The sequence below is a fragment of the Pseudoalteromonas sp. S2721 genome (assembly GCF_005887425.1).
Lineage (GTDB): Bacteria > Pseudomonadota > Gammaproteobacteria > Enterobacterales > Alteromonadaceae > Pseudoalteromonas > Pseudoalteromonas simplex.
The window spans coordinates 173014-216500 of record NZ_PNCZ01000012.1 but is presented as its reverse complement, the minus strand read 5'-3'; the positions used below and the strand labels follow the sequence as shown (position 1 = coordinate 216500).

The window sequence follows — 43487 nt, the reverse complement described above, 5'->3', positions numbered from 1 at the left end:
ATCAATGTCATCAACATCGAGAGCATCATCAAGCTCATCTTCATCGATTAAATCGTCTGAGCTAGGTTCTTCTGCTGGCGCTTCTTCTTGAACTTCATCTAATAGTGAGTCAATGTCATCAACATCTAGCGCATCATCAAGATCATCGTTTTCTAATGCATCGTTAGCTTCAGCGGCTGGCTCTTCTGTTTGTGCTTCATCGATTAAGCTGTCGATATCGAAATCATCTTCATCGATGAGTTCATCCGCGCTTGGTTCTTCGGCTGGCGCTTCTTCTTGAGCTTCATCTAATAGCGAGTCAATGTCATCAACATCCAGCGCATCATCAAGATCGTCGTTTTCTAATGCTTCGTTAGCTTCGGCTGCTGGCTCGTCTGTTTGCGCTTCATCAATTAAGCTGTCAATATCGAAATCATCTTCATCGATTAGTTCTGCTTCAACGTTAGTTGTTGAGGCATCATTATTTTCATCGAGTAAGTCATCAATATCGTCTAGGTTTACATCTTGATTAGAATCCGTGCTGTTTTGCTCATCAATTAAGCTATCAATGTCAAAATCATCTTCAGCGTCATCTTCTGCGAGCTCTTCACTAAGCGCTGCCATTTCATCATTAGCGTTATCTAACGAGTCACCTTCATCAGTATCAAATAGGTCATCAATGTCATCAGCACTTAAAATATCACCCGATGAATCTGCTGGAGACTGTTCACTATCTAGGTCTATTTCATCACCTAAACTGTCGTCATCGGTTTGATCGAAATCTTGCTGTAAAAATGCATCTAAATCATTATCGTCAGCGCTATTAGATGAATCATCGCTAAACTCAATATCATCACTTAAAAGCCCTTCTAGCTCATCTTGATTTAAAACACTGTCATCTTCATCGAAACTATCATCAATGCTGTCGTCAAAAATGATGTCATCATCTGGCAGCATGTCTTGGTCTAAGTCGTCATCTAAACGCACACTCAAGTCATCATTGTCTTCGACTGGATCAGGAACTAGTGGATCAGTTTCTATAATTGGTTCTAAATCATCATCAGGATTATAACTTGGGCTTTGAGGTAAAAATTCATCGTCATCGCTGGCATCTGTATCATCATTGGCGCTGTTGCGTTTTTTCAAAAACATCACAACGGCAGCAATGATCAGTAATGCCGGAATAAACATTAATGCACCGAGAACAAATGGGTTGCTCAGTAAACTCGAAAAACTAAACCCACTGTCCTCTTCAATCTTTTTTGCTCTTTGCTGCTCTATGATTTCATTTTGTTTAGTGATCAGTTCTTTTAGCTGCTTTTGAATTTCACTGTCTTGACCAAGCTGATCGCGAACGGTTTCAAGCTCTTTAGAAATACCACTCAATTGTTTTTTGAGTTTGTTGTTCTCAGCTAAGATTTCTTCAACATTTTCAACCGACGATTTAAACTGCTTTTGAAGCTCGACTAGCTGCGTACCCTGCTCTGTTTTAATGGTGTTGATTTCTTGCTTAAGCTCTTGCTTTGCTTCGTCTACATCAACTTTACGGGCTTGGGTTACTTTCTTTTGCGATTCATTAATTTCAGCAGTAGTCAGGGTGCCGTTTTTCTTTTTCTCCCATAGCTCATCATCTTGTTCAGAACGTGCTTTTGCTAACGTTGGATTGACCGCGCGCATTTCAGCAATTGTTGGGATTTTTAGGTATGCGCCATCGCGCATATGGTTAAGGTTTTGGTCTAAAAATGACGATGGGTTTTTGTCATACAGAGCTTGCATGACCTGATAAATACTTACAGAGTTGTCAGGGCGAATTTTAGCGGCAATGCGCCACAGTGTATCGGTCGGCTTGATCGGACCAATTGAGCGCCCCTGCGCACCATAATCGACACCTTTAGGGCCTTTAAGTGTGGTGCCTTCATCAGAGTATGTCGGTGTTACCACCAATGCAGACGCTAATATGAAGAGTGTTGCTAAACCGCGCATGCTGATCCTTTATGTTTTAAATGTTAACGCAGCAACCTTGGTTGCTTAAACATCAAGTAATTCTTGCAGAATTGATTCTTAATTATGTTTTCTTGCAAGCTCTATTCCAGCTGCAAACTATAACTTAGTTGCCTTGCAATATCTATTGCAACACCTTGATAGTAAATAGCTTAAATAATAGCGGCTGAGAGGCTTTTTTATTGTTATCGTTAAGTTTATACGCTTTTACAGCGTATGCGGCAATAATTTGGCAGTGAATTCACAAAAAAAGCGGCAAATTGCCGCTTTTCTTAAATTTAGCTCAGCTTAAATCATCAGATTTATAAATAATTTGCGATAAGCTCTTCAGCAATCTGCACACTATTTGTTGCCGCACCTTTGCGCGTATTATCGCTAACAACCCACATGTTTAAACCATGTGGGTGCGAAATATCAGCACGTAAACGCCCTACGTATACTGTATCGTTACCACTTGCATCTGATACTGCTGTTGGGTAATCGGCTAAGTCTTCAATAAACTCTACACCAGGTGCATCGTTTAATAGCTGCTTCACATGTTCGATATCTACTGGCATACGCGTTTCAATATTAATCGCTTCACTGTGACCAAAGAACACGGGAACACGAACACAAGTAGGATTAACCACAACACTGTTATCACCTAAGATTTTTTGTGTTTCGTTGACCATTTTCATTTCTTCGCGGGTATAACCGTTATCTTCAAAGCTGTCGATTTGTGGGATCACGTTAAAAGCAATTTGTTTAGGGAAAACGGCATTATCCATCGGACGCGCATTCATTAAGTTTGCTGTTTGCTTGGCTAGTTCATCAACGGCTTCTTTACCCGCACCCGATACAGCTTGATAAGTTGATACGTTAATACGGTCAATGCCATAAGCATCATAAATTGGCTTTAGTGCCACCAGCATTTGAATCGTTGAGCAGTTAGGGTTTGCAATGATGTTGCGGTTTCTGAAATCCGCTAAGCTTGATGCATTCACTTCAGGAATAATGAGTGGCACATCGTAGTCATTACGAAAGTGTGAGGTATTATCAATTACCACACAGCCTGCGTCCGCCGCAATCGGTGCGTATTTTTCAGAGACACTGCCGCCTGCTGAAAATAAACCAATGTGAGCTTGGCTAAAATCAAACTCTTCAACATCGATTACTTCAATGCTCTCACCGCGAAATTGAATTTCTTCACCAGCACTACGGCTGCTTGCGAGTAAAAATAATTGGTCTACCGGAAACTTACGATCTTCTAACGTTTCGATAATCTGACGACCCACTAAACCTGTGGCACCTAATACGGCTACATTAAATTTTTGCGACATGTGTTTTCCTCTTTTGAATAAAGCAAATGGCTTTATTCGTTAATTCTAAATCCCAGTGCAGCTAATGCGCCTTCGCATGCACTGTTGGCAGCCACCGACAACGTACTAAACTCGCGTCGTGGCGGGTAATTCTTACGTAAACTATCAAAGCCTTCGCTTGCTAATTTACTGCGTAAAATGCCATCGTCGCTACGCACATCATAAATTAAGTGCACCAAGCGACCTATATCGTCTAGGTTAAAGGTTTCACCAAGCGTGACAGAATGGCTAATTGGCTCTGGTAAAAAATCGTCCAGCGACTTAAGCGCTGCGATGCCTTCAAGCTCACATACTTGCTGATACAGCATTTGTGTACCGCGGGCTTTGCCTTCAAGTGTATGCCCTGCAATATGCACGCTGGCATAACGTACATAATCAAGCAGAGGTGTCAGTATATTGGGTTCGTTTTCCCAAACATCAAGCACACAATCTAATTTTGCGCCTTGCTCAAACAATGCTAGCAATGCTTGGTTATCAATCACATCACCACGACTTGCATTGATAATCGTCATGCCCGGCTTAAGTGCTTTTAAGCGTGTTTCGTCTAGCATGTGCAAGGTTTTATGTGGCCCTTGTTTAACCAATGGCACGTGAAAAGTCACAATATCAGCTTGGGCTAGTAATGTGTCTAACTCAATATGCTCTGCAAGCTCACCGGCTTCATGTTTTGGTGGATCACATAACAATACATTCATGCCTAGCAAGCTTAACTTATCACGTAAACAGCTACCTATACTGCCAACACCTACTATGCCGATGGTTTTGCCTTGTAACGAGCTGGCATTTTCTTGGCTCAAGGCATACAAGCAGCTAATAACATATTCAGCAACCGCCACAGCATTACAACCTGGTGCGCTGCTAAATGCGATATTTCGCTCAGCAAGTAACTCGGTATCAATGTGATCAACACCTATGGTTGCTGTGCCCACAAATTTTAATTTATCTGCTTGAGTGAGTAAGGCTTTATCTACATTGGTAACAGAGCGGGTTAACAAGATATCGACCCCGACCAGCTGCTCGGGTTGAAGATTACGGCCATCAAATCGCTCAACATCACCAAAATCGGCAAAGTACTGCTCAACCAATGGCATATTTTGATCTGCAAGAATTTTCATTTGTGTGTCCGAGAGGCAGAAAGTGGCGCTATTGTAGCGAATTTATCAGTATTCGGATAGGTAACAACTAAGACTTTATAACAAATGAAAAAGCCGAGCTATTGCTCGGCTTTAAGCAAATACTGGAGAGGTTTAACCTTTATATTTGCTCATTACTAATGTGGCGTTAGTGCCACCGAAACCGAAGCTGTTAGACATAACTGTATTTAGTTCAACGTCTTTACGCTCAGTTACAATATTTAGACCTTCAGCTTGCTCATCTAGTTCATCAATGTTGATAGATGGAGCAACAAAGTTATGCTCAAGCATTAATAGCGAGAAGATTGCTTCATGAACGCCTGCTGCACCTAGAGCGTGACCTGTCATCGCTTTGGTTGCACTGATCATTGGCGAGTTACCACCAAATACTTCTTGAATAGCGCCAAGCTCTTTCACATCACCAACAGGTGTTGAAGTACCGTGAGTATTTAAGTAATCAATACCGCCTTCAAGATCTTGCATTGCTTGCTTCATACAACGTACAGCGCCTTCACCTGATGGAGCTACCATGTCGTAGCCGTCAGACGTTGCACCGTAACCAGTGATTTCTGCATAAATGTGCGCGCCACGAGCAAGTGCATGCTCAAGCTCTTCAACAACAACGATACCGCCACCACCAGAGATAACGAAACCGTCACGGTTTGCATCGTATGTACGTGATGCTTTCTCTGGTGTTTCATTGTACTTAGTAGACAATGCACCCATTGCATCGAATTCCATTGCTAGCGTCCAGTGAAGCTCTTCACCACCACCTGCAAAGATTACGTCTTGCTTGCCTAATTGAATTTGCTCAACCGCGTGACCGATACAGTGTGCAGATGTCGCACATGCAGAGCTTAGTGAGTAGTTAACACCTTTAATTTTAAATGGTGTTGCAAGACACGCCGAAGTCGTGCTCGCCATAGTACGTGGTACCATGTAAGGACCAACACGTTTTACGCCTTTTTCACGTAAAATGTCAGCCGCTTCAACTTGCCATTTAGATGAACCACCACCTGAACCCACTAATAAACCAGTGCGCTCGTTTGAAACTTGATCTTCACTAAGGCCAGCATCTGCAATCGCTTGTGACATTGAGATGTATGCGTATGCCGCTGCATCGCCCATAAAGCGCATAGCTTTACGATCAACAAACTCTTTAACATCAATATCGATTTTGCCAGATACGTTACTACGTAGGTTGTAGTCAGCAAACTCTTGGTTGAACGCGATACCACTACGGCCTTGTTTTAATGATTCTAATACTTCTTCTTTGTTGTTACCGATGCTTGAAACAACACCGATGCCCGTAATAACGGCTCTTCTCATGGGTAATTACCTTAGCTCTATACTAAATTGTGTTCTATTTTACGCTGAAATTACTTTCGAAGTGGTCAGCTTTCTAGCGTACACATGTACTCTGAATGTCTAGCTTATAAATAACGCCAGACTATTTCAAAGAAAACACGTAAAATAATGAAAAAAGTTTGTAGTTAATTAGTTAAACCATGATCAAAAACGCACATATTCATTTTAATCACCTTGGTACCCCTGTCGCCGATCAGTTTGACGATGTTTATTTCTCTAATGACGATGGCTTAGCCGAATCACATTATGTGTTTTATCAACAAAACCATATCCCGCAACGATTACAAAATCATGACCGTAACCACTTTGCGATTGCTGAAACAGGCTTTGGTACGGGGCTTAACTTTTTAAATACCTGGCAGCACTTTGCTGCTCACCTTGATAGGCAGCATGCAGAGCAAGAAGTTCAAAATCAACCCGACCATAGTGGTAAAAAAAGTGTTACCCGCCTGCACTTTATCTCTTTTGAAAAATTTCCTATTAAGCGTGATGACCTTGCTCAAGCACTCAAAGCTTGGCCTAGTTTAAGCAAGTATAGTGAGCAACTAATTGCTCAATACCCAATTAATTTAGCCGGCTGTCATCGCCTTGAATTTGCAGGCGGAAAACTAATACTCGACCTTTACTTTGGTGACGTGCAAGACAGCATTGACGCCATGAGCTACCCAAGCGAAGGAATTGTTGATGCTTGGTATTTAGATGGCTTTGCACCAAGTAAAAACCCAGATATGTGGCAACAGAGTTTGTTCAACAAAATGCGTGCTATCTCAAGATCAAATGCCACACTCGCCACTTTCACTGCCGCAGGCTTTGTAAGAAGAGGGCTCATCGAAGCTGGCTTTAGCATGAGTAAAGCAAAAGGTTATGGTAAAAAGCGCGAAATGCTGATTGGCGAGCTCACTGAGCCTAATGAGCAACAGTCAGGGCCAGTGTATTTTGCACATCAGCAAAGTGAACTGAGTAATGTGGCTGTTATTGGCGGTGGTATTGCCAGTAGCAGTGTACTGTATTCACTAGCAAAAAGAGGCCTAAAAGCCACGCTTTTTTGCCAAGATGAAGCACTTGCCATGGGCGCTTCTCACAATGTACAAGGGGCTGTTTATCCGCATTTGCAAGCGAAGAACTCACCGCACAGTGAAATGTTTGCTCATAGTTTTTTATATGCGATGCGTCTTTACCAACAATTACTTAATGATGGTTTTGACTACCCTCATCAGTGGTGTGGCGTATTACAGCACGCGGTTAAACAAGGTCTAGCTGATAAACATCAAAACCTTGCCGATAAAGAACTTTGGCCAGCTGAATTAATGCGTAATGTAAGCGCTGAAGAAGGCGACGAAATTGCCGATGTAGAAACGGGCTACTCAGGCGTATTCTTTGCAAAAGGCGGCTGGGTAAATCCACCAGCCCTGGTTACAGCACTCTTTAATGCGGCAAATTCGTTAACTGCCACTACCAATAATAAAATGGACAGTCACTTTAATTGCCATATTGAAAAACTCGAAAAAACGGCTGACGGCTGGTTACTACACAGCAAAGAGCAAACATTCGGGCCATTTAGCGATGTGATTAATTGTGCAGGTGAACACAGTGACCAGTTTAGCCAAACTCAAGCTCTACCTGTTGTTGGTGTGCGCGGCCAAGTCTCGCATGTGCAAGCAAGCGAGCAGTCAAAACGCTTAAAGACTGTGCTTTGCCATAAGGGCTATTTTACTCCTGAATATCAGGGCCATCATTGCATGGGCGCGACCTTTGAAAAAAACTCAAAAAGCCGTGAAGTTAAAGAGCAAGACAACCACATCAATCGCGAACAACTGTTAAGTTTTTACACAGACAGCGAGTTTGCAACGACCTTAGGTGAGATAACAGCCGCGAAAGCAGCTGTAAGGTGTACCTTCATTGACCATCTACCTATGGCTGGTGAATGGGCTGAACAAAGTGATTATGTAAGCGCGTTTGCTAATCTTCGCTTGGGCAAGCGTTATCAGTACCAAACGTTAACAAAACCTCAGCAAGGCTTGCATGTACTCACAGGCTTTGGCGCAAGAGGGCTGTGCAGTGCCCCCCTTTGTGCTGAACATTTAATTGCTTGTTTAAACAATGAACCAAGACCATTTAGTGAACGCGTGAGTCAAGCTATTCACCCCGCCCGCTTTATTGTTCGTGACCTAATTCGTAATAAAATTTAAGGGGCTAAAAAGCCCCTTTTGATTAATTACTTAATCGCTCAACTAGCTCTACGCGCCGGTTTAACTGACGACCCAAATCATTTTTATTATTGGCAGCTGGCGCATAAGGGCCTACACCATAACCAATTAAGCGCGACTCTTTAATGCCGTATTGACTCACGAGCGCTTTAACAACTGCTTTAGCTCGTTTAGATGACAACCCTAAATTATATTCTGGGCTACCTTTATCATCAGTATGACCAACAACGTACAAGTTTAAGCTGTTATTTTTATTTAAAACATCCGCAATCACTTTTAATGACTCGGCTGACTCAGGTTTAATGTCTGATTTATCATGATCAAAGTAAATGCCATAAATGGCTGCTTTACCTTTTTGCTCGAGCTGCTTTAACACTTGGTCCGGATTGGTTTTAACTAAATCTCCTTGCAAAGGCTCTGTTCGAATTATAACAAGTTGCACTCGCGTAGTGCCTTGGTAATTGCCAACAAAGAATGCGACATAGGTTGTTTGATTTTCTGTGGTGCTTTTCATTAACTGATAGCGCGGCTGACGATAATAGTTATAAACTTGTTTTACCGACAAGTGATCACCAAGTGCTTGTATTGCCTTACGGTCGTCACCACATGCTTGACGTTCGCAACTAAAAACCGTTTCAAAGCCTTCTTTTGTTAAGGCAGACACATAGTTATGAAAAACCTTAAGGGTTGATACTTTTCTAATTTCATAAGTAATACGAGTAATATCACCAGTCACATCTTCAACAGGTAGCGCTTTGTTCTTACGGTTAAATATTCCTGTTGGTAGTGAAAATTCTTCGTAATCAATTTGCTCGTAGTCTTCAATAAAACTACCAGGATAACGGCTAAGTAATGGATGATCGCTTGAGCCTCTAATATCGTCTTTAGGTGCTTTGGTAACTGGATTTGATTGCTGTTTTGCAAAAGCAGCTGTATTGGCTTGTATTAGACCTGTTTCAAGCTCCTTAATCGCAATTGAGCTACTCATAACACGCGTTTTACTGTTGTACTGGCCAACAAATAACGACACTGCAAATTCAGGCTTTTCACCTTTAGTGGCAAGCAGATAATAAGGCTTACGATGATAATTATAGAGCTGAAAGTAACCGACTTCCTCTGCAAAATCACTGCTGTCACCGCAAGCATCTAGCTGACAAGAATAAACAATATTAAAGCCATCTGTGAGTAGAGCGTGTTTATAGTTTTCAAATACTTTGAGAGTGGCAACATTGTTTATTTCGTACAAAGTGTGGTTAACATCGCCAATAAAGTCTGTGTAACTAAATCGCTCTGCTGACTTTTTACTGCCATCAAACTGGCTCATTAATTTTGTCTGTTCGCCACTGAGTTTAACCGATTTTTCAACATCACTATTTGGGTAAGGCGATAGCCATTGATTAGCAGATACCGCATTGCAAAATGCTAATGTTATCACCACCAAAAGATTAAAATATATTTTCACTTTAAGTCCTTTTAATTGAGTTTGTACCTAATTCAATACTATGCCAAATAATACTTTTTTATTCAAAGTTTGCTTGTACCCCTTTAAAAATAAATCCACACCCCAAGGTCTTTAGTTACACAGCAATTAGAAGGAGTTTGATATGAAGACCTTAATCATTGGCGCAACGGGCCAAATAGGTAAAATGACCACCGAAAAAATGCTGGCAAGTGGCCATGACGTAGTGGCTCTGGTTAGAGACAAAAGCAAACTGACTGCGCTTGAAAGTAATCATTTAACGATTGTAGAGCAAGACCTCGAAAACGATTTTAGTCGTGCCTTCGAAGGGGTTGAACAAGTAATTTTTAGTGCTGGATCTGGTGGTGCAACAGGTGCAGATAAAACCTTACTGATAGATTTATGGGCCGCAGTTAAAGCGATTAATTATGCGGTAGATGCCAAGGTTAAGCACTTTATTATGGTGAGCTCAATCGGTGCTGATGCCCCAGACAAAATTGAAAGCAGTATAAAACCGTATTTAGTTGCAAAGCACATGGCTGACCAACATTTAATCAATAGCGAATTAAATTACAGCATTGTCAGACCTGGCACGCTATTAGATGATGCAGCAACGGGGCGATTAACCACCACGCGCCCTGCAACGCGCCAAGATGCGGTTATCAACCGTGAAGATGTAGCAAATACCCTGCTATACCTTGCTGAACATACACCGAAAAAACCACAAGTGTTTGAATTATTTAATGGTGATAAGTCAATCGATGAGTTATTTCCTGCTAATTAATAGCAAAGCTTATCCCCTGCCACGCAAGTTGCAGGGAAAGCACTGTTAACACTAAACGAAAAATCTTTTTAAATTTATCTGACGAAATGCGGTGCAATAACTTAAGGCCAAGCCAAGTGCCTAAAGCACCGCTCAATATCATGAGCATAACCAGCGGCAACCACTGCCAAAATGCAAACCCCACAGCCCCATATAAAATCGCTTTTAAGGTATGTTGTACTGTCATGCAGCTTGAAAAAGTGGCGGTAAATTTAAGCTTATTATAATTATTGACATATAAGCAGCTGCCAACCAATGGCCCACTTGCCCCTACAAACATCGAAATAAACGTGGTCCAAAGCCCTGCGAGAACGCGCCATAACTTTGAGGTTTCTCTGAGCTTTGGCGTCACACCCCATAGTAAATAAAGCACAAAGGCAGCGACCACTATTTTCATTAATTCAAGGGGAATTGATGTGACAATCGTTGAGGCAACCAGCGCTCCTATGACTCCCCCTAATGAAAAGTACACAAACATAGCGCCATCAATATGTTTAAACGTGAACAAAAAGCGGTTTGCATTAGAGCCTAACTGCACTAACCCATGGACAGGGATAACCACACTCATAGGAAGCATAGATGCCATGATCACCAGCAGCATTAAGCCGCCACCCGCACCAAAAGCCGCTGAAATCATTGAAGTAAAGCCCGCAACCACAATGAGCATTATAGTGCTGATCGGACTTAATAAATCTCCACCCAAAAACTGCCAACTGATCAAATCCATTGTTACGCTTTAAATAGTGTGTTTGATGTAACGCTACCATGACTCACCACTATTAGCGATATATTGGAAAATAGTTTCGACTAAAAGACCATATCAACCAAAAGAGAAGTGCCCCTAAATTCACAACTGGTCAGACTTGTGGTTTATTTTGTTAAACCTATGGGTTATAACTATGCCCACAACACAATAAAATTAAAGGCACAGCATGACACTGATGAATGTAAGTACACAAGGATCTGTTGCTATCTTAACTATGACAACAGCTGAAAATCGCCATAACCCTGCTTTTGCTGAGGCTTTTTTAAATTGCCTAGACGAAATCGAACGTAATCCTGAACACAAAGCACTGGTGATCACTTCAAGCAGCGAAAAGTCATGGAGCTTGGGCATAGATACCGATTGGCTTATGCCCGCATTAAAAGCACAAAAATTTGCAGAAGTAAGTGGCTTTATGCACTCGATGGATGCGGTATTTAAACGCCTATTACTCTTCCCAATGCCAGTAATTGCAGCAATTAATGGCCACGCGTTTGGTAATGGCGCCATTTTATCGTGTGCTTGCGATTTTAGGTTTATGCAAAGCGACCGTGGTTTCTTCTGCTTTCCAGAAGTTGACTTATCAATCCCGTTTTTACCGGGCATGCTCGCCTTTATTAAAAAAGCCATTCCAGACTATCGTTTTAACGAGATGATGCTAACAGGCCGCCGCGTTACCGCAGGCGAACTTGCCACGGATCATGTTATCGAACAAGCTTGCCCAAACAGCGAAGCCTTGTTAAATACCGCCCTCGAATTTGCCAGCCAGTTCGATAAAAAACGCGCGATTTTCGCCGAGCACAAAAAGCGCCTACACAAACACATCATCGACACCATTGATATAGAAAACAAACCGATCATTGATGCCGTTCAGTTGGTTGTTTAATACCAAAGAAATTAGAAATCCACCTCCCCTTCAAAGTTTGGAGGGGTTTAACCAATACCTTCACCAGCTCTCAGCCTTATCTATAATGAAAGAATAAAAGTCTATTTTTCAAATGGTTGAATACATACAAAGAAGAATGGGAAATTTCAGAGTTGCAAACATTAACATTAAAACTACACTTGTAACCAACCTTTAAATACATAGCTATTCATGAAGTCTCGAAGCTGTTAGCTAGTTTCATTTACTCATGGAGGAGTTATGGCACTTCATATTTTCAACTTCGATGGCACAGGCAATGAGCCAGAAGACGCCCTGCAAATCGTCAAAAAAGGCAAAAAAGAAGACGATAATATTACCAATATTTTGAAGTTTCATTTCATGGCAGGTGGTAATCTTCATGATGATGAGAATAAAGGCCTATCAACACACAGTAAGGTCGAAAGCTGCTTTTATTACCAAGGTGTTGGAACCTATGGTAACTGGTGGTCTCGGTTAATTAATCAGGGGATATCTCCTGAAAAAAAAGACGTCGGAACAATTTTGATAAAAGCGATTAATGACTTTAATCGAGTTTATCAAAAAGGCGATCAAATTATTGTTACAGGTTTTTCAAGAGGGGCAGCCTTAGCCCGCCGTTTTTGCTCTAAAATTATTGAAAAATCCCCCTTATTAAATAAACAAACAGTACCTTTTGTTTATTTAGCAGTATTTGATACCGTGGCTAGCATTGGCTTGCCTAATTTAAGTAAAGCTGAACGCCCTGACTATGAAGTTGTTTTTGAAGATGGGCATACTATTTCAAAAATAATCAAACAAGCTACTCACCTCGTCAGCTTAGATGACAAACGTAAAGCATTTCAACCAACACTAATGAACTATGAAGAAAACCGAATCACTGAGTTATGGTTTGCAGGTGCCCATAGTGATGTCGGTGGAGGTTATTATCGTGATGGCTTATCAGATTTAACGCTTTCTTATCTGATCAATTGGATTGCATACCAAGTTAAAAAGTTTGACTTGCTAGATCCTGAATTAAAAATGCCTTCAGAGAAAGCGCTTCAAAAGGCGTTACCATTAAGGTTAAAAAACATGATTGGACTTGATGATCTCCAAAGAGAAGCAACTGCTCTCGGTAAAAATCATCAACAAGATCGCTGGCCAATTGTTGACTGGCTCACTCTTGAGGATCGCGTCTGTTGTGTAATAGATAAAGATAAGCTATCGAGTAAGCATAAACCTGTTATTCATAACTCAATTACCGAACGAATTGCATTCGACAAAGATTACCGCCCTAAGTCATTATTAAACGTCTCGCACAATGTATTCTTTGCCTTTAAAGACGAGCCAATAAATGGCTTCGGAGTTAAAAGTTATTGCAATAACCCAAGACCAGTATGGTTTGCATTGGAGGTTAATGAATCAATAGAAATAGAAGTTGATTCTGCAAAACTATTTAATCACTCAGGCATTTTAGTGGAAGCTGGTGAAGTCTATTTAATTACCACTGAAGCAGACGATGTTTGGAGCGATGGCAGCATTAAATGTAATGCCGATGGTTGGAATACCGAAACTGTCCAGCTTGGTTTCGTGGAGCTAACAATCAAGCTTGCTCGCAGGTTAAAGCGAGTTAAATCAGCTGACTGGTTTACTTTATGCTGCTCTGTTGGAAGAGATGATAACCAAGCAAAAGTAATAGGCTGTAATGGCGAGTTTAAAGCCAGAAAAGATGGCGAACTCACCTTTTTTGCTAACGACATTAAGTCAAGAATGGCCAATAACGTTGGTTTTATAACAGTGAAAGTTTTGAGAGTTAACTAATCACGATTTTTCAGACTCTTACTCCCTAGTTCAGCAAGAAGGTTGTCAATATGTTAATTAAACACAAAAGAATGGTTCTGCTCTTTTTCGTAACACCTCTCCTTTTTTCTTTCGATTCTTTTGCGAATGAAAATAACAAGGAGAGCAGTGCCTTGCTCGAAAAACTGATAAAAGAACAAGATTTTTATAAAGAATATAAAATTTTGATAATTCCAAAAGGGAAATTAAATAATGAAGCAATACTTTTGCCCGACCAAATTAAGTCTCTTGATTTTAAATCACTAACAAAGAACTCCAATATATGTGTTGGCTGCGACCCAGATAAGATGGTCGTCCCTAGCTTGCCTCCATTGATTCCGTCTCCATCGCCAACAATAAAGCCATTTAATATTAAAGACTTTTGTAAAAGATACCCTAAGTACAAGGCCTGTAAGGAGAACCAAAATGAAAACTAATTTATACTTAATCTTGTTTTTTCTAATGCTTTTCAACTCCAGCTTCTTAATGGCTTCTGAATCTGCAGATCCTTTCGAAAAGATTGCAGCCGCAGAGTTAGATTATCAGTATGAAACGCTTAAGAGTGAAACTGAAAACCTATCTATTAATGTAAGCTTAAAAAGAGAGTTATTACTTCACCAAAAAAAGTTAATGACCGTAACTGAAGAAGCTTATGAACTACAGTATTGGATGACTATAGGTATTTTTATTATTGTTACTCTTCTTGTACTTGGTGGTTTTTACCTTTCGTACTTGCAATTTAAATTAAAAACTCAACAACCAGAGAGTTCAAGTAATGCTACCTTCAAGATAGGTAAAACAGGCATTGAATTTAGCTCTTCAGTGATAGGTTTAATGATTTTATTTATGTCATTTTTATTCTTCTACTTATATGTAAATGATGTATACAAAATTCAGGTACAAGCAACCCCTATAGTTAGTGAACACTAGAATGCTCTGGATACAAAAACATCTAGATATGCCATAAAAAATATTAATCTTGAGTGACAAATTAAGCGAAAAATATATTAAACACTTTATTCAATGCTTACAAGATTTAAGAAAGTGTAAAGCAAATAATTGTTATACGATATTTTAAACTGATTTCTTATTTGTTGTACGTACTTTCAGTGCGTTAGATACGGAATATCTTTGGTAACAAATCAAGAGGAATTACATATGAAACTTTTATCTTCCCTCGACAGAATAGTCCCTGAAAGATTTTTAGCTCCTGTCCAAATAAATGAGTTAATCGATTACATATTCTCAGTTGTCTCTGAAACACAAGAAATTACCTCTAAATTAGAAGATATACGCAATTTGGTATCAAACTCTGAGAACATTTCAATTACTGAAAATGTAAAAAATAAGACCAAGCAATTACTAGCACTCATACCTGCAGAAGAAGCAGATAAGATCAGATCATCTGAAGTTTACAATAAAGCTATCAATGCGCTTGATTTATGGGAAGAGTTAAACTCACCTATCGGTGAACAGGTTCAAAGTTTAAATGAAGAAATCGAATTTTCAAAAGCACATAGTTCTACGATAAATTGGGTCGATATAGGTTTGAATGTCAATGCAACTGCTTCATTTTACCTTTCACTTTTACAAAAAGATAAACTAAAAAAATTACCTGGAGCACCCACCCCTGAAAAGTATTGTGCAGTCAATCATGATGCTCGTGCCGGATACAAAGTAGAGGCATCTGCATCGGGTAAGCTTAACTTAATAAAACTGGGTGTAGGCTTAGATAAAGTGGCCAGCATTGAATTTGACTCATATTACCAAGTTGAAGAATCTGTTCCTACACATAATGTTATTTGGAATATGCTGAGAACACAAGTTAGACCTTGGAACTTATCCAATGTAGACACAAAATTATCAAGAGTAACCTTATCTGGGGCAACTGAAGGCTACAAAGCTTTCTCAATTAAAGCAGCGTCTGGATTGGTATTGTCAGGTGAGTTAGGTATTGGAAAGTCCCTTGCTACTTCGACAGATATAGATGGAAAGCTCATTAATATACAGGCAACTACTGGGGTTACTATGACTCGAAGTCAAGAACTCAGAGGTGACTTAGAATTTATTGTTTACCGCAATACCCAACAAAAATTAGAAATCCTATTAACAATACTTGAAGAAAACCAACATCAAAACTCCTTTAAAGCTGCAATTGATGCTGAAATAAAAGGGATGGATGCATTGGCGAGACAATATGTAGATATTTTACTCGGCAAAGGCAATGAATTAGTAAAGTATTTGGAAGAGAATAGCAACTTAGGACAAAGCCTACTTGATAGAATCACAGGACAAGTCAGTGAAGATAAGTGGTATAAGCCAATTGCAAAACTCCTATTTGGACAAGAAGACATAGATACCGTTACTAAAAGCCTTATTGATACTCAATTAAAAGCTGAAGTCGATAAAAAAATAATCTCTACTCAAGTTGATGCAAATGAATTAGCTCAAAAAATCATTTTGCAACTTTTAGGAATATTTGATTTAGATGAAGCAATTACTACAACTGATAAAGGCAAAGAACTCGCAGAAAAAGCTGAGGATTACCTTTCTATAAAAATTAAAGAAATACAAAAAAAATTATCGCAAAACGCAGAAAAATTCGAAAAAATGGTAAAAACTGCTACCAAAGAAAAGCTTAGCCCCCTAGCAGTATTTGGAGAAGAAGTAGCGAACTCTTTAAATTCATTTGACCAGAATGCACAAAATAATTTTGACCGTGTCATTACCAAATATCAGCAGTTTAAAAATAATATCCTTTCTAAGCTTGAAAAAGCTGCAAATATCAAGCTTGGATTGAGTCTTGAATCAAATAAAGCTCAGTTTTCTTCTGAGCTTCATAAATTGAAAATAATCATAAACACACTAACTCCTCAGGTCGAAGAAATGTATTGCTGTATGGCTGTAGGTGATTCGAAAAAGGCTTCTGTTTTAATAGAAACACTCTCAAAAGAGAAAGTTATCGAGGTCATAGCACTAACAACTAGATTAGAAACTATTTTGAACAGTAATACACGATTAGGTCTAAGCATAATAGGCTATGATCTAAATAAAATTAAAGATGTAAACTCTGATCTGGTAATTGATGTAGACACTAACGGTAATCTGTACGTAAAACATGAATACAGGGTTAAAGCTACCGCCAGCGGTTTAAGCGAGTGTAGAGAGGCTAATCTAAGTATTTTGTTGGGAGTAGCACAAGCTACCCAAGACCCTAATTTTAGCGGTGCTATTGGGCTTGAGTATGCGAATGTAGATAACAAACTTCATGATGTATCGGAACTAAGAGACTTCTTCGCTTCATTAGATTTATCTAATAACCCAAGGGCTAGAAACCTACCTATTAATATTCCAACTATTGTATCGAAAAGTGCAATTTCATCGGCGGTGGAAAAATATACTTTAAAATTGAATGGGCCGTACACGCAAAGCAAAATCTCAATGTCGATGCAATCCGGAAAAGAAGTATTTCGTCAATTTGAGACGTTAAGCGGACGAAAGCTGTTTCAAAAGGCTGTAGTTTACCTAGCTTACTTAATAAAAACGAATAAGATTGTATACAACGGTATATTAAATATATTGATGCTTTACCCTCAAGTTGATGAGCGTTTTGGTGACTTTAATAACCTATTTAATCATTTATTTGAAGGTGAGGATGGAACATCTATCAATATAAAACAAATAAAAACCGAACTAAGTAAATTGAATGATTATAAATTTTATTTAGCGAATATAAGAGATGTAGGTTATGGGGCACATAAATTTGAATCATGGCTTGGCATCCAACGCCAACTTGAAAAGATAGGCGCAGCTGCGATGGCCTTAAAAAGGTTTCCTGCCACACTTTCAAAAATAAGGGAATCAATAAATTTATTTGAAGCTAGTTCAGCCCAAGAAAACGCAATAAAAGATTTGAATGATAGGTTATTATTTCTCTCTAACACACTGGAAAAAGACTTAGATTATTGGATTGATGTAAACGGGATATTAAAAAATGCATTTGATGACTTTTGGTCAAAATTAGGCTGGGGCACCGCAGGGATCAATACCCGGTTACTGTTGTTATTTCTACTTTTAGAAGATGCCATTGAACTAGAAACACCACTGTTTTTAACATTAATTACATTATCTAATGAATCTGGGGAACGAGTAGTAATAAGAGTATGAGTCTTTGAAATTGTCATAACTCTTCTACGTATTAGCTGGTTTCAGAACAGAACATACGCAATAAAAAAGGCTGCTCTGAGAGCAGCCTTTTTCATATTTGGTGGAGCTGGGGTGAGTCAAACCAAAGAGCCAACCACTTGATTTCAAATCAAAATTAATAAACCCAAAAAATTCATGGGCCACACCATGGGCCTCAAACTATCTCTGAACCCCGGGTTCAACTTTGCTCAAAAACAGGGATGAAAATATTTTGAAATTTTCCCTTTTTTAATGCTTTCAGCATCGTATTTTGTCTGATAAGTTCGAAATTGTACGATGAGTACTTAATATAGCAAGGATGCCTCAGTTTTAAAATTAATACGTGAGGGCAAAATGCATCTAAACGAAATAACAACTAACGCGCATGAAATAACCAACAATTTTATTTCAGAACAAATTCAAATTACCGGCTCTAAAAAGAAAGCTCTTAAAATTTTAGAAGAAGAACAAAAAGATTTTCTAAAATGGATGAGAAATAAATACTTTGAGAATCCATCAATTCCAAAAACAACTCTACCTAATAGTGATGAATTAAAACGCGTTGTCAAAGAGTCAAATAGAATGACTGAAGCAAATAAAGAAAAAATCGAAGACTTAGAGGACTCTGATTTTTACGGCATGTTGCCTCAGATGCTCACAAACCTAGGACTACATGATATCGCGAATGAAGTTTTATTTAGACAATTAAAACAAGAAATAAAACCTTTACTAACAGTTAAAATAGACCAACTCGAAAAAGAGGTATTAAAAGAAGAAGCTTTGAAAGAAAGAGCGCGGCAAAACGGTCGCTCAGGTGGCCAAACCAAAGCAGAAAAAAACGAAAGAATTGTTTTCTTCGCTCTGCAAGAATATGTTGAAAATTATAGTGATACAAACCTAAGCTTAAGTACGATTGCTAAAAAAATCAAAATAAAACTAAATGACTTTATAAATTCGCAGCCTGAACTTAGAAGCTCAATCCAACCATTTACAGAAGATTCAGAAGCAATCCTCAAATGGATTTCAAACTACTCTTATTTTATCAAACATAACGTGTGGAAACCTAAAACCTCACAAGCTGTAATGAATTTCCATAAATCACAGCATGCTAAAAAATCTGAGCCTAGCTGCTAGATGCAATTCTCAGAGTCTAAAATCTCCAGTTAAATATACTTCAGACAAGGGCGAACAATATCGATCGCCCATGATCATTTTGGAGTTATAAGATGATTACTAAAAACAATACTCAAATCGACCGCTTTGTGCGTGAAGCAGAATGTAAACACTTAACTGGGCTCTCTAGAACAACTCGTTATGAAATGGAGCAAGAAGACAAATTTCCAAAACGTATAAAGCTGAATACACGAACCGTTGCATGGCGACTTTCTGACATTCAAAACTGGATGGAGGAACGTATTAATGCAGCCTAAGATCATAACTAAGCCATTAAGTGAGACAACAGATAGAAGTAAAGAAATAAAAAACAGTAACTTACACAAAGAGAAATTAATGCCGTTAAAAAATACAGATAGTCCTTTTTTAGAAGATAATAATTTCAAAACTCGAATTGATTATTTAACCCTAAAACTATTTACAACTAATGATGCACAATTCGAGTCAACTATCTATTTAATCAAACAATGGTTAACTACCCTCAGAATTAAGGTGTCTAAAGATAAATTTAATAGAAAGTACTTTGATGACGGCATCCTACTAGAAAGTACTGATGTAAAAGTACACTATTGCGGGGCTATAAAATGGAATGCTGATAAGCAATTCATAATTGTTGAACTCACAGGCTATGCGTGTGAATTGATTAATATTAGTCAATGCTATTTCTTTCCGCTTTTAGAATTGATGGAAAGAAACCACTTTGAAATTAGACGAGTTGATATAGCTTTAGATGACTTCTCAGGCCGTTACAATATCCGCTTTATACAAAAAAAGTATTCTTCTGGTGGCTTTTCACCTTCCTCTGGGCCAAAACCAACCAGAGAAAACATCAGCTCGTCAACAGGGCGAACTATCTATATTGGCTCAAAAAATGCCAGCAAACAGATGGTCATATACGAGAAGGGTAAACAATTACAGTTGCCAAAAGATGCACCAGAGTATCAATCGTGGACAAGACATGAACTCAGACTAAGAGGCAACAAAAATATAGTTATCCCAGGCGATGTTCTCACATGCCCTGATAGTTATTTTTTAAATGCATACCCAAAGGTTTATCGATGTATGCTCAAAGGTGTTGAAGCAAGATCTATAACAAGAGAGATAAAAACGCGATGTAATGCAGTTAGAGATAGGGGTCTAGAAAATCTAAGTAAACAGTATGGCCCTACCCTATTGTTTGCAAAACAGACGTTGACAGAAAAAGAGATAATACAAAAAACGATGAGACCAGCAAAAAGATTTCAACCAAGTTTGCCGCTTAGTATGATGGTTAGCTAACTCTATAAATTTAACTTCACCAGTCAGGTTTGATTTCATGATCTAATCAAATCTGACTGTACTTTAAAGCCCACGCTTGCACTCACTTCAACTTAGTATAGTACCGAGAACTATCTTCAATTAGCTTTAAGCAAGCGAAAAAGACACAGTGGAGTGCTTTCCGCCTAACTTATATTTGGACAGAAATGAGTTAGAGCGGATGCGTGCTTTGTGCCAGAAACGGATGGTGAACTCTTGCCGTAAACGGCATTGTTAGGTGCGATTTTGATCAATATCATGACCACAGTTATAACAATTTGAAGATGGTAGACGATATTTGTAAAAGCCTTGTACTACTTGATTTCTAAAGCACCTTTGGCAGGTATAACCTAAAGCTTTAATGACTAATAGAATACCGAGAACTATGCTACCGATGTAAAACGGGTTAACAAAGAAATTATCAACGCTTGTATATTGGAATTAATAGCCTATGAAGCATAAAAATAACAAAATCAAATACATTTTAAACTGAACACTACGCTTCAATTTAACGCTCCTTCACTAAAGCACCTAACGCCGCAATATGGGGCGCACAAAAGCTTGGCTATACTAAGCGAAGAATGAGCGCAGCCAAGCTTTTTGCGTCCCATTCATTGTTGCTTTGTTATATTTTCATTACCACTGAGGTTTCATTTTATGCAACTTTACTAAATACGGTATTTGTAGCAATGGTTCTAAACGGATAGTTAAATCTGGCAGGTAAATCAACATACTTACTAGAGTTATAAGCAAGCCGATGTAACCCATAACCAAACAAGACATTAACCCCCAATCTTTTTGAAATAAAAGCCCATACGCGCATAAACCATTAACTAAAATTATAAATGATATGAGCATAGGCATAGCTGCATAAGCGCTACCAGTGTAACTTAACCCAAACATTTCATATGTTGCTTCAAAGTCGAAAATAGCAGAAGCCACATATAAAATTGGAGCAACAACGCCAAGTACCAAGAAAAGCCACCCAAATATTTTAATCCATAGAGGAATGAGCTCTTTTCTTGATTTAGATTCAGTAACACTTTCCTCTATGCTTAATTCAGTTTCCAACGGACTACCTCTGAAAATATAACGCCTTACTAATGGGCGCACAAATGCTTGGCTAAAATTGGCGACGAAGGAGCACAAGCCAAGCGTTTTGCGTCCTGTTGAGTAACTTGTTAGAACTATACTGCACCGAACTATATTGTAACTAGTTCGGCGATCTTCTCAGCTATCTCAGCCATCGTATCTTCTGAAGAGTCTAAGCCAGATCTAGACGCAAGCAATGGGCTGACATTGCGAAGAGCGTCATACGTTGTATTGTGAACTATAGGAACTAGTCGATTCCCCGCTAACAAAGCTGATAACTCTTTATCAGCAACGCTCTCTTTTGGCAGACGCTCCAACATTGCTGGAGTTACCAAAACAAGACCGACCTTGGAATTTGCTAAACCCTTGTCGATAGCTCTCATCATTGGCACGCCGAGTCCTAGATCTTTTTCACTGAACCAAACTTTTACACCAGCAGCTTCAAGTAAATCATGTAACTCCTTTGCTGATTCTTTTCGATCAGCCCACGCGTGACATAAAAATGCATCTCGAACATCGGGCTGTGCAGCTACCTTAGTTTCAACTGCATCTCTTACCGGAGTTAATGATTGAATTTGTGATGAAGTGTAAGTAACTGAAGAACTCGACTTAGACCAGCGAGGCTTTGAACTTCTTGAACTGCTTCCACCGCCACTGGAATAACTACTCGTACCAGAATAGGAAGAATATGATGGGCTATAGCTGCTATAGCCACCGTACCCTCTACTTTTATAACGACACGCAGGGCAACTTGCCGCAGCTGCCGCCGAACTATGCCCTCTCACTGGTGCGGTACATCTAGCCATGATGTTTTCTCCTTAATTTAAATATAGTTCTAACATGTTTATAGCGAGCGAATCGCGCGTTTTTCTACCACTGCGTCGCTCGCTTTTCTGAATGAATCATTTGTAACAAACTTCTTAACTAATTGCCATTAATACTAAAATGCAGTAATTCTAGCTTTTGTCTCAGGACAAAAACGAGCGATTGGGTCGTTTTCCTGACTATGCAAGCAATATGCTTTGACGAAATAGAACAGTAATTTCGAACGGCCGAAGTTCGCTCTTTTGAGTCATGCGCCTAAACACGTTTAGGGGCAGAATTGAAGCAGTGCTTACATATACCCCAACATTGAAAAGTTTCGATAGCTCAAGAAATCAATGTCGCTATACGTTCCGTGGTGCGAACATTATGATAGTCATGCCGACCAACGCTACCGTTACACCTACAATATCCCATACGGTTGGTCGAATACCATCAACTATCCACAACCATAGTATTGCTACAAAAATATAAACACCACCATAAGCAGCGTAAACCCTACCAGCCGCAGTTGGATGAAGAGAAAGTAACCACGCAAAAAGTGCTAGGGATAGAGCTGCTGGGAGTAAAATCCAGACAGATTTTCCGTCTTTCAGCCAAAGGTAAGGTAGATAACATCCCAATATTTCTGCTACTGCTGTAATAAAGAACAACCCGATAGTTTTTGCTTCTATCAACTCAATTTCCCCATATTTCATTACTAATTAGCTGCTGTTTTTGAGAGCAAATTGATAACAACAACTCCGCTAATTATTAAAGCTATACCCACAAACGCCCATATGTCTAGCTTTTGTCCAAACAATACCCAGCCGATAATAGATACAATTACTACCCCCAAACCAGACCAAACGGCGTAAGCAATTCCTAATGGTATTGATTTTAATGTTAGAGATAAAAAATAGAAGGCTACAGCGTAGCCTACGAAAACAGCTACGGAAGGTGTTAACTTAGTAAAGCCTTCACTAAGTTTAAGACTTGTTGTAGCGATAACTTCACCTAATACAGCAACAAATAGAATTATCCAAGTATTCATAATTATGCCTAATAAATCATCAAAGGGATTGAGAACAGAGATAGTAACTGAATAATAAAAAAATCGTAGACTTGTTGTTTTTTATTAGCTGTGCGCAATCATAGAATATATAATTTCAACTAATTGTTTTTAAATATTTTTATAACTTAACCCATACATTAAATTGAAAATATATTTAAAAGCGAATTTTGATCTTGTAAGTCATCTTGGGGAAAAAATTGTTGTTATCAAGGAAAAAGCAATGGATCAGGCCCAAGACGATGCCCTTCATCCATAAATGCAATACCTTCTAAATCATTAAGGTCTAGAGAAAAGTCAAATACGTCAAAGTTCTCTTGAATGCGGCTTGGCGTCACCGATTTAGGAATGACAATTCGACCTTGTTGCAGATGCCAACGGATTATCACTTGTGCAGCACTTTTACCATGTTTCTCGGCAATGGCAATAATTGTAGGATGGCTTAGTGCCTTACCTTGGCCCAATGGACTCCACGCTTGAGTTTCAATTCCTAGTTTTTTGTGAGCTTGTTGCAATGTGTTTTGCTGTAAATATGGATGCAGCTCAATTTGGTTTAAGGCTGGTTTCACACCCGTTTCATCAATCAATCGCACCAAATGTTCCTGATTGAAATTAGAAACACCAATAGAACGCACTTTTCCCTGTTTTTTAGCTGCAATAAGTGCTTTCCATGTATCCACGTACAAATCCATTTTGGGAGCTGGCCAGTGGATTAGCAACAAGTCAACATAAGACAGCTGCAAGCGTTCGAGACTCGCATCTAATGCAGCAGTAGCCTTATCAAAACCTTGTTCGGGATTCCAGACCTTGGTGGTGACAAACACTTCTTCTCTTGCAATACCTGATTGTTGAATTCCTATCCCAGCACCGTCCTCATTTTCATAAACCGAGGCAGTATCAACGTGGCGATAGCCTGATTTGATTGCTTCACTAACAGCATTTGCCGCTTGTTCTTGAGTTGCTTGCCATACACCAAGGCCTAACTGTGGAATAACGTTACCATCTGACAATGTGATAAACGATTGTTGAAGTGACATAATTACCTCGTATTTCAGTATATTGTGATTAAATTAGTTTGAAGCTAGCGTTTTTGTCCGTCTATCCATGACTATCGAAAACAGCATCAGTAAAATACCGATAATCGCTAACAAACTAGCAACCCAGCCTGTCGACGCCCAACCATATCCAGCCGAAATCACTACTCCACCTAAACTGGCACCAATAGCGTTAGAAATATTAAATGCACTGTGGTTAAGCGCGGCTGCTAAGGTTTGCGCTTTGCCTGCTACATCCATGAGTCGTACCTGTAATGCTGGAACTAACGCGAACCCACCACCAATAAGGAATAAAGTAACCAGCGTACCGAACTTGGAGTTGGCAAAAAGCGCAAATAAAGCAAGAAAGACTACATTCCATATCATAATTAGATAAATGGCACGGATAAGCCCTTTGTCGGCTAGCCAGCCGCCGACAAGATTGCCGAGGACCATGCCGGTACCCCATAACGATAAAATCATCGGAACTTGCTGCTCGGTGAATCCGGAAACTTCCGTCAAGGTCGGCGTAATGTAGCTATAAATTGCAAACATACCGCCGAATCCAATCGCAGCTATCAGCAATGTCAACCAAACTTGCAAGTTTTTCAAGCCGCTGAGTTCACTAGCAATACTGGCGTGTTTATCTTTAGGAACTGCAGGCAAGAATAGCCAAAATAACCCCACAGTGATTGCCCCACCGACAGCCAAAAAGCCAAAGGTTATTCGCCAACCAAAAAGCTGTCCTAGCCACGTCGCTATTGGCACTCCAATTACATTCGCTGCTGCAAGGCCCACCATCACATATCCAGCAGCCTGTGCCTTTTTGTTTTCTGGCACCATTGCTGCAGCCACTAGGCATGCCATGCCATAATAGGCTCCATGAGGCAAACCGCCCATAAATCGTGCAATTAGTAGTGAGTAATGATCCCAAGCTACAGCACTAAATACATAACCTACGGCAAAAAGAACCATCAACGATATCAGCAGTAATTTCTTGGGCCATTTCGCAGCAGCGATAGCAATCAAGGGGGCACCTACAACCACGCCCAACGCATAAGCACTAATGTAGCTGCCAGCTTCAGGCACAGAAACCTGCATTGCTGCTGCTAAACTGGGTAGCAAACTCATCGAGACAAACTCTCCGGTGCCAATGAATAGACCTCCCATACCCAAAGTGATCATTGCGAAAACCATACCAAACGGTGCTTTAATCGGTGCTGTTGTATTTGTAGTCATGTATTAATGTGTATCCTATTTATCGGTTTTAAGTCGTTCAGTAACAAGCTGTTTGAATGATTGCTGATACTCTGGGTGCCAGCGTGACAACGCGGGGCGATTTAAAATCATATCGTCTGCAGACCACTGCATCCGCAATTGGTCCAGTGGCCAGCTCACTTCGTTATCTTCGCAAAAGATATAAAAGTCATCGTTTGCCATACCCGCTAACATACGTTCGACCACTTGCTTTGCACTCCACATCGCGGCTGGCTTTTCCGTGCACTCGGTCATGCCGGGATAGTTCATTGGTGTGAAGGTGTAGCCGGGAATAAGAAGATGAGCTGAAACTAAGCTGTCAGGCGTTTCCCTCAATTCGTGTGCTAGCTGTTCCGTCAGCACCTTAATGGCTGCTTTTGACACTGAATAAGCGCTATTCCCCGGTGGCGTTGTAATACCTTCTTTTGAACCGAGATTTACAATGGCACTGTGGTAATTTTGCTTGAGCAGATATGGCACAAAGTATTGTTGTAATGCTAAGGTTGCCCAAAAGTTGACTTCCATGACAGAGCTCCAGTTATCACTGGACTCCCAAGGCCCCGCAGCGTTGCTAATAGCAACATTATTGATTAGTAGAGAAACATCTCCCCAATCTGTTGCTGTGTTAAAAAGCTGACGTTGATCGCTCTTTGAAGCGACATTACCAACTATGCCCTTTAGCTGTGCGTTTGGGTTACTAGAGCTGATTTTTTCAAGCGCACGCTTTAGCGCTGTTTCATCAATATCAAACAACACCACTTTCATACCTTCAGTAGCTAAACTGTTTGCCAGCGCAAAACCAATTCCTACTGCGGCGCCGGTGATAACGGCGACTTTATCGTGTACAACTGCGAGATGATTCATTAAAGTATCCTTTAAATTTTTGATTTCGGTATTTTTGATGAGCGTAGAACGATCTCAGTTATTTCGGCTGGGACACCTAGACGTATAGGAAAACCATTCCAAAGAGCTGTACCATTGCTGACATATAGAGTCATTTTCCCGATGAGAAATTGTCCAGACATCAAGCCTTGATTGAAAAATCCCAATAGGTAATCAAAGCCTTTGATCATTCCACCGTGAGTGTGGCCTGATAGCTGTAAGCCAACGCCATGCTGTGATACAGCAAGTGCATTTTGAGGTTGGTGTTTGAGTAGCACTATGGGTAAACCTTGCGGTGCATGTTTCATTGCTGCATCGAGATCAGGACCCTGCAATTCAAAACTGCTAGCAACTTCATCTGTAACACCAGCTAAATAAAAACGGCCATCTCCTATTATGGTTCCTTCATTGATGAGCACTTTAATACCCAACTGCGTGAATTTTTCTGCCCACCTGGGAGCATCAAAGTAATACTCGTGATTACCCAAACTAGCATAGACGCCTAATGGTGCGGAAAGACGTTGCAACGGCGTTACATCTTGCTCCCGATTCGAGACTGTACCGTCGATTAAATCACCACTAATGACGATAAGATCAGCATTAAGAGAATTCGTTATATCCACGACTTTATTCGTCCAAGATGAGTCAAATAGCCGGCTGATATGCAGATCTGAAAGTTGTACTACACGAGTGCCGTCATATTGCTGAGCTAATCCGGGCAAAGTGAGCTCGACTGTTTTAACTTGTGGTACCTGTACAGCCTGATTTACACCTATGACTGTTAACCCTAAGGAAGTCAAAAATAAACTTATTTGCAACCGACCAAGGTGCTGGATACAAGATCGTTTTGTGATACACCACCACGTAATAGACATAATGTCCACTAATAGAGTTAGCAGCAGCAACAATACAAAAAAACAGAATGCTCCCGAGGTAATTAAAATTGCCCAGTGTGGCATCTCGGGGGAGAACATGTTACCGAAGACCCATGTCAGTAGCAGGTGATACTCCGAAACAAACAACAAGGCGATAGCCATACCGGCTCTAAGAGAACGACTTAACGATAATCGCCAGACGAAGCGCCATAACAAGTATAAATAACCAACAGTGATCGCGATATGAAACATTTTTCAGCGTTTACCCATGTAAGTTCAAAATCATCTATTTATAATTTACACTAATTAATCACTGACATTATTTAGACTTTATTCACCACCTATTGAATTAAACTCAACAATATGGAGTTTTACTATGCCTTCTCTTCCAACAGGGAACCTATCGCGTGCAGATTTAGCCGATTTAAATGCCTTTCTTTGTGTGGCGACCCATAAAAGCTTCTCCAAAGCTGCAATTGCATTAGGTATTACAACTTCTGCGCTCAGTCATTCCATTAGAAATTTAGAGAGTAGACTGGGTGTTCGTTTACTCAATCGCACCACACGAACTGTTTCACCCACAGACGCTGGTCATACACTCGTTAGGCGGTTGACGATTGGATTTGAAGAGATTGGCGCTGCACTGGCCGAACTGGACCAGCATCGTGATAAGCCAACCGGCAGGTTGCGTATCAATGTTCTAAGTGATGGTGCAAGATTACTTATGGCTCAGTCTTTGCCAAAATTCTTACAAGCCTATCCAGAAATGGCTGTTGAAGTGGCGGTAGACGATCGCATCATCGACATTCTTGAGGCAGGATTTGATGCCGGAATACGTTATGGTGGGACTATACCAGAAGACCTAATTGCTCTACGAGTGAGCGACCACCTTAAATGGGTAGCCTGTGCATCACCTAAATACCTTAATAGCTCTCCCAAAATTGAAATGCCTGAAGACCTCAAACAACATAATTGTATTCAGTTAAGAACTGGATTCGGCGTGATATATCATTGGGATTTTGAAAAAAATGGTCAACAATGCTCTATCGATGTCCCGGGGCAACTATGCGTCAATGAAACAGCAATAGGTATCGACATCGCACTGGCTGGACGAGGTGTTATGTATTGTCTAGAAGAACGTATTAAACCCTATTTAGAGAATGGCAGTTTACAAGTAGTCCTACCTGATTGGGCTCCCATAGAAGAACCATTTTATATTTATTACTCAGGGCGAAGACAAATGCCGCCGGGGTTGAAAGAGCTAATCGAAATTTTGAGGTCTGATTCCGACGAATGGGGAAAGTAAGGGCTCTAATATTTTATTCCTATTCATGAAACAACTTAAGATATTAACTGATAAAAATGTTATCGACACGATTAGGTAGTTAAACTAAAAACTCTTCAAAGTTATAGCTAACTTGGTTTTGGACATATGAGTTAGATTAGGTGTCGGCTTTTACAGCAAACTCTGGTTTAAAGTCCAATACAACCGGTGCAAACGGACTACTTGATGTAACCCAGCTTTTGGGGTGCCACAAGTGACAAGCAGGAATATCGATCAGCGCAAGATCTCTGCGACCTTTAACTTGAACTTGGATCCGCCAACAGCGCCCCGAAGAGCCACCAAATTCATCTATAATTTTTGCCACTCTTATAATTGTTCCCTTTGGATATTTTATAACCACTTCGCCGAGACAGTTACTTTCTTGCCCCTCTGCTGCAAGCATAAAATCATCAGTCCAAACTCCGCAATCACCTTTATAAAGAATACTGTCTTGTGTTAATCGGTAATCTTCATGCGCAAAACCAACAAATCTGTCGTTTTCTGTAACAACACTTCCGCAGCCAGATAGCAAGAAAAGTACTAGGAGAGTGAAGTTTTTCATTGAGATACCTAACATTTTAAGCAGCGTATTACCGAAAATTCCCGTTAACACTCAATGTGTTAATTTCCAGAATTATCAAAATACGATTTTTATTAATTTAATTATTAATAACTTACACATAGCCAAAAGGAATTACAATTGTTTAGGCTACGCTATAACCGAGAATTTACTTATTCGAGAATGGAGAGAATTACATTACGAGAACACGCATAAAAATAGCATGTAAATTAGTAACTTAAATATTTATGAAAATTTTAACGAGAAGCCAATTAAATTGCATAACGAGAATTGATTATTTATTCATTAACACTTTGAATACCTGCTTCACTCAAAGCTGTCCTTAGAGTAATTACGTTAACTCACTTTGGGGCAAAAGCGAGTTATATTTATAACCCGTCAATGGACATTTTTGAGTTAGGACTTTTGCTCTACTATGTGAGTTTAAGATTAATATTTCTATGGCTAACGCCCCACTAAACTGCGCCACTTTGTGGCGTCAGATTTCAGTGGCTTGTTATGTGTTTATTTAGCTCAACTATTAATAAACATCTATTTGGGAAATCAGCAGTATCAATGACATTCTGCTTTAATTGAATAAGTCTATCGATTGCAGTCAGCTATTTTATTCAAGTTAATTTTTACTTCCAGAAAATGAAATTAAATATTTTTTTGCGAAGTCATATGGATCTGACACATAAGCTTCCGAAATGTCGGCAGGCTCATCAAACCAAGAGTGGTGAGACCATTTCCACTTTTTTGTTCCTTCGAATTCGTTAAATGAATCCCAATTGGCTCTTTTCTCATAAGAGTTACACGTTAGAATCAAGCATTCTGTCAAACGAGGAAGGAACACTATTTCAGAAAAAATGCGATTAAGAGCCATAGACTTCGGTTCAAAATAAATTCCGACATGAACAGATTTTAGTTTGCTATGATTCCATATATTATACTTCGTATCATATTCATCTTCTGAAACGAAGGCTGAAAGAACTGCACTACTAATTCCGAATGGATTCCGCCGCTTAATTCTCTCTATATCACTTTCAACGAGCGAATCCGATCCGCTTCGACGTGACAATAGATCAATCACTGAGCGCTTATTCTGAACAAGTTCAAAGTCGTCGTATTTCACAGTCCGAACCTCAAAAAATTCAGATATTTCTGACATTTTCTCTGACGCGCTTAAAGTGTGTTCGAACACACTATCTATAAATTCCTGCGCTTTTGCCATCTGTGGAATTAATGCTTCAATACTTTCAATAGCCTCTTTTGCTAGAGCAAATTCTGTTGCAGGAGGTGAAGCCACTTGTTGATCGCCATCAGAAACGACAAAATAGGAGTTTCTAAAGTCGTTTAAGTGCAGCGCATCGGAACAAAATTTTTCTTGAGAAGTGCTCTGACGTATGAAGTGCGGTGTTTGGCTGGGGTGGTTTATGAAAGCATCTCGTAGGGCGCTCTCAACATCAGAATAATAGACTGGACCTTTCTCTTTATTCAGGCAAGCCTTGATAAATTCGTCAGTAAAAAGACTGATGTGGTCGCCTGCAAGCGAAAACTGGTTTTCAGTGCAAGATGAAAACTGTACAAAATTGGAAATCCTGCTCTTCAAGGTGTATGACAGTGGAGTCGCTTGGTTTTTGATTATGCTGCGCCCAGCTTCGCATGCATCTATCACAACCACTGACAATTCAGATTTAAACAGACGAATCAAGTCAAATGCTTCGTTTCTCGATAGGCCAGTGGTATTTGGCGACGACTCCTTAAAACTTGAAAAGCACATGAAAAAGTCATCAGAATTTGAGAGGCCATGGCCAGAGAAGTACAAAAATATCTCTTCAACTCCATCACTAGACTCCGCTAACACTCTGAGCTCATCTTTAACTAAATTAACTGGTTTATCTATATACACCTTGATACTACTAAATTTTTTAGTAGCCAAAAGCAATTCACGCATTTTTTCTACATCGTTAGCACAACAATTTAGCGCCGCCAACTCATCGTACTTTGTATTGCCTATAAGAATTGCAAGGTTCTGACTCATTTAATGCACCTAGATTTATAAAGTATTTTTGTGTTCAAGAATTAAATGTTTCACTTTAAAGATAAAGCGCAAAAAAAAATCAATACTCACTTTACCATCTGGAGTACGCATAGGTTTCGCTTTAACACATAACGCCGCCAGCAGGGGTGAAAAAACCAGAGCGAAGCGGCGGTTTTGGCATCCCTCTGGCTAGCCTTGTTACGTGGCTTACTCAAACTCACTGTATGAGTAAAATTTTGTCCCCTCTAAGAGTGAAATGTAAGCCTGCAATGGCTCACATTTAGATTTCTCTTTGACTGACTTTAACTGTTGATTAAACTTTCCAGACCTCCACAGCCTAGCTATTACAACCTTATCTCTTTCATTAAGATCGACTTTGTCTCGTTGCCATAAATCAATTTTCATTTCACGATAGAGATCAGCTTGTCTTAGTGAAATAGTTGTTTTAGCTTGGAGTAGAGCTTCGTCAATAGCGGTGCTTATCTCACTGCTTATAACAGGCTCGGGAGCGCCATTTGTATCAACCGATATTTGACCACCCCAAAAGAGGTTATTTTCCCCCTCGATGAACACAAAGTATTCACTATACAGTGTTGCTTTAATAACTTGATCAGCAGTAATGATCACTGTAGGCATGCCAAAACCGGCCAAGTAATTCCCTTCATAAACCTTAAGTATTGAGTCGGTCATTCATATCTCCTGATGAACTTTGAGCACGTAACAGCTTATTAGTGCGCATGCGCGTTTACCTCATTGGACCAGTGAAAACGGGCAAAGTTAACTATTTGTATACAATGAACTTATCAGTATTTTGCTAAATATACCATCAAGAAAAACACGCATGCGCGTTTCCCAAACCTATTATCTAACCCATAGGGTTTATAATTGAATGATTTTAATGGTATTTTCCAAGGTTGAAACGTGAAAACGCGCACGAAGTTGGGATAAAAATCGTCATGATTTCAATATGACTGTATGCCTGTCCAGCTTTTAGGCATTTCAAAGAATTGCATAGTTTGAGTGAATTGGATGAAAATTTCTAGGCAATAAAGTCTGCTCTTAACTGCTCCATCGACCAGGTGCCAACAAACTTTAGGGCAAAAACGAGTTATATTCAAAACCCTCCATTAAACAAAAAGTTTTAGGAAGTTGGCAGTATTAGGCGTATTCCTATAGAAGTTTTTATGACCTATCACCTTAACAACCGGCGCAGCTTTGCTGCCCCGCCACCTGAAATGCGCGAAGTTAATTAACTTATTACAAGGAATTTTGCTCAGCCTCGTGGGCTACTTTTTTAAGTGTTTCATTATAGGCTTGTGCGTCATTGGAAAAATGTGCACGCCTATGACAGTTAGGGCAAAGAGCTACTACGTTCTCAGGGTGGTCCGGCCCACCATCTGCGAGCCGATGAACATGATGGCACTCAAGATATGGCCCGCTTTTAGTCTGAAAGGGAGCGCTAGCTCCACACCCTTCGCATATTCCCTTTGATCTAGCGATAACGTAAAGCTTTAGTGCTAGTGAGCGGTAATAAGCAATTTCTTGTTTTACTTTGGGTGTACTTGTTCTAGAGCTTTGGTTTAATGCAGCTTTACGTAAATCTTTAATGCTTTTGTTTTTAAGCTGCTTCGGACTCTCTGGAGAAAAGGTAGCTTTCGGTTCTGCGACGGTATTTTCTTTGCCAGATGAATCTATATCTAGATGAAAGACGAAAGCTGTTCTATTGTTCCCATCTCGGTCAGGACGATCTTCCTCATGGTAGCCCAAACATTCTGCTGAACCAATGTAACGCACATATGCTTTTCGAATATATTCAAATACGTGAATGGCTTTACCACTTATTGTATGCTCAAAAATGGCTTTATTACCAGACACCATTTTCATGTCACCGATTTGACCTTCGCCTGTATACCAAAATAAACCATCTTCATGGTACTCATCTCGATAGCCATGCTGTTCGCCCGAGTCAGAGGTGAAAATAAAAACCACTGGGTGATTTTTCGGTGTAGATATTCCACCTTGAGCCTGGCCACCATATACACCATGAATTTCTTCTTTTCTTTTATATTCTTTGCCAATTTCAAACACGGTACTTCCTTAAGTCTTGTAATAAATTAATAGCTTGCTAATTGCTTAATTACTTGGCACTTATCCAAAACTTTTCAACGTAATTTTGATTAATTGCTAATTCAAGTTCATGAGTGTGTTTTTTGTTAGCTAGTTCCGTTTGTTTCAACTGTTTTAATAGCTTCTCGTTTCTTGAATTCAATCGTTCAATATCAAGTTGGGAGGGGATAACATTTAGTTTTTGAGAGTTACAGCCTTTGTGAGCATAAACTAAATTCCATAGATCATCGCTATACATAAATGACCAAGGGATCACATGATCGATACTTAATTGGTCTTCATGAATAGGGTTGCGACAAATAAAGCATATTCTTTTACTATTTGTAACATCAAGGTAAGGCCAAAAAGGCCGCAAAGATTTTCGCCGAATTGACTCTCCTAAATCCATTGATTTCACTTTTTTAGCAACTCGAGGAGATGTATTAAACTGCTCTAAGATCTGAGTCCAACGAAAGTTAATAGAATCAAACAAGAGTGAAGAGTTTTGAGCAAGGACCTGTATATTTTCTAATAAGATAAAGTCAGCTCCTTGTTCATAAAAATAGAGTTCAGCCTTTTCATTGCCTAAATTTAAAAAACGCCAACTAACATCCCTTTTCAAAATGCTCACCAATTTTTTATAGTTGATGTCTAATAAATGCTCTACTAGCTCAAATCGTTTGGGAATTTGCGTTCCTTGAATCACATAAAAAGAGTTAATTAAGTATTTTACTTTTTTAATAAACTCGGGAGGTTTTGAAGGGTTACTCCCTTGTACTAAATCAAAGAAAATTGTTTGATTCCAGTAATTCCGAAGCATCACCTTAGCTATTTCTTCTAAATAGATCCGAGGTTCGGTTCTATTAATTGACAACTCAACAATTGCTCTGGCCCAAGCCATTTTATAGGTATTATCGACGCTGCTATTTTGAATAACTAATAAAAATTGGTTCAGAAAATTAGTCACTTAATTAAATCCTTATATTTCACGATATAATTTGATGGGTTTTGAGCAAACGCATATAGCACTTGCCATTTCGTCCAGGTCTATTAATTTTTGCCATCCACAAAATATCTTTTGAACCACGATTTTGTAGCTAAAACACACAAGATTGGATTCATTTATATCTGTAAATTTTTCCTTTCACTTCTCTGCTACCAGAACCATATTTAAAAGAGATATAAATCAATACACCAGCATTTACATGGGTTATCAACACCTCATTGAGGTGTGAGCCATATGACCACTGTTCTCAAACTGAACGCTATAAATACAAAAACAGACCCAAAGCAATAATGCCAAGCGTTTGAATCACTCTTAAATTGTTTGCTTAGTTTATGACTTCCCAGTCGCGGGAAGTAGCCCAGAAAAAATTGGAGTTTACTTAAGCTTACTCAACTTTAATTTCAAATATTCAGCGTTTGGCTGGTTCTCTAGGTCCGAAGGTGCGCGAAAAAACAAAGCTGTTTCACTTATACTACTACTATGAATAACTGAATAATCAGGCTCTATTACAATTAAACCTCTATCAAATGCAATTTCATGATTTACACACAAACAAATACCGTTACTCACACAGTCAGGGCCCCCATTTACTACATCCATAATGTGCGCAGCACGCAATAAAGATGCCTCCTCGATTGAACACAATGCACATTTATTACCGTATGCTTCAAGAACTTGTTTTCTAAATGAGGACTGTTTTCTGACTGGTTTCTTTACTACAGATTCCTGCCATTCTCTTCCATTTGGATAAGGACGTCGTTTTTGAAGTTCTTCCTCCGACTCATATGCGTAGTTTCCGTCCTCATCGACAGTAGCACGAGGGAGGCTTTGGAAACGTATTCTACTTACATCTAAAAAGACTGGAGGCCCTCCGGGTGAAAGCATTAGCACCAGTCTTATTTCATCTCTAGTTTGATAGTGTTCAAACATCGCTATGGCATTAAAGTTATCATCTAGCGCCTTTATCCATTTAGGTTCTAAATTTTGATTTCTACCCTCTCGGATAGAAGCATCATTTGCTTCTTCAAGAATTTTCTTTGGCAAATATATAAATGTTTTATTCATATACTCCTCGATAGCTGATATGTAAACTTAATACCTTGCTAAAATGTGAGTAACGCAATACAAAAGTTACCGTACAAAGCCTTAATCACATAAGCTATTGCAAATTAAAAATACCACGCGTTACCTATCACTTTTAAGCAACTTTTTAGGCGAAATCAACTGACCTGAACTGTCAAAAAGTATTGAGACTTCTCCTTTTTTTAGCCTTTCCCTAAAATTGTCAATGGCGACTTTCCCATCTAGTAGATCACCTAGTAACATATCCATTATTTTACCCAAGAGATCTTGCTCAAATGGCTCAAAGACAGGTTTTGAACCATTGAATTTACATATCATTTTTGGAGGTTCGATTCCTGACTTATCAGAAATTGTAGAGTGATTGGGTGGATTCTTTAAGTGTAAATTGCAACAAGCAAAGTTTGCCACCAGTTCACGAAATTGCATACTTGTGACAGTTTGACCTAACATTGGTAAGATCGAATATCGCAGTTTATTTTCAACGGCACCTGCATCACCAAAGACAGCGATAGCGCCTACGTTATTGACGATTATTCCTGACGTATTTGCAAAGGATACATCCACATAATCAAAGTCTTTCTCATTATCAACGTTATCTATTTCTATAATAAACAAAGAACCAATACAATGTGAGTCCAAGTTAGATTTTGTGTATGGCACACGACTCAAACAATATATATGATGAAAAATTTCCCACTCGTACCCAACACCTTCTGCAATCGATTTATGTTCAAAACTCTTGTTTAAATACATCCGTAATGACTGGTCTTTGATATGTGTTTTAACAAAAATTACAGCTAGCCATAGATACAATTTTAAATTGCCATCTTGTTTAAGATATTCCATAACGCCTTCAAAGCCACCAGAGAAAGCTTTACTCAATGGAACCTCTAGCTCTTCACTCAATAAACTATTGCATTCTATACAGCAAGGAACAACATACTGACCATATTTCAGTTTTGTATCATTTGGCAAATTGACGTTTTCATTGTGCAGGTTAAATTTTTTAAGAATCCAATTTGGTATTACATGTTCCTTGTTGTAGTTGCCTGACTTCAATACTTTAGTACATATAAAACATACATCTGAGTTGCAAACTTCTGATGCAAATGCTTTGATACTAACAAATGTCGTTTTACCCTTTGCGTCAACAAAGTTTCCGTTGCTTAACTTCATCATATCTCCCTTCGCTTAGCATATAATTAGCGAGTAAATCGCGCGTTTCCCTATCCCTGCGTAGCTCATATTTCTTATTTTTTATTTATAAAGGGTTGAAAAATGGAAGCTAGTTCTTCATGTGGTCGTTACATTGCAGGTTATTCGCTAGCCCAACTGTACTCACAAGAACAATCAATACTTTTTAAGTTAGATTGAGAGTTTTATTCACTATCTAAAGAAGCTTCAACCAAGATCAATGGCTTTTGCTGAAGCACTTTAAGTCAGCTAATAAATTCCTACTTTAATATTGCTACATTATGTTATCCGTAAAGCTATGTATAGAGGAAATGTAGAATACCTTAGAAACATCCTAACAATTTAGGTCCTTAGACTTAAGTTAAACAAATAATTGCCTTTTAAAAATAAGCAGGCCGAACAAAAATTTCAATCTTCAAATTTGCTAGATTCTCGCTAGATTAGAAGCGGACTCATGACTTACCGATAATGTATATTTAAAGGGTTTAGCTGCTAATAGAGAAAATAATATGTAAAGACATTTTCTAAATTCAATAATTTCAACCAAAAAAGCTCACTTAACAAGCGGTTACAGTGCGACATAAATCAACTTTGGCGTTATCAATTGAGGCGTTTTTCATAATTATTTTAAATAATATAAAGATGTATACGTTTACACCACAAAGAAATTAATCAATTAAAAACAGTACGTTATAATTATCAATATCCGTGGAACATATGGCATATGCGCGACATAAAAAGAAACTGTCATAACTTTGTCGTCACGCATGTTTCTGAGTGCAATCCGTAAAAATAAGCTTGGCATGATAGAAATATTTGATCCCATCGAAAGAGTGCGTGGAAAGAGTCACCAAAAAATAAATTGACAAAAATTGACAGTAATTGACAGTAATTGACAATGACTAACAAAACAATTTGATAAATACTCTTTCCAACCTTAACCAACGGAGAAATTATATGGGTAGTTATACGAAGCTTGAGTCACAGTTAATTGTTGTTCATTCGATCAAGGTTGCAGAAAGAAGAGGCGAATCTCAAGCGGAGATATGCGAAGAGTTTGATATTGACCCATCACTGCTATCAAGAGCAAAGAAAGGAGAGCGAAAACTTCAAAATGAAACTCTAGATATGCTAACAAGTCATTATGGCAGACCAAATAGTCTTGCCGCTGGTATTTACATTAAGGCCGAAAAGCTCAACACTACTTCTGAGTTTAAAAAATCATATAACCTTGTAAACGATATTCTATTTGCACAGAAGCTTAATGAGGTTTGGTGCTGCCCAGCCTTTTTGAAAACAATACAAATGATTCTGCTAAATAACGATGCGGAGCCTTACGATGAATTGAATCTAAAGAGCCAATTGCATGAATTATTAGCTGATGAAGCCTTTAAAGAATGGTTCGATTTATATGAACCTCAATCATTAACATTCACCTTCCCACTATCTCAAAAAGAGTCAAATATTGCATATCAAGGCCCAAGTCTAAAAGAAATATTAGCTCTTTATAAAATCCATGTAGCGACTAAGGATGAAATTTATATAACGTTTTTCCAACGATTAGGCCATATGGCATATGGCCTTTGCGGGTTAAAAGAATTTAATTTCGAAAACACGGTTTTTTCGTTAAAAAATATACCAATCGAAGAGGAATACGTTATCAGGGGAAGTAGCATCATGAACTTATCTGGCCAATTAAAAAATAAAAAGCTATTAGATACTTATAAATTTTTCAAACAATATAGTTTAAAAAAGCACTTGAATTGTTTTCCATTCTCGTATTCAGAAGCCAAAGTAAAGGACCGGACAGAGTATGACTCTTCTTTGAATTTATCTGAGTATAGTTTGACCATCTATCAAACTAATAACTTGGAATATTATGCAGAAATTAAAATTTTTGATACTAGCTCAATTTTAAAAACCCAAAAAAGAAAGTGCCTTGTGAAACTAGATGGCACAAAAATAATTGAGGATTTAATGATTATCTTTAAAGCCCTCAACATAGAAGATGAAATTGATAAACAAAATTTAAAAATTAAGTTAGCTGAAGTTGGTGCATCTTTACCTGGAGTAATATCTTTGGACTAATAAAACAAGTCGTATTATTTTAATAAATGTATAGCTCAACCTAGAGTTAAACAACTAAATTTAAGATAGGTTGAGCGCAATATTTTATGTCTTGAAGATAATAAAAATAATTAAAGTTTAAATAAAATTTACTTTAACACTCTCATCCCCTTTATAAAAATTAAGTTTTTTAAAACTCAACAATAACATTAACCTTTATAGCAGATTTAATTTCCTCATAAGAGTTTCTGACTTTCTCTAGTGATGTTTTACCTTTAGCAAACTTACACATCAAATCTAATTGCGCATTTAATGTTGAGTCAAACACTTGATTAAAATCCTTTGAGAAGTCAAGCTCAAATTCATGCTTACTGATAGGATTAAATGTTAATTCTCGTAGTTCTAAAATACTTGTAAACATGTCATCATGAAATAGATTGTATCTTTGCATAATTTTATTTGCAGCATCGAAGTCAGGCTCGCAACCTGAAGCTATGATATTCATATTCATAATCTTACTTTCGACACCATCAAAATAATTGTTATTTTCAGATTTGAATTTAACGCTAGCCTTAGCTGTCATCGCTTGTTCAGCTTTAATATCTAGTTTAATTGAATCATTATTACTTTTTGCAGATTTCAAATTCTCAATATTTTTAATAGTTATTGACTTTGCTCCTAATGCTACGCACAAATTCACCCAAATCCTGTACTTTTTTAGGGTACTATCTTCTGCAAAGCTATCTATTGTATTAAACTGATTACTATAATCACCTTTAACAAGTATCTCACCTGGCTTTATATTTGATGGATTTGTTACTTTAATTAAACTATCAAGCTTTTCATTAGCAACAGGCAAAATAACTACCTCTGTATCCAGCTGACTTTCATTAAATTTGTTAAAATCTGTTTGCGAACTTACTTTAAGCTCATTCATGAAATTATCATCAACTATTAAAACTTTCTTTGTATAATTATTTATCATTAAAAACCTTTACTATTAAATAATATATGAAGAAACAAATAAAATTTATTTCCATTTAAAAAATCAAACAAGCGCTTGATATTACTCTTATAGTTTTCATTAAACTTTCTATTTGTTAATTTCTCTAAATTCTCAACCAGCTCAGTGTCCAAATTTAGTTTGTTATCATATACATTAAGTAACATCATAATAGGTGATATTCTACCACTTTCATCTCTAGTGTCCGGCTCTAGACAAATTAGACAATCTCCATAAAACGTGACTTTGCAATTTATAGTGTGATTAGCTATTCTCCATTGTCTGCCAGTATTAGAAAAGCTATCTAGAACTTGCCTTATAAGCTCCCCCTCGTTTGAGGAAGAATTTAGGTGAAAAATCCGGCAAGATCTCCGGTCTAATTTAAAATATTGCGTATCCCCACCACTATCTAATGTTTGAGTATAAAAATATGTTTTGAATAACCTTTTATTACCCACAAATATCATAAGAAATACTCTTTAACATGTTCCTAAAGCTTTGTTTGTCTATAAGGTTTGCAGAATAGACATGACCAACAATACCTTCTGAGTTCACCAGTTCTTCCCCTAAGCTCTCAAGCTTTTCAAAAATTATTTTAAAATCACTACTATCTTGGATTTTGTTATTAACTTCAGAAGGGTTTATATCTTTAAAACTAGATTTATCAAGGTGAGTACAAATTATGTTAACGGGTTTAATGCTACTTATTTCTGGATTACTAATTGCTTCAACAGTAAGTTTTAAATCATTTTTAACTTTTTGTATATAATCTTTATCCTCAAGCTTTGATAAATTTATAAGGTAGAAGATATGCTGTTTTTCTTGTACCAACTTTTTCCATGATGTTTTTCTATCATTAGTTCCTGGGAAATCTGTAATTTCCTCAATTTTGAAACTCATATCTTCATAAATTAACGGTTTTATATCCTTGAAGCGCGTCATTTCAGAAGTTGTTCTTTTTTCTTTTGGTAACTCTTTTTGTTGTAATTGATATACAAAAGTCGTTTTTCCACTATTGGGTCTACCCCATATAGCAAAAGTGCCTAATGAAATAGTGCTTCTCTTTTTGTAGTTAGCTCTTGCATATAACCCTGCTCCTATAGCCGTAACAGCAGCAACTCCACCTATAATTATTGGTAGCATCCTTCTTATTTCCTTCTATTGGTATACTTAAACTTATGTATTCTTTAGTTGTGAATTACTTAAATAGGGAACCTTCCCCGATGGCACCAAGTTTGCTGCAGCTTCGAGATGTATATCTTGATCATCAAAAAAAATATGTGGCCTAAAAGCTTTCAGTACTTTTCCCTTTTCCAAACCTCCAAGGAAAAATGCTTCATCTACATACACCCCCCATGCTCTTAGAGTCTTTATGACACGCATCTCTGATGGACTATTTCTTGCGGTAACAATAGCGATCCTAACAGGCGAATACTCGACTCTCATTGGTAGGCGCTCTTGTAAAGTTGCTAATTTTTTTAACAAAGTAGCATAAGGGCCTTCCTCCATAGGAGTATCTTGCATCGCATCCTCTTGTGCATGAAAAGCTTCCATTCCTTGGGTTTTATAAACTAACTCACTCTTATCAGAAAATAATACTGCATCTCCATCGAAGGCCAACCTTACCTGCCCATCGGGAATACTAGATTCTTCTTTGGGTGGAGCTTTTAAAATGGCTGCAGCAGAGTGCTTAGAGTCAATAACTTGTTGTGCATCTGCAATATCAGTTGTTAGAAATAAATCGACATCAAAAGCTTCAACGTAATCAGCAGCTGATTCACCAGCAGTAAAAGCAGACCTTGTAATATTTAATTTTTCATGCCGAATGCTATTTAAAACTCTTAAACCGGTATCAGGGCTATTTCTAGACATAACTACAACTTCAACTAAGGGAGATTTATCCGTGCTCTGCATGAATTCATTAAGCCCTAATAGAGCTCTTACTAAGGGAAAACCTGTACCTGGTTCTAAAGGTTCAGATTCATGTTTTTTCATGTACTCCCGAAATAGCTCTATTGCTTTATCAGGATCCAAATTTTTAGTCTCACTAAAAATTTTATCGGATTCACTCATATCGAATAGTGCGGTTGCAGAAATGCCTACAACGAGTGTGTTGGAAAGATCAAATGGCATATAACATCCTTGCAATAAAAAAATAATTATTTCCCGCATTCACAGTAAATAATATTTCTGAATCCCTTTTTAACTATTCTTAGCAAATTAAGAGTTTATTTCAAATAAAATAAGATAAAATTAGGGTTTCCCCTTTAAACCCTTAATTTTAGATTGAAACCAAACATGTTAATTTACTAAATTCATTGTATTTACTCTTACATCCTGTGGTCTAGTATGCTTGTAAAGCCAGACAAGCATTGATCATATCTAAAATACCTTTTATCGTTTCTAGTAAGCAATGAATTTGCTACGAGTATAAAAACATTGAATATAGTAAAAAAGTACCTGTAAGTGCAATCAATTCCATAGCTAATCTATTGAGGAAAGCTTGCCCCTTAGTGAGCTTCATTTAGACTCACTAAGGGGCAAGCCACGGGGTAAACTGAGAATGTTTGTTATCTTCCAATCATGTTCAAGTACCGAAAATACGCTTCAACTCAAAAACAATCCATCAAATGCTCACTCCACCACTCCATCATTTCCTTTCTGCGAGCCAAATATTGAGCCCGATTATATGCTCGTCTAACCTCATTTTTATCAGTATGGGCCAGTGCGCTTTCAATTAAATCAGGGTCGAAACCCTTTTCATTAAGAATTGTACTACCTAAAGCTCTTAAGCCATGAGCTACTAGAATGTTTTGAAAGCCCATTCTTTTTAAGGCAGCATTTGCAGTTTGTGGATTAGTATGAGTTCTTGGATTTCGGTCCGCAGGAAAGATATATTCTAAATGAGCACTTATTGGTTTCATAAGCTCAAGCAAATGTAGTGACTGCTTAGTTAAAGGAATTTTATGCTCCTTCCTTGCTTTCATTCTTTCTGCAGGAATAGTCCAAATTTCATTTTCAAAATCTATTTCAGACCATTTAGCACAAGCTGCTTCTGATGGCCTGCATAATGTATGTAGTTGCCACTCGATGAGGCAACGCGTTGTATATTTTATACTCGCACGATTTAGTCGTTCTAATAATTCAGGTAACCTTTCGGGCTCAATGGTATTCATGTGATTACGTTTAGGAGACTGAAAGGCACTCTTAATTCCAGCTAATGGATTAGCATGGATAATTCCCGTATTAACAGCATACGTCATGATCTCATTTACACGTTGGCAAAGACGTCTAATTTGCTCATACACGCCTCGTGCTGCTAAGGGTTGCATCACTTCAATAACTAAAGGCGCTGTTAAGTCTCTTATTGCTCTATCTCCTAGCCTAGGAAATAAGTGATTTTCTAAAGAACTCCATAAATCCTCAGCATACCCTTCTGTCACAGTGGTCTTTTTTATTTCGAACCACTTTTGAGCCACCAGCCTAAAAGTATTTTGAGCTTCGCTTATTTCAAATGCCTCAGCCTGTTTTTTGTGCTCTTTGGGGTCAATGTTTTTTGCGAGCAATGTGCGGGCTTCTTCTCTTAATTGCCTAGCTTCTTTTAGAGTAATTAGTGGGTAA

Annotated in this window: 37 protein-coding genes (1 of these 37 running past the window's edge); 12 read left to right on the top strand and 25 right to left on the bottom strand. The window is 38.4% G+C overall.

The features are described from left to right. From CWC02_RS06250 to fabB, 4 genes are all read right to left on the bottom strand, one after another. Nucleotides 1–1962 (bottom strand): FimV/HubP family polar landmark protein (locus CWC02_RS06250; protein WP_283235069.1); only part of this gene is annotated, 1962 nt, incomplete at its 3' end. A gap of 320 nt (nt 1963–2282) precedes the next feature. Beyond that, nucleotides 2283–3299 (bottom strand): aspartate-semialdehyde dehydrogenase, encoded by a 1017-nt coding sequence (locus tag CWC02_RS06245; protein WP_054551679.1) that lies wholly within the window; start codon nt 3297–3299, stop codon nt 2283–2285. Between the two features lie 32 nt (nt 3300–3331). Continuing rightward, on the bottom strand, nt 3332–4453 hold the full coding sequence (locus CWC02_RS06240; protein ID WP_138617080.1) for a 4-phosphoerythronate dehydrogenase: 1122 nt from the start codon (nt 4451–4453) through the stop codon (nt 3332–3334). A 132-nt stretch (nt 4454–4585) separates the two neighbouring features. After that, nucleotides 4586–5800 (bottom strand): beta-ketoacyl-ACP synthase I, encoded by a 1215-nt coding sequence (gene fabB / locus CWC02_RS06235; protein WP_054561838.1) that lies wholly within the window; start codon nt 5798–5800, stop codon nt 4586–4588. A gap of 179 nt (nt 5801–5979) precedes the next feature. Here fabB and mnmC point away from each other — a divergent pair, with 179 nt between their 5' ends. Next, nucleotides 5980–8028 (top strand): bifunctional tRNA (5-methylaminomethyl-2-thiouridine)(34)-methyltransferase MnmC2/FAD-dependent 5-carboxymethylaminomethyl-2-thiouridine(34) oxidoreductase MnmC1, encoded by a 2049-nt coding sequence (gene mnmC / locus CWC02_RS06230; protein WP_138617078.1) that lies wholly within the window; start codon nt 5980–5982, stop codon nt 8026–8028. A 22-nt stretch (nt 8029–8050) separates the two neighbouring features. On the opposite strand, the gene CWC02_RS06225 is transcribed toward mnmC, so the two are convergent. Continuing rightward, complete coding sequence (locus CWC02_RS06225) at nt 8051–9508, bottom strand: OmpA family protein (RefSeq protein WP_138617076.1); 1458 nt, start codon at nt 9506–9508, stop codon at nt 8051–8053. A 142-nt stretch (nt 9509–9650) separates the two neighbouring features. Here CWC02_RS06225 and CWC02_RS06220 point away from each other — a divergent pair, with 142 nt between their 5' ends. Continuing rightward, on the top strand, nt 9651–10289 hold the full coding sequence (locus tag CWC02_RS06220; protein ID WP_138617074.1) for an SDR family oxidoreductase: 639 nt from the start codon (nt 9651–9653) through the stop codon (nt 10287–10289). Here the strand turns inward: CWC02_RS06220 and CWC02_RS06215 are convergent. After that, the gene (locus CWC02_RS06215; RefSeq protein WP_138617072.1) at nt 10282–11055 is read right to left on the bottom strand and encodes a sulfite exporter TauE/SafE family protein; all 774 of its coding nucleotides are present in this window, start codon (nt 11053–11055) and stop codon (nt 10282–10284) included. The genes CWC02_RS06220 and CWC02_RS06215 overlap by 8 nt on opposite strands. Before the next feature lie 205 nt (nt 11056–11260). Here CWC02_RS06215 and CWC02_RS06210 point away from each other — a divergent pair, with 205 nt between their 5' ends. From CWC02_RS06210 to CWC02_RS06175, 8 genes are all read left to right on the top strand, one after another. After that, nucleotides 11261–11977: an enoyl-CoA hydratase/isomerase family protein gene (locus tag CWC02_RS06210; RefSeq protein ID WP_138617070.1), complete on the top strand. Its 717-nt coding sequence runs from the start codon at nt 11261–11263 to the stop codon at nt 11975–11977. 258 nt (nt 11978–12235) lie between these two features. Next, nucleotides 12236–13795 (top strand): phospholipase effector Tle1 domain-containing protein, encoded by a 1560-nt coding sequence (locus tag CWC02_RS06205; RefSeq protein ID WP_138617068.1) that lies wholly within the window; start codon nt 12236–12238, stop codon nt 13793–13795. A 50-nt stretch (nt 13796–13845) separates the two neighbouring features. Beyond that, nucleotides 13846–14250, top strand: coding sequence for a hypothetical protein (locus tag CWC02_RS06200; RefSeq protein ID WP_138617066.1), 405 nt, complete (start codon nt 13846–13848; stop codon nt 14248–14250). Further along, nucleotides 14240–14743, top strand: a complete 504-nt coding sequence (locus CWC02_RS06195) for a hypothetical protein (protein ID WP_138617064.1) — start codon at nt 14240–14242, stop codon at nt 14741–14743. The genes CWC02_RS06200 and CWC02_RS06195 overlap by 11 nt, the downstream gene beginning before the upstream one ends. Nucleotides 14744–14971: 228 nt before the next feature. Beyond that, on the top strand, nt 14972–17980 hold the full coding sequence (locus CWC02_RS06190; protein WP_138617062.1) for a hypothetical protein: 3009 nt from the start codon (nt 14972–14974) through the stop codon (nt 17978–17980). 372 nt (nt 17981–18352) lie between these two features. Further along, entirely contained in the window at nt 18353–19132 is a 780-nt protein-coding gene (locus tag CWC02_RS06185; RefSeq protein ID WP_063701977.1) for a hypothetical protein, read from the top strand. A 92-nt stretch (nt 19133–19224) separates the two neighbouring features. Then, nucleotides 19225–19428, top strand: coding sequence for a helix-turn-helix transcriptional regulator (locus tag CWC02_RS06180; protein ID WP_138617060.1), 204 nt, complete (start codon nt 19225–19227; stop codon nt 19426–19428). Further along, nucleotides 19418–20449: a replication initiation factor domain-containing protein gene (locus CWC02_RS06175; RefSeq protein ID WP_138617058.1), complete on the top strand. Its 1032-nt coding sequence runs from the start codon at nt 19418–19420 to the stop codon at nt 20447–20449. Before CWC02_RS06180 ends, CWC02_RS06175 begins: the two co-directional genes overlap by 11 nt. A gap of 654 nt (nt 20450–21103) precedes the next feature. Here CWC02_RS06175 and CWC02_RS06170 read toward each other — a convergent pair. From CWC02_RS06170 to CWC02_RS06135, 8 genes are all read right to left on the bottom strand, one after another. Continuing rightward, nucleotides 21104–21538: a hypothetical protein gene (locus CWC02_RS06170; protein ID WP_138617056.1), complete on the bottom strand. Its 435-nt coding sequence runs from the start codon at nt 21536–21538 to the stop codon at nt 21104–21106. A gap of 131 nt (nt 21539–21669) precedes the next feature. Next, on the bottom strand, nt 21670–22365 hold the full coding sequence (locus CWC02_RS06165) for a toll/interleukin-1 receptor domain-containing protein (RefSeq protein WP_138617054.1): 696 nt from the start codon (nt 22363–22365) through the stop codon (nt 21670–21672). 360 nt (nt 22366–22725) lie between these two features. Beyond that, on the bottom strand, nt 22726–23058 hold the full coding sequence (locus CWC02_RS06160; RefSeq protein ID WP_138617092.1) for a YnfA family protein: 333 nt from the start codon (nt 23056–23058) through the stop codon (nt 22726–22728). 23 nt (nt 23059–23081) lie between these two features. After that, a complete protein-coding gene (locus CWC02_RS06155; protein ID WP_138617052.1) occupies nt 23082–23414 on the bottom strand; it encodes a DMT family transporter in 333 nt (110 codons plus the stop codon). A gap of 227 nt (nt 23415–23641) precedes the next feature. Continuing rightward, the gene (locus tag CWC02_RS06150; protein ID WP_138617050.1) at nt 23642–24469 is read right to left on the bottom strand and encodes an aldo/keto reductase; all 828 of its coding nucleotides are present in this window, start codon (nt 24467–24469) and stop codon (nt 23642–23644) included. A gap of 33 nt (nt 24470–24502) precedes the next feature. After that, nucleotides 24503–25705, bottom strand: coding sequence for an MFS transporter (locus tag CWC02_RS06145; RefSeq protein WP_138617048.1), 1203 nt, complete (start codon nt 25703–25705; stop codon nt 24503–24505). A 15-nt stretch (nt 25706–25720) separates the two neighbouring features. Next, complete coding sequence (locus tag CWC02_RS06140) at nt 25721–26587, bottom strand: SDR family NAD(P)-dependent oxidoreductase (RefSeq protein ID WP_138617046.1); 867 nt, start codon at nt 26585–26587, stop codon at nt 25721–25723. Nucleotides 26588–26598: 11 nt separating this feature from the next. Continuing rightward, entirely contained in the window at nt 26599–27642 is a 1044-nt protein-coding gene (locus tag CWC02_RS06135; protein WP_212751473.1) for a metallophosphoesterase, read from the bottom strand. A 214-nt stretch (nt 27643–27856) separates the two neighbouring features. Between CWC02_RS06135 and CWC02_RS06130 the strand changes: the two genes are divergently transcribed. After that, complete coding sequence (locus tag CWC02_RS06130; protein WP_138617042.1) at nt 27857–28786, top strand: LysR substrate-binding domain-containing protein; 930 nt, start codon at nt 27857–27859, stop codon at nt 28784–28786. Nucleotides 28787–28922: 136 nt separating this feature from the next. Here CWC02_RS06130 and CWC02_RS06125 read toward each other — a convergent pair whose 3' ends face one another. The 7 genes from CWC02_RS06125 to CWC02_RS06095 form a co-directional block, all read right to left on the bottom strand. Further along, nucleotides 28923–29366: a hypothetical protein gene (locus tag CWC02_RS06125; RefSeq protein WP_138617040.1), complete on the bottom strand. Its 444-nt coding sequence runs from the start codon at nt 29364–29366 to the stop codon at nt 28923–28925. Between the two features lie 631 nt (nt 29367–29997). Next, complete coding sequence (locus tag CWC02_RS06120; protein WP_138617038.1) at nt 29998–31407, bottom strand: caspase family protein; 1410 nt, start codon at nt 31405–31407, stop codon at nt 29998–30000. A gap of 207 nt (nt 31408–31614) precedes the next feature. After that, entirely contained in the window at nt 31615–32097 is a 483-nt protein-coding gene (locus CWC02_RS06115) for a hypothetical protein (RefSeq protein WP_138617036.1), read from the bottom strand. Nucleotides 32098–32664: 567 nt separating this feature from the next. Continuing rightward, nucleotides 32665–33495: an HNH endonuclease gene (locus tag CWC02_RS06110; protein ID WP_138617034.1), complete on the bottom strand. Its 831-nt coding sequence runs from the start codon at nt 33493–33495 to the stop codon at nt 32665–32667. A 49-nt stretch (nt 33496–33544) separates the two neighbouring features. Continuing rightward, nucleotides 33545–34480 (bottom strand): HNH endonuclease, encoded by a 936-nt coding sequence (locus CWC02_RS06105; RefSeq protein WP_212751472.1) that lies wholly within the window; start codon nt 34478–34480, stop codon nt 33545–33547. A gap of 414 nt (nt 34481–34894) precedes the next feature. Further along, nucleotides 34895–35584 carry an HNH endonuclease gene (locus tag CWC02_RS06100; protein ID WP_138617032.1) on the bottom strand — a complete coding sequence of 230 codons (690 nt, stop codon included), beginning with the start codon at nt 35582–35584 and terminating at the stop codon, nt 34895–34897. A 120-nt stretch (nt 35585–35704) separates the two neighbouring features. Next, complete coding sequence (locus CWC02_RS06095; RefSeq protein ID WP_138617030.1) at nt 35705–36781, bottom strand: hypothetical protein; 1077 nt, start codon at nt 36779–36781, stop codon at nt 35705–35707. Between the two features lie 972 nt (nt 36782–37753). Here CWC02_RS06095 and CWC02_RS06090 point away from each other — a divergent pair. Beyond that, nucleotides 37754–38884, top strand: a complete 1131-nt coding sequence (locus CWC02_RS06090) for a hypothetical protein (RefSeq protein ID WP_138617028.1) — start codon at nt 37754–37756, stop codon at nt 38882–38884. Nucleotides 38885–39053: 169 nt separating this feature from the next. Here the strand turns inward: CWC02_RS06090 and CWC02_RS06085 are convergent, their stop codons facing one another. From CWC02_RS06085 to CWC02_RS06070, 4 genes are all read right to left on the bottom strand, one after another. Further along, nucleotides 39054–39848 carry a hypothetical protein gene (locus CWC02_RS06085; RefSeq protein WP_138617026.1) on the bottom strand — a complete coding sequence of 265 codons (795 nt, stop codon included), beginning with the start codon at nt 39846–39848 and terminating at the stop codon, nt 39054–39056. Nucleotides 39849–40316: 468 nt separating this feature from the next. After that, nucleotides 40317–41009, bottom strand: a complete 693-nt coding sequence (locus tag CWC02_RS06080) for an ADP-ribosylation factor-like protein (protein WP_138617023.1) — start codon at nt 41007–41009, stop codon at nt 40317–40319. Between the two features lie 33 nt (nt 41010–41042). After that, nucleotides 41043–41999, bottom strand: coding sequence for a 5'-nucleotidase (locus CWC02_RS06075; protein ID WP_138617021.1), 957 nt, complete (start codon nt 41997–41999; stop codon nt 41043–41045). Between the two features lie 479 nt (nt 42000–42478). After that, nucleotides 42479–43487: the 3' portion of an integrase domain-containing protein gene (locus tag CWC02_RS06070; protein ID WP_138617019.1), read on the bottom strand. 185 nt of this gene lie beyond the right edge of the window; 1009 of the gene's 1194 nt are visible here — the last part of the coding sequence; the start codon falls outside the window, past its right edge; it ends in the stop codon at nt 42479–42481.

Coding starts and splice junctions, on each gene's coding strand:
- CWC02_RS06245 (WP_054551679.1), bottom strand. CDS start 3,299: ATGTCGCAAAAATTTAATGTAGCCGTATTAGGTGCCACAGGTTTAGTG.
- CWC02_RS06240 (WP_138617080.1), bottom strand. CDS start 4,453: ATGAAAATTCTTGCAGATCAAAATATGCCATTGGTTGAGCAGTACTTT.
- fabB (WP_054561838.1), bottom strand. CDS start 5,800: ATGAGAAGAGCCGTTATTACGGGCATCGGTGTTGTTTCAAGCATCGGT.
- mnmC (WP_138617078.1), top strand. CDS start 5,980: ATGATCAAAAACGCACATATTCATTTTAATCACCTTGGTACCCCTGTC.
- CWC02_RS06220 (WP_138617074.1), top strand. CDS start 9,651: ATGAAGACCTTAATCATTGGCGCAACGGGCCAAATAGGTAAAATGACC.
- CWC02_RS06215 (WP_138617072.1), bottom strand. CDS start 11,055: ATGGATTTGATCAGTTGGCAGTTTTTGGGTGGAGATTTATTAAGTCCG.
- CWC02_RS06210 (WP_138617070.1), top strand. CDS start 11,261: ATGACACTGATGAATGTAAGTACACAAGGATCTGTTGCTATCTTAACT.
- CWC02_RS06205 (WP_138617068.1), top strand. CDS start 12,236: ATGGCACTTCATATTTTCAACTTCGATGGCACAGGCAATGAGCCAGAA.
- CWC02_RS06200 (WP_138617066.1), top strand. CDS start 13,846: ATGTTAATTAAACACAAAAGAATGGTTCTGCTCTTTTTCGTAACACCT.
- CWC02_RS06195 (WP_138617064.1), top strand. CDS start 14,240: ATGAAAACTAATTTATACTTAATCTTGTTTTTTCTAATGCTTTTCAAC.
- CWC02_RS06190 (WP_138617062.1), top strand. CDS start 14,972: ATGAAACTTTTATCTTCCCTCGACAGAATAGTCCCTGAAAGATTTTTA.
- CWC02_RS06185 (WP_063701977.1), top strand. CDS start 18,353: ATGCATCTAAACGAAATAACAACTAACGCGCATGAAATAACCAACAAT.
- CWC02_RS06180 (WP_138617060.1), top strand. CDS start 19,225: ATGATTACTAAAAACAATACTCAAATCGACCGCTTTGTGCGTGAAGCA.
- CWC02_RS06175 (WP_138617058.1), top strand. CDS start 19,418: ATGCAGCCTAAGATCATAACTAAGCCATTAAGTGAGACAACAGATAGA.
- CWC02_RS06165 (WP_138617054.1), bottom strand. CDS start 22,365: ATGGCTAGATGTACCGCACCAGTGAGAGGGCATAGTTCGGCGGCAGCT.
- CWC02_RS06155 (WP_138617052.1), bottom strand. CDS start 23,414: ATGAATACTTGGATAATTCTATTTGTTGCTGTATTAGGTGAAGTTATC.
- CWC02_RS06150 (WP_138617050.1), bottom strand. CDS start 24,469: ATGTCACTTCAACAATCGTTTATCACATTGTCAGATGGTAACGTTATT.
- CWC02_RS06145 (WP_138617048.1), bottom strand. CDS start 25,705: ATGACTACAAATACAACAGCACCGATTAAAGCACCGTTTGGTATGGTT.
- CWC02_RS06140 (WP_138617046.1), bottom strand. CDS start 26,587: ATGAATCATCTCGCAGTTGTACACGATAAAGTCGCCGTTATCACCGGC.
- CWC02_RS06135 (WP_212751473.1), bottom strand. CDS start 27,642: ATGGCTATCGCCTTGTTGTTTGTTTCGGAGTATCACCTGCTACTGACA.
- CWC02_RS06130 (WP_138617042.1), top strand. CDS start 27,857: ATGCCTTCTCTTCCAACAGGGAACCTATCGCGTGCAGATTTAGCCGAT.
- CWC02_RS06125 (WP_138617040.1), bottom strand. CDS start 29,366: ATGAAAAACTTCACTCTCCTAGTACTTTTCTTGCTATCTGGCTGCGGA.
- CWC02_RS06120 (WP_138617038.1), bottom strand. CDS start 31,407: ATGAGTCAGAACCTTGCAATTCTTATAGGCAATACAAAGTACGATGAG.
- CWC02_RS06115 (WP_138617036.1), bottom strand. CDS start 32,097: ATGACCGACTCAATACTTAAGGTTTATGAAGGGAATTACTTGGCCGGT.
- CWC02_RS06100 (WP_138617032.1), bottom strand. CDS start 35,584: ATGAATAAAACATTTATATATTTGCCAAAGAAAATTCTTGAAGAAGCA.
- CWC02_RS06095 (WP_138617030.1), bottom strand. CDS start 36,781: ATGATGAAGTTAAGCAACGGAAACTTTGTTGACGCAAAGGGTAAAACG.
- CWC02_RS06090 (WP_138617028.1), top strand. CDS start 37,754: ATGGGTAGTTATACGAAGCTTGAGTCACAGTTAATTGTTGTTCATTCG.
- CWC02_RS06085 (WP_138617026.1), bottom strand. CDS start 39,848: ATGATAAATAATTATACAAAGAAAGTTTTAATAGTTGATGATAATTTC.
- CWC02_RS06080 (WP_138617023.1), bottom strand. CDS start 41,009: ATGCTACCAATAATTATAGGTGGAGTTGCTGCTGTTACGGCTATAGGA.
- CWC02_RS06075 (WP_138617021.1), bottom strand. CDS start 41,999: ATGCCATTTGATCTTTCCAACACACTCGTTGTAGGCATTTCTGCAACC.